Raw genomic sequence first — 56,830 nt, forward strand, 5'->3', positions numbered from 1 at the left:
GCCCATGGCGAAACCAAGACCGTGCTGCCAGCCGAGGTGGTGCGGGGGCTACATCGAGAACCCACCGGGGGCCGAACCGCTCAAAGGCCGGTCGGAAGATACGGCGTGACGGCACAGCCGAAACGGTGGCAGTTGCTTTCCCGGCCACAGGCGGCATCAGCTACAGCCCGCACTGGTTGGCCCTGAAACGCGCGGCGGGCTGCAACAAGGACAACGAGTTGATCGCCAGCGACTTCCGGCACCTCTGCCGGGACCGCGGAATTGCACTCGCTGCCCGCAACATCGAAAAGCTGTTCAGCGATTTTTGCGCCAAGGTGGGCCAGGTATGACCATCATCAGGAGTCACACTGACCACGTTGAGCAAGAGCAGCAGGATTATGCTCGGAGAGGGTTAAAATGTTTCGGAATAAAATCTTACCAACAGTCGTTGCAGTCATCGCCGCGTTTCTGGTGATAGGGATTTTCCCCTAGGTATTGGCTGGACGCATTCGGTTTGTCCGACCTTGTGATGGGAATTGTGGTTTCAGGGGCGGGGATGGGGGTGGCGTTGATTGTTGAGCGCCTCATGAGACGCAAACCCTAATCTGCCCGCCGCTCTTCCCGATCCCCTGCCGCAGCGCCTCCATGGATTGGCAAGATAGGGGATCGAGCCGCCAAAAGCGGCTTTACATGCTTGGCCCTGACGACCCCCGGTAAGGCGGTGGCGCGGGCGCTTTCTCCGCCTTCGTGGGGCGCTTCCGGCCCTCGCTTCGGCTCTGGCGATGGGGCCTCCTTGCGCCGCTGTGCCGTCCTCTGGGGGCCTTGGTGGGTCGTTGCCGAGATAGCGCCTCGGCCCTGTGGCGGGCCTCCTGCGCGCTCTCCGTGGCCTTCTCGCTTGCGCGTCCCGATGGGGTTGAGGCTCCTCCCCGCCTTCACGGCACTCTCCGTGGCTTCCGTGGCTCTGGCGGCCTCCTGTGCCGCAGAGCCGCAGCATTGCCATGGGGTAAAACGGGGCTGATTTCATCACGTTTCCGCTGCCGCAGTCCTGTCGGTTCATACGGAGAAGGGGTCGGGATGGCCAGCCGGGCAGGGTAACGACGATCGCCCCGCGATCCGTGGCGACGACCGTATGCTCATATTGCACCACCGGGGCAGGGGGTTGGCTGTAGAGCGTCCAGCCGTCATCCCCCTCGGCTGCCCAGAGGCCGCCGGCCGAGAGGAACGGCTCGACGGTCAGCACCGGCCCCTGTCGATGCGGCGCTTCTCGGTTCGGCTGGGCCAGGTCGGGATGTCCTCGGGATATTCGTGCAGCGACCGCCCGACGCCATGGCTGGCGAGATTGCGGATCAGCGTGTAGCCGCGCCCCGCGGCAAAGCGGCCGATGGCCCTGCCGATGCCGGCAAGCGGCAGGCCGCTGCCGACCTGGGCGATGCCGATCTGCATGGCGCGCCGGCCGTCGCGGCACAGCCGGGCCAGGGCGGGCCGAACGGGCGCAACGCGATATGTCGCTCCGGTATCGGCGAAATAGCCGTTCTTCGAGGCCGAGACGTCGATATTGACCCGGTCTCCCGCTGCGATCACCCGGTCGCCGGGAATGCCATGGGCGATTTCCCTCGTTCACGCTGATGCAGGTCGCACCGGGAAAGTCATAGGTGGCCTGTGGTGCCGGGACGGCGCCCTCGCGCTCCAGCAGCGTGCGGCCGATCCTGTCCAGCTTGCCGGTGGTCATGCCAGGCTCCAGCGCCTTCGCCATGGCCTGCATGGTGTTGGCGACGATCCGGCCGGTATGCCTCAGCCCGTCGAGTTCGCCCTGGTTGGTGATCGGCATGCGGTGGTTCCCCCGCGGCGCGGATGGACTGGCCAAGGCCGGCAGGAAAGCGCCCGCATCCCCCGTATCGCCGATCTTGCCGGGTGCCGCCGAACCTCGCCGGATGCTTCCGGGAGGTCCAGGGGAATACCTACTCGGAATGCGGGATGGCGGTTTTCGCTGCGGCCAGCCGCGCGGGCCTTTGCAGGTTCCGGCCAAAGAGGCTTTGCGGCTCGCCGGGGACGGAGTGCCCTCACGGCGCGGTGTGATCGAGGACGGCGCGCATCAGGCCGCGCAATTCCGCATCCGGCTCGACCGGTTCCGCCTTGGCCAGCGCCTCGGCCAGCACCGGCCATCCCAGCACGCGAACCGCATAGGTCGCGGCCTTCCTGTGCCCGGCCAGCGGCGAGGCGAAGGCCCGGACAAAGGCATCGGCGACCCGCTGGTCATAGTCCTGCCCCACGGCCGCCAGGGCCACCCGGACCAGTTGCCGCTCGCTGTCGTCATGGGCCAGCAGGGCAAGATGCTGGTCCAGCGTCCCATAGGCCGCGGTGGCGTCGAAGGCTTGCAGGATCGCGGCGGCGGCCTCGGGGTCGCTGGCCTGGGCATCGACATGGGCGATGCGGTTGGTCCGGTCGAGCGTGAGCGTCACCAGGAGGTCGGGGTCATGGGACTCCATCCAGCGGATCGCGCCCGCGGAATCCCCCGCCATGTCCGGCACCGTGAAAAGGTCCAGCGGCGTTTCCGCCTTCAGCAGCCGGATCGCCTCGAACGCCCCTTGCCTGACCTTGCCGAGGTCGTCCTCCAGCGCGACATATCTGCCGAAGGCAAGCAGGTCGTCGTCGTTCTGGCTGCGGGTCATGGGTAACGGCTCCTCAGGAATGCGACCATGCCGGCGATGAGTTGCTGCGCCGCGGCCGCCTGCTCGGCCGGGGTCGAGGCACGGCGGCCCGCGCGGCTGACATTCGATAATGCCCATGAACGGAACGCCTGGGCAAGATCGCGCAGGGCCTGGTCCTCGCCCAGCACCGTCATGGCGCCGGTCTGCTGCCGAAGCACCCGGTCGAGAAGCTTGAAGATGTTGCCGGTGCGCCGGTGGCGGGCCTGGCGGGCCTCCGCGATCTGGCTGCGGGTGAAGCTGCCGCTGTCCTGACGGCCGCGAAAGTCCTGGTCGGCGGCGACCGAGGCGCCGCGTGGCGCCATCGGCGCATATTCGCCGCGCGCGGCCTCAAGCCGCGGGTTGATCATGCCGCGTTCCTCCAGCGAGCGGCCGGTGGCGCGCGCCGCAAGCTGGCCCGGCGCGCGAATGGGTTCCACCACGTTGCGCAGCTGGTCCGGATCCGGGCTGTCGAGATGTTCGGCCCGGAATCCCTCGTAGGCGGGTGCATTCGCCTGGAACAGCATCGAGGAGCGCCGCACGTCGCGGATATAGGCAGGCCGGCTGCCGGGCATGCTGATCGAGGTGTGGAACGGCCCCGAGAACCTGCCGAACCTTGCGCGGCCGAGCGGCAGGGGCAACTGGCCCGGCGCGGACAGGAACCGGCGTCCGGCAAAGACGACATCGGCTTCGTTCAGGCCCGCGCCCACCGTGACCTGGCGGCCCTCGCGCATCTGCCGCTCAAGCTCGGCCGATTGGGTGCGAACGGCGGGGTTCGAGGCCCGCTCCTGCTCGAACAGCCGTTCGGCCTCGATCAGGATCGGCTCCAGCGCCCGGCCGATGCGGGCCGGGCTGAGCTGCGCGATGCGCCCCGCCGGCGAGGAGGGGTTGATCCGGGCGACGATGGAATCGCCCTGCCGCTCCAGCGAGGTCAGGCGATAGCGCAGCCGCCAGAAGGTCAGCCGCGCGCCAAGGCCCAGGCGCGAGACGCCGCGCCGCGCCAGCTGCTGGACCTGGGGCTGGATCGCCCGCACCGCCCGGTCCAGCCGTTCGCGCTGGCGGCGCTCCTCCTCCTGGCGGCGGCGGCGCCGGCGGTCGGCATCGCTTTCGGAACGCTCGCGCCGGCGGTCGCGGCCGCGATCCCGTTCGCGCCGGCGGCGGTCTGCGGCGCGGCGGTCGCGGCGGGCCTGGTCGCGGGCGCGGCGGCGGGCATCCGCGCTGCCGCCGCGGTCGTCCCCGTCGTCGCGCCGCCGCCCGCGCCCGCCCGCGCGCCGGTCGCCGCTGCGCCGCCGCCGGCGCTCCATGAATTGCCGGAAACGCTGCTGGATGCGGGCGACGATGCGGCCGAAGGGCCGCGCGATGGCCCCCAGCAGGCGGCGGATCAGCGCGTCGACGCCGAGGAAGGTCAGCACCATGTCCACCGCCGCCACGATGCCATGCGCCAGGGCGCGCGCGAAGGCCGCCGCGCCATTGCCGGGCGCCGCCACCTGCATGACGAATTCCAGAAAGGCGCGGGCGGCAGAGAACAGCGACTGCACCAGCGACCAGGCCGCGCGGATCGCGTCGATCACCGCCATGATCGCGCCCGCGCCGGGGATCAGCTTCAGCGCAAGCTGGGTCGCCAGCCAGGTCATCGCCGCGACCGCCATGGCAGGCATCAGCAGGGGCAGGCTTTCGGTGATCAGGCCGATCATGCTGGTCGCCAGCACGGTCAGCATCTCGACCCAGTTCGGCGGCAGGTTCATCAGCAGTTGCAGGCCGGGAACCTTGTTGAAGAACCATTCCTTGAAGGCCTCTTTCAGCGAATCCCACAGGTGGTTCTTGACGCCTTCCTGCGCCTGCGACCCGGCCGCCGACAGGAACGCGCCGATCCCCATCCGCGTCACCCGCGCCATCAGCGCCATGAATTCGCCAAGCGCATCGGCCAGCGCCTTGATCGCCGCGGCGATACGGTCGACCAGGCCCGCGTTCTCGGCCTGGATCTCGGCCAGCTTCGCGTCCATCTCGCGGATGGCGCGCTCGCGCTCGCGGTCCAGCGCGGCAAGGGCGGCGCGCTGGGTCGCCTCGATGCGGGCCTCCATCGCCTGGAACTGCGCCTGCGTCCGGGTCAGCGCCGCCTGCGCCTCGGCGTCCAGGTTGCCCTTGTTGGCCTCGACCAGCCGGTCGATGGCGGCCTTCGCCTCGGCCAGGATGGCCTTGCATTCGTCGATAGTGCGCTGGATGCTGCCGCGGATCTCGTTCAGCAGCGCGTCGATATCGGCGATATACTGGTTGCGGTGGCTCTCGTAGAGCGCCTTGACCTCGGGCAGGCTGTTGATCGACAGCAGCCAGTCCCGCGCGCGGTTGTAAAGCCCCTTGGCGCCGGCATAGCGCCGCGCCTTGAAGGCCTCCAGATCGGCCCGGACGCCCGAGGCAAAGGCCTCCAGCCGCTGGCCCTGGCGGTCGCGAAAACTCTGCACCGCTTCGCTTTCCAGCGAGCCCAGCTTTTCGTTCACCTGCCCCTCGGCGGTGGCATAGGTGGCGTTGATCTGTTCGGCCAGGCTGCGCGCGCCGCCTTCCTCGCCCGAGCGGGTGCCGGTCTGTTCGCCGCTGACCGCCTCTTGTGCCGCGTCTCGCCCGGCCTCCATCCCGCCGACGCTTTCTGCCTCGGTCGCGGCCAGCCCCGCCGCGGCCTCTTGCGTGGCGGCGGTCTCGGTCGCGCGGGCCTCGGTCGCGGCGCCGGCCACGTTTTCGTTCAGCTCGTCCTTGTCGTCACCGATGGCGCGCAGCGGGCCTTCCTCGGCCCTGGCCAGGGTCGCGTCGTCCACGTCGTGCTCGGCCAGCGCCTCGTCGGCGGCTTCGCGGAACTCGCTGGCGTCCAGCGATTCCTCGGGCACCGCGGGGGGTGCCGCCCCGGTCAGGTTCGGCGCCGCCGTGGCCGGGGCGGCGACGGGCGCGGGCTGGGGCACGGCCGGGGGCGGGGCGGCGCCCGCAGGCGGGTTGCGCACCGCCGACATCGAGGACTGGACCGGCGCCGCCTGCTGGCCGGCCTCAGCGGCGACCTGCCGGCTGATCTGCTGGCGCGTGCCCGCCCCGCCCGGCCCGGCGAAATTGTCCAGCTCTTCGATGGTCGAGGGCGCGGCCGAGGCCAGCGCCGCCCCCGCCCTTTGCTGCGCCGCCGCCGCATCGGGGGCGGGGATCTCGGCCTGGGCAAGGCTGCCTGCCTGCTGGCTTTGGCCATCGGCCTCGGCCGCATTCGGCGCGGGCTCGGCCGCGGCCCGCGCGGCGCCGATCCGGGCATGTGCGCCCTCGTTCACCTGCAGGGCGTCGGCGCGTTCGGAAAGCCGCTCGCGCGCCGCTTCTGCCGCCGCCTCGCCGCGGTCGCCGAGGTTCTGGCCGAAACGCTTCGCCGCGCCCCCGCCACCTCCGCCTCCGCCCCCGCCTTTGGCGCGGGCGCCGCCCTTGTCCTTGGCAGCCGCGGCCTTGCCCTTCTCATCCCTTGTCCTGCGGCGATCCGGGCCCTCCTTGTCCTTTTTCTTCTGCGGGGCGCGGTCCGGCGCGGCCTCGGCCGCCCCGGCGGGGGCGCCGGCGATGGCGACCGAGGGCGCGGGCTTCGCCTCGGCCGCGTTCTCGCCGCGCGCGGTCTGCGAATCGTCGGGGGCCTTGCTGGCGGGCGCGGTCACCCCCGGCCGGCCGCCGGGCCTGGTCAGGCCCGAAACCCGCCCGCCCGCGGCCGAGACCTGCGAGGTCATCATCGGCGTCAGCACCGGCCCCGCCCCCGGCGCGACCGCGCCCGGCCGGGCCGGGGCCTGCGACAGCGCGGGCGAGGCGGCAAAGGGCGCGGCCCCCGCCAGGGCGCGGCGCATGATCCGGCCGCGCAGCGACTGCCCTGCCGCGCCGACCTGTGCGCGGCCGCCGGCCAGCACCGTCGCGGCGGCCGCGTCGGCGGCGGTTTCGGCCGCGTCTCCGGGATTCGAGACCAGCGATTTCGCCTGCACCGCGCCGCCGCCGCCGGAACGGCGCTGCTGCACGACATGGGCCAGCTCATGCGCGATCAGGCGATCGCCCGCCGCCGAGCCCGGCCGATAGCGGCCCGGCGCAAAGGCGATGTCGCTGCCCGAGGTCAGCGCCTCGGCCCGCGCCCGTCCCGTCGCCTGCGCCGCCGCCCCGCCGGTATGGATGCGCACGTCGGAAAACGAGGTGCCGAAACCCGTTTCCATCCGGGCCCGCAGGCTGGCAGGCAGCGCCGCGCCGCCGACGAGGCTGCGCTGCAGCAGGTTCAGCGGCTGCGGGGCGCTGTCACGGCTGGCCGAGGTCGAGACGGGGGCCGAAACCGAGGCGGGGGCCGGGGCAGGGGTCGCCGGGCTGCGCGAAGCGTCGGCCGAACGGGTCGAAACGGGGCCGGTCCTGGCCTTCATCCTGGGCCTCCCGCCTTGCGGGGCGCGCCGGAAAAAGGAAGTGGACCAGGCCGCAGCACGATCCACTTCCAGGGACTTGAACCCTTCGGCATCCGCCGACCAGTCGACTCGAACGCGATGTCCCGGTTCGAGATCCCCTTCAGCCTAGCATTTCCGCGGGTCCGCACCAAAGCAATTCTCCGTTTCAGGGCAGGGTCGCGGGCAGGCTGGGACTGCCCATCCCCGAATAGGCGTTGTCGGCGAAGGCGCCGATGAAGACGTCGGGGCGGCCCCAGCTCGGCTCGTCATTGCCAAGGCTGACCCAGCGGATCCCGACCGAGGGACCGTGGCAGAAATTGCCCCTGACCTCGACCAGCGGCCCGAACCAGCCCCACAAGCGGATGCCGTCGCAATCCAGCCCGATCGGCTGCTCGCCATCCGCCAGCGGCACATAGCCGGCGTCGATGGCCTGGTTGCCGTTGATCCGCGCCGACAGGGTGCTGCCGATCCAGATGCCGCCGCGCTGGCGGGCTTGCCAGGGCAGGCGCAGGTCGATGCGGTTGTCCTGCACCTCGACCGAGCGCAGGAAGATGAAATTGGACCGCGACCGGCCCGACGAGCCGGCGATGCGGACCCCCTGGGCAAAGCCCGAAACCTGGTTGCCGCGGATACGCGCGCTCTGGCCCGGCAGTGCCAGCAGTGCGGCGACCGGGCGGACCAGCGCCTTGCCGCGGGCCGGCCCGCGCGAGGCGGCGACGGTGATGCCGGTGCGCCCGTGCGCCACGCCGTTCGTGGCGCTCAGCCCGTCGCGCAGGGGCTGGAACAGCGGCCCCATCCCGGCCGGGATGGTCGCCGAAGAGCCCAGGCCGAAGACCGCGCGCGCCAGGTCGCGGCGAAAGTCGCGCAGGAAATCGTCCATGATCTCGGGCGGGTGGCTGGCGCCGCCGGGGGGCTGGTTGGTTTCCGCGATCCGCTCCCACAGCTCGCTGCCCAGCGTGGCATGGGTGGAGAAGCTCAGCGTGTCGCGGCCCCACATGCCGTTCGCCATGGCGATGCCGTGCCGTGCCACCACGGGCGGACCCGGCGGCGGGGCAAAGGCGAAGACCGGCCCGCCGACGAAGTCGAAGCCGCCGTCGCCGTCATGCAGGGTGATGCGGTCCAGCAGCACCTCTCCGACCGCGCGCAGGGTCTCGCCGCCGGCAGCGAGTTCGGCGGCAAGGTTCAGGGGATCGGGGCGGATGGCGATGACGTTGTCCTCGATCTCGGCATGGCCGGGGTCGGCGGCGGTGACGCCGCTGTCGAACATCCCCAGGCTCAGCGTGCAGCGGCGCATGGCGAAGCGGCGGGTCGGGCGGTCCGCGCCCGACACCTGCCGGATGGCCGCGGGGCCGGGTGCGGCAAGGCCGGCGGCGGTGACGCGGACCTGGTCCAGCCGCACCTCGCCGCAATCGACGAAGTCGATCACCGCGCCGTCGCCCGCCGCCAGGGCCTCGGCCGCGAAGTCGCGTAGGTCGACCGAGCGGCAACGCTCGAAGCGGATGATGCGCCGCAGGTCGCCGCGCAGGATCGTGCCCGGCCCGATGCCGCCGACGATCAGGTCGCCCTTGTCGGCGACGACGATGGTCGCGGCCAGGTCGCGCACCCCGGCATTCAGGCAGATGCGGGCATTGCCGTCGGCGGGGATCGTGTCGATCACCGCCTGGACCGAGGCCCCGGGCGGCACCGCGATTTCACCGCAGCCGTCCGACAGGCGCAGGAACAGTTCGTCCAGCGCCTCTTGCACGGTATCGGCCTCGGTGCCGACGCGGGCGCCGTCGTAGCCGGTGAAATCGGCCTCTTGCCGGCACAGCTTGCGGCTGCGCAAATCCAGCCATGCGTGCAGGATCATCGGCGTCGCCGCCGCGCCGCGCTCCAGCAGCGCCAGCGGCGCGAATTGCCGCTCGGGGCCGTGGGCGGTGGTGACGGCGGGGCCGTTGGCCTGGGGCGCCAGCGCGCGGGCCTCGGCCTGCCACCAGTCGCCGGGCTCGAAGGCGCCATCGACCTCGGCGATCAGCCCGTGTTCCAGCGTCAACGTGGCTGCGCCGGTGCCGGGCCGTTCCAGCAGGCCAGACCACAGCCGCAGCTTGAGCCCCTCGGTCCCCAGGGGTGCGGGGTCGAAGGGCGGCGCCGGGGTTTCGGTCAGCGGATCGAGCAGCCGGAACTCGCGCAGCGAGCCGGCGACGACATCGCCGCCGTCCAGCCGGAACAGCATCCCCTGCATCCGGCGCGGCCGCAGGAAGCCCGCGGCATTCACCGCGCCGGGGGCGGCGTCGCCGCGCTCGACCGCCTCCGAGGTCAGTTCGACCAGGTCGCCCGCGCGCAAGGGGTCGTTCGCGCCGACGCGGACATGGGTGACGGCCGCGCCCGGCGGCTGGTCGGGCATCAGGGCACAGGGCCATAGCCCCGCCGCATTGTCGCGCGACCACTTGAACCGCGTGACCGCGCCGGCGCCGGTCGTGACCTCGTGCACGACCAGCCGATACAGCCGGTTCTCGGTGCCGCTGTAGCCGCCCGGCACCGGCAGGTCGCAGGGATCGGCGGCGGCGGTGCCCGCGCTGGTGCCAAAGGCGACGCTGCCTGTGGGCAGGGCGACGCTGTCGAAGGCGGCGGCGATGGCCGCGGGCTCGGTCAGGCCGGCGACGGGGGCCAGCTTGACCTGCGCCACCACCTCGGACCGGCTGGTCGTCTCGCGCCCGGCACCAAGCGCCTGTTCGCGCAGGCCGGGATCCTCGACGGCGGTGACGACGCGCTCGGACAGTTCCAGATAGGCCGCGACCCGCGACCCCGGCGCCCCGGCCGAGGCGGCGCGCAACTGGTCCGCCGCGGGTCCGGTCAGGTCGGGCCAGGCGGCCTCGCGGGCATCGGCCAGCAACCCGCCGATCTGGAAGCCGCCCGCGCACCAATGCAGCACCGCCGAGGCGCCCGAGGGGGCCTCGGTTTCGATCAGCGCGACCCAGCAGGGCTGCGCGCCGGGGGCGAAGACGGCCTGCGCGCCGTTCAGCGTGACGGCAAAGGGGGCATAGCTGCCGGTCGCCGGGACGTTGAGGACGCTGCCCGCGACCGTCACCGTCGCCGGCTGGTCGGCGCGCATCCAGACCCGGCAGGGCGTCGGCGCGGCCAAGGGGCTGCGCAGCGGAACGGTGACGGTTCCCGCCCCGCCGCCAAGCTGAAGCCCCGGCAGCCGGTCCAGGTACTTGCGCGAGAAGTCCCGCACTGCGCTGGCGCCGCCCGCCGCCTGGGGCTGTTGCCCCAGCACCGGATCGAACATCGCCAGAAGCCGCCCCGGCGTGACGAAGAACCCCAGGTCGGTCGAGCCGCTTGCGCAGGCGACATGCGCCAGCCCCTGCCGGTCGATGCGGTCTCCGGCGTCCATCAGCGCATGCAGGTCGCTGTCGAGGATCGGCGCGCCCTGCCGCGGCAGCACGCGCCGATAGCTGCGTCCCCGCTTGGCGTCAGGCCGGTGTCCGCGCGAAAAATCCCCTTCCATGGCCTGTCCTCCCTGTCGTTCCCGTCTGGCCGGGCCCCCTGTCAGGCCCGCGCCACGATTCCTGTCCCGAGCCCGGCCGGCGTATGCTCGGCTAGCCGCCGCTCCAGCCCCGCGTAAAGTTCGCCCAGCCTTGCGGCGTTGAAGGCGCCGATCTCGCCCCCGTCCGAAGCGCCGGCCAGCACCCGCCCGTCGCCCTGCGCATCCAGCCGCAGGAAGGCCGGGTCGCGGCGTTCCCGGCTTGCGAAGGGCGGGCGGATCGGCTGGCCGGTCACGGGGTCGGTTTCCAGCACGCGATGGCGGCGCGGGGTCTGGCTGCCGGGGCCGACCAACGAATAGCGCAGGCAGCCGCGAAAGCGTTCATGCGCCAGCAGCAGCCCGGCGGCGATGGTGTCGGAAAGCTGGGCCTGGCCCACCTCGACCCGGCCCAGCAGGGTGGTGCGTTCGCTGGCCAGCCGTGCCAGCGGCGCGGTCAGCGCCGGCTGGATGTCCTCGGCCGCCGCGACGATAGAATCGGCGATGTCGATCTCGCCCGGCTCATCGACCAGCAGCGGGCCGAGGATGCAGCGCCGGATCGTCGCACGCTCGACCCCCGCGGCCTCGAACAGCCGCAGCCGCAAGGTAAGGTCGGCGCGCAGCACGCCCAGGAAGCCCAGGAAGACCTGCTGCGCCGGGGGCAGTTCCAGCGTCATGCCGCCCGCGCCCGTCCGGGTCAGGGCGATGCCGCCAAGCGCAAGGCTGTCATAGCTGGCCGCGCCGGGCACCGAGGAGGCGACCTGGATCACCGGCCGCTCGAAGGGCGCGGCGCGCAGTTCCAGCCGGGCGGGGCCGGCGGGCCAGGCCAGCGCCTCGGCCGGGTAGAAGCCGGAATCGACGATCTCGATGATCTCTTCGGGCTGGCCGGCGCCCGCCGCCGCCAGCGCCGCCGCGACCGTGCGGTGCAGCGGCAGGCCCAGCAGGTCGGGCGCGGCGCCGCTGCCAAGGTGCCCCGATGCCGAGACCAGCCGCGTCGGCGCCGGGCGCAGGCCCAGCCAGCGGCGGTGGTCCAGGGGCAAGGCGCCCATGGGCATGGTCGCGCCATCTTGCAGGTCGACCGTGACCGGATCCGGCGCGGCGATGCCGGCCGCGGGCGGATGCGGCACGATGCCGTCGTCTGCGTTCATCGCGAACAGGCCAAAGCGCGGGTCGATGTCCAGCCGGCCCGGCCGGGTCGGTTCCAGCACGTCGGGGCCGGATTCGCTTTGCCACGGGCACAGCCGGCGCCAGCCCGCCTCGCGCCGCCGGATCGCCACCGGGCCGGGCAGAGGCGCGGCATCGCCCAGGCTGCGCCGCATCGGCGTCGTCGTGCCCGCAAGCCAGGTCGAGCCGTCCGCGCCCGCCTGGACCGCCACGCTGTGCCGGGCCAGCAACGGGCCGCGCGGCCAGAAGGCGCTGCCGTCCGGCGCCGTCTCGGCCGTGTCCGAGGCGATGAGTTCGGGCAGGTGGATCAGCACCGCGCTGCCGTCATAGGCGGTGAAGGCGATCTCGGCCGGGGTCATGATCGCGCCGTTCAGGCTGGATTCGAAGCGCAGCGACAGGGCAAGGTCCGAGGGCCCCGCGGCCAGGATCCCGCCCAGTTCGCCGAAGCGCGCCGGCAGGGCCGCGGCGGCCAGCGGCACGCCGTCCGCACCCACCGCCGACCAACTGGCGCTGCGCGGGTCGGGGCCGGTCCAGTCCAGCCGCAGCATCGGGGCGAAGCGGCGCTGGCCGGCGAAAAAGGACAGCGCGAAAACCAGCGCGCAGCGGGTGGCGGGGGTCGCCGGCAACAGGCCGTTCGCGCGCAGCACGGTCCCGCCATGCAGCACGGCCGGCGCGGCGGCCGGCGCGGCCAGCGCCGGGGCGAAGGGTGCGCGCTCGGCGGTGCCCTCGGCCTCGGGCCAGGCCGGTCCGACGGGGGCCGAGGCCAGCGCCCGGCCGGGCAGCGCGCCCGCCGCCAGCGGCAGGGGGTCGTGCAGCGCGCCGTCGGCGCCGATCCAGTAGAGCCGTTCGCCGCTGATCCGCTGTTCGGGGATGCGCAGATACAGCGCGCCGCGCCGATAGCCGGCCAGCGCCAGCTCGGCCACCGCCGCGGCGCGGCCGGCCGAGGGCGCGCTGCCCGCGACCTCGATCACCGTCGCGCCGATCATGCGGCTGGCGGCGGGGGCCTCGGGGCGCAGGCGCAGCAGCATGGCATGGCTGTCAGGGACATCGCCGGCGCCCGCTGCGGTTCCCGCCTGGCCCGCCGGGCCGACGGTGATCTGCCCGCGCAGTTCCGCCAGCGCCAGGTCGGGCAGGTTGCCGGCAAGCGGGGCCGAGACCAGCGCGATCTCGACCGGGCCGGAATAGCGCCGGGTGTCGGCGTCGATCAGGCCCAGCACGGCGGGGCTGCGGCCCAGGATATTGTCGGCCGGGTCGCGCCTGGCATTGCGCGGGACGGGTGCGCCGGGGCGGACCGCGGCGGCGGGAACCCCGGTCAACCGCACGGCGAAGCGCCCCTCGCGCCCGAACCAGGCGCCGGGTTCCTCGGCAAACAGCCCGTCGGGCACGCGGTCGGTGCCGGGGCGGTCGTCGAAACCCGAGGCGCGCACGCGCAGCGGCCGCCAGGCGTTGTCCGGGTCGAAGGCGAAGCGGCGGTCCCCCGCGCCGGCGGGCAGTTCGTGGCAGGCTGCCCGGCGCAGGGGGTGAAGCTGCGTCGGAAAGGCCCAATGGACCAGGTGGCGCGGATGGACATGGCCCGAATCGGGACCGATGGGGCGTGGGTCGAACAGCCGCATCAACCCCGCCAAGGGCCCCGACGCGCGGTCGGCGACCGAGGCCGGGCGCAGGTCGGCCATCACCCGTTCGCGGCGCAGCAGGTTCAGATCCTGTGTCAGCATCACCGCCTTCCAGCCCTCGCGCAGCGCCACCTGGCGGTCGCACAGCACCCGCGCCATTTCCTCGAGCATCGCGGGCGTGCCCTTGCGCCGCCGCCAGCCCATCGCCGCGCCCAGGTTGCGGCGGTTCGCGTCTGGATCGCGAAAGACCAGATCCAGCCCGATCGAGGCGGCCAGCACGGGCAGCATCTCTTCGCCCGCGCTTTCGATGAACAGGTCGGCATGGAGTTCCTCGACCGATTGGCGCAGGGCGGCCAGGGGGGCGGCAAGCGCCTCGACCATGGCCAGAAGCTCGGCGGGCTCGGGCGGCTCGGCCAGCGCGGCGGCCCGGTCGCGGCGCTTGTAATATTCGGGGATCAGCGCATAGAGCAGGTCGCGCGTGCGGTTCAGGTGGTCGCGGTCATAGGGATAGCTCATGGCGCGCCCCCCTGTTGCAGGCGGCCCAATGCGCCCGGTTCCAGCACCTGGATCTCCAGCGCCGAGGGCTTCAGCCGCAGCCATTGCCGGGTGCTGGCGTGGATGATGTCGGCGACCTCGGCCGTGCCCGCCGCGGGCTGGGCCAGCCGGTAGCGCGTCGCCAGCACCGCGGCGATGCCGGGCCGCTCCAGCAGCCGCGCGTAAAGGCCCGACAGCGATTGCGGCGCCGAGAGTTCGCGCCCGGCAAAGCTGAACAGCCCCGGCAGGTCGCCCCCGCCCAGCAGCAGCGCCTCGGCCTCGTGCCGTGCGGCCTCGGCCAGCCAGGCGCGGTCGCGTTCGATCCGCAGGGCCAGCGCGATGTCCACCGCCTGCGGGGCGGCGACGACCAGCGCCTGCCCGGTATCGCGGCGCGCATCCAGGAAGGCGGTGAACCCGGCAAGATCGGCGGGGCCGTTGCCCTCGGCATCGGCGGCGACAAGCTCGATCCCCACGCCGTCGCGCCAGCGGGCCGAGGCGCGGCTGATGCCGGGGAAAAGCAGCGCCAGGTCGGCGTGATCCTCGATCGAGACGGCGCGGTCGAAGACCCGGACCGGGCGCACCGCCTGCCGGGCGATGTCCTCGGCGCCGGCGGGATCGGCGCCGCCGGCGATGGGCAGGGGGTTCGTCACCGCCCCGATCAAGGGCGAGGCTTTGCGGATGCGGCTGAGCCGCCCGGCGCCGGTATTGCCCGCCGCTCCCAGCCCGGTGCGATAGGCGGCGGTGACATTGCGCCGTCCCGAGGGCGGGATCGCGCCCCGCCCCTCGCCGCCGAAGCGGATGCGGACCTCGCCCGCCGCGTCGGTCTGGGCCAGATGGACCCGGTCGTCGGGGCCGGCATCATGAAAGTCCGGGACCAGATCCCACAGCACGCCGTCCACGCGCACCTCCAGCGCCATGCGGCTGCCGAGCGCGCCGGGCAGGCGGGTGACGGGGGCGTTCTTCAGCGCAAATTCCTGATGCGGCGTCACCCCGTCCGAACCGCCCAGGATGTCCTGTTTTGCCTCGCCGTGGCTGACGCGGACGACATTGCCCAGTACCTCGACATCGCCCATCGGCCAATCCGCGGGGAAACCGCCCGGCACCTCGATCTGCAGGGTCCAGCCCCCGCCGGCGGCGGGCGGCGGCTTGATCGCGGCGAAGCTGGCTTCGCGCGCCTCGCCGGTCGAGATGCGGCGCAGGATCGCCGGGCGGCCGGGGCGCATGGCGGAGAGGTCCGCCGCGACCGCGAATTCGGGCTGAAGCGGCGCCGGGTTCGGGATGGCGGGCAGAAGCCCCGGCATCTCGGCCCAGCCGGTCAGGACATGGGCGTCCAGGGGAAAATCCGTCCATGATCGCGGCGGCCGGCCGGGCGAGAGCATCGCCAGCCCCAGTGTCGTCGCCCGGCCCGAAAGTGCGGTTTCGGCGACGGTCTTTTCGGTGGTGACCGATACTGCGGTCGCGCCCGCCGCATCGGTCGAACTCGTGACCTTGGGCTGTTCGATCACCTCGCCGCGCAGGAAGGTCACGGCCGTCTCGGCCAGGGTTTCCAGCCAATAGACCTCGGCCCGGTCGGGGAAAAGCAGGACGGCCCTGTCGCCGGGCGCGGGTGCCTGTTTCAGCGTTTCCGCAAGCAGCAGCGCATCGCCCGGCGCGGCGGGCGCGGCGTAGCCGAAGGCGGTCGTCCCGGTGGGCTGCGTGGTCGACGGGCCGACATAGGGCTTGGCCGCGGCCAGCGCCTCGGCCGGCCAGAGCGCCGCCGGAGCGTTCCAGCCGAACAGGCGCGCATCATGGCGGGGCCGGGCCAGGAGGCGATAGCCGGCCTGCCAATCCGCGCCGGTGCCGGGCTCGGCAAAGGGATGGCCGCCGATGTGCCGCAGCGCGATCTGCGGCGGCCTGCTGCCCTCCATCGCGTCGGCGACGCGAAAGACGCCGGTACCCCGCGCCCCTTCCAGCAGCACGATCTCGTCCTTGCTTAGCCCGTGGCGCCTTTCCAGGAGCAGCGTCAGCTGCCCGTCCATGACCTGGACGGGGTCCGGGATCTCGGCCTCGGCGGGGCGGATGGCGTTCCATTGCGCGTCTACCTGTGCCTCGGCCAGCGTCTCGAAGGTCTGCGCCCTGGCCTCGCCCAGGGGCGAGGTCTGCAAGGCGAAGCCCTGCGGCAGGCTGCCCGACAGGCCGGGCTTGACGGTAAAGGCCGCAAGCCCGGTCGCCGCCGCGCCGGGGCCGGGGCTGTAGGCCAGCTTGCGGGCATGGCGGGTCAGGTTCTCGGCCAGCCGGGCCGAGCCGAGGCTGGCCTCGCGTGCATAAAGCCCCTGATGCTCGCCCAGGATATGGGCGACCAGCGCGGGCAGTTCGATCAGCGTGCGGGCAAGGCCGCGCCCCTTGGCCGGGATCTCGATGCCGTGGCCGTCGCGGGCAAGGGTTTCGGCCAGCGCGACCAGTTCGTTGAAATCGGGCCCGAAATAGCGGTCGGTGCCGCGGGGTGAGGGGCTGGGACGATGGATCGGCGGGCGCGACATGGCTTTACCCCGTGCTTGCGGGTTCGGGGGCGGGTCCGGCCACGACGAAGCCCTGGCCGGGCGGCGGCGTGTCGGTGCCCATGACGGTGACGATCAGCCGGCCGCGCTCGGGCCGTGCCTCGTCGCCGGAGAATTGCGCGATCTCGGTCGGGCCCAGTTCGATCACCGCCGAGACGGCGGGCGCGCCGGCGCGGCGCAGCGGGCGGAAGGTCGCGGCCTTGACCGCGCCCACGCCGGGCACGCGGGCGGCGGCGGCCAGCAGTTCGGACAGCAGGATGGAATCGCCGAAGCCCCGGCGCGCGGGGTGGAAGAAGCCCGGTCGCGCCGCGCTGCCCGGCGCCAGCGCCTCGCGCAGGGCGCGGCGGATCGCGGCGGCGCCGGCGCCCGCCCGCGGGCAGACGACAAGATGCAGGTCCAGCGCGACATAATCCGGGGCGCCCAGCACATGCTCGCGCCCCGCCATGCGCAGGGCGTCGAGATGGGCATGCACCGCGGCCGCCGTCGCGGCGTCCAGCCGGTCGCCCTGGTCGGGGGCGCAAAGGACCATGATGGTGTTGAACACCCCGCCCAGCGGTTTCGCGGCGGCGCGGGCAACGCCGGGGATATCCTCGGCCGCGCGGGCGTAATCCTCGGCGGTGACGCAGCGGGCGCGGGCGGGGTTGCGGATCGATTCCGGGATCAGGTCGCGGGCGACGGCGGTCGAGACCCGTGCCCGACCGCCCGTCGCCGGCAGCAGGTTCGTCGCGGCGACCGGCGCCAGCGCCGCGAAATCCGCCGCCGCACCGGCATCGCCGCCGCCCGGCGGGCGCGTCCCGGTCAGGGCGAAGGCGCCCAGGTTTCCAGCCTCGGCATCGCCCTGCCGCCAGTCCAGCCTTATGCGCTGATGCGCGGGCTGGTTCGCCAGCGCCCGCGGCCCCGACCCCGGCGGCAGGGGCAGCGCCCGGCCGCGATTGCCGTCGCCGAACATCAGCCAGACCGCGCCGTCCTCTTCCGTCTCGGTGGTGAAATGGCGGTCGAAGCCGGCCGAGTTCATCAGCGTCGGCTGCCAGTCCCATGCCTCGGCCCCGACATGCAGCCGGACCGAGGGGCGGCCGTCCCCGTCCGTCAGCACCTGCGGCTGCGGCGTCCTGAGCGCGCGGATCGTGACCGCTCCGGTCAGCAGGTCGGTTGCGGTGACGATGTCCTGCCGGCCGGCGCCCAGGCCCATTGCCGCGCCTTCCTCGTTCGCGGCGCTGGCGGGGTCGCCGTGGATCGCCTCGACCAGGTTCGCGGTGATCAGCAGCGGCGCGCCCTCGGGGTCCGACCAGGGCCGGAAGGGCAGGGGCAGCGGCTCGGCCAGTTCCAGCCGCGTCAGTTCGCGCGGCAGCGTGTGGGCGGGGTCCGAGGGATCGGCGGCCCAGCCCGGCTGGCTGATCTCGGAGAGGGCGGCGATCCGGGTGACATGGGCGGCACGGCCCTGGACCAGCGCGATGCGCTGGCCCGGCAGCAGACGCGCGCCCCAGCCCCACAGCAGCAATTCGCGTGCGCCGGCGGGCAGGATCGCATCGGGCGCGCCGGGCCATGCCGCCAGCCGCAGCAGGCCCCGGTCGGCATCGCGCTGCAGCCCGGCGTTCCAGGCGGCGTCCAGCATGGCGGGGGCCTGGCTGGTGAAGGTGGCGGTGATCCGGCCCATGCCCTCTTCGCGCACGAAGCGGGTGCCCGCAGGCAGGAAACCCGCCCGGCCGGGCGGCAGGTCCACGGCGACCACGGCAAGGGCCGAGCCGCCCTCGTCCAGCGCCAGGCCGAGCGCGGCGGCATGGCGGCTGAGCGAAAGCCGCTCGCGCGCGGTGTCGACGAAGGCCTCTTGCGCGACGCGGTCCTGGTGCAGCGACAGCATCTCGGCATGATGGGCCAGCAGTTCGACCAGCATCGCCTCGGTCGAGGCGGGGTTGGTGCCGGCCCAGTTCGGATCGGTGGCGGCGGCCCAGCTCTGCATCACCGCAAGGAAGCCGGTGAAGTCCTTGGTCGCAAGGTCGATGGCGGGCTGCACCCCCGGCGGCGGGGGCGGCGCGGCGGGTTCGCGGCAATCGCCCGCCGGGCAGGCGACGAAGAAATCGAAGCCCGCCTCGGCGAAGAACGGATCGAGCGGGTCGTCCCCGCCCGAGAGCAGCCGCACGCGGGTCTGGCCGCGCGGTCCCTGCTGGGCGAAGCGGATGGTGATCTCGACGTCGCCATCGGCGACCGGCATCACCTCGGCCTCCAGCGGCTGGCTGCCCGGCGCGGTGACGGCGATGTCCTGGGGCGCGAGGCCCGCGGCGGGCTTGGCGAGCCGCACCGACAGGGCCACGGCAAAGCCCGGCGGCGGCGGTTCGGAAAAGCTCAGCGCCGCGATCCCCTGCCAGCCGGGCCCGATCTCGGCCTCGCCCCATTGCAGTCCGAAGGTGCCCGCCTCGCTCATAGCACCACCTCCAGGCGGTGGGGCCTGCGGTCGGCGCGCAGGGCGTAGTCGATCGAGACCAGCACCGTCCCCTCGTCGCCGCCATCCTCGACGGTCAGATCCTCCAGCGTGACCTCGCCGGCGAAAACCGCGTCGAGGCTTTCGCGGATGCGGTATTCGATGGCCGAAAGCGCCAGCGGAGAGATGTTCTGGAACACCTGCGCATCCAGCCCGGCGCCGAAGCGCGGGCGCATGACGCGCTCGGCCGGGCGGGTGAACAGCACCGCCATGATGCGGTCGCGGACATGGGTATGCGCATCCTGGGTCTCGGCCAGCCCCTCGCGGCGCAGCCGGGTGCCGGCACGCACCAGCGGCGGGCCAAGGGCGAAGGGATCGGCGATATGTCGGGCGGCCATCCTGTCTCTCCTTTCAGGTGACGGGCGCGGGGGGCATGGGCGGCGGAAAGGTCACGATCGCGGACAGGGCCTGGGCATGCAGCGCCGCCGCGATCTGGTCGGCGCGCGAGGATTGCGCGGCGCCGGTGTCGGACAGGGCCGCCGTGATCGCCGCCCCCGCGGCCGGGGTCGCGACGGGCGGCGCGGCCACGCCGGGGCCGAAGGACTGGCCGGCGACATAGGCCATGAAGGCCAGCGCGATCCCCTGGCCCGCCCCCGCCGCCGCGCCCGATTGCAGCACGGGGACCAGTTGCGCCTGCAACTGGCCCTTGCGCGCCGCCGCCGTCGCGCAGGGAATGCCCGCCGCCATCGCCATGCCGAACCAGTCGGCGATCGCCCCCGCCAGGGCCTGCGCCGAGGCCGCGGCGTCGTCCTTGAAATCGCCGTTCTCGTCGCGCGGCAACCATTGCGACTGAAGCGATTGCGAAAGGGCGGCGGGGACAAGCGGCATGGTCTATTCCGTCTTCGAAACCTGGCTGAGATGGCTGGAGCCCATCGGCTGGGCCGGTGGCCCCGAGGGGCCGACGCCGGTCGGATGGGTGTGGCTGTTGAAAAGCTGCATGAAGGCGTCGCCGAGGATCAGCGATTCCGAGGCATTGGCCCCCAGCTTGATCGTGTCGGCGGTGATGGTGATCTCTCCCTGCCCCGAGATGCGCAGCTCGGCGCCCGAGGCTTCGGCGATGACGACGACCTCGCCGTCGTCGTCCAGGCTGATGACATGGCCAGCCCTGGTGCGCAGGATGACCAGGCCGGGGGCGGCGGGGCCGTCGGGCCCCTCGGGCGCCTCGGTGCCGGTCTCGGTTCCCAGGTCGTCCTGCCCGCCGCTGCTTTCGGGCGCGCCCCAGAAGGTGCCGGCCCAGATCGGGCGCATCGGGTCGCCGGCCTCGAATTCGATCCAGACGGTGTCGCCGACCTCGGGCAGGGCGAAGAAGCCGCGGTTGTGGCCGCCGCCCCAGGGCAGGCAGGGCAGTGCCCAGCCCGTTTCCTGGTCCTCGCCCAGGACTTCGGGGACGCGGGCGCGGATGCGGGCGATCTTCCTGGGGTCGTCGCGGTCGGTGACGATGCCGGCGTATTTGCCGTAGAAGGCGGGCCGCCCGGCCTCGCCCACCAGCGCGGCCAGCGCGCGCAGCAAGTCGGAGGACAACCCTTCTGCCGCCAGCATCCGTCCGAAATCCGTCCTTGGTCCGTTGCCGCTCATGCCGGGGGCTCCTCTTCCGCCGATTGCCCGAAGCTCTCGCCGCCGCGCCGGCCCAGGGCGTTGGACAGCGCCGAGAAACGCTGCACCAGCGCGCCCTCGACCATCTCGGTCGTGACCTCGCGGATATACCAGGTGCCGCTGAGCCGGTCGCCGACGCCCTTGATCAGCGCGGTGCGATGCGCCCGCAGCAGGCCGCGATAACGCGCGGGGTCAAGCTGGCCCCGCGCCTCGATCGCCAGGTGATCCCGCACCCCGCGCCCGCGGGCATGGGCGCCCATCGCCGCATCGCGGGGCAGCGCGCCGCGCAGGAAGCGGACCGAGCCGGTGGCGCCGGCGCGGGCCAGCCCCTGGGCGGCCTCGGCGGCGAACAGCGCCTGCCCCAGCAGCTCGTCCTGGGCATCGCCGTCGGCCCGGACCATGCGCTTGGCCACCGCGTCGATGCCATGGGCAAGGCGCCTTTCCGGGCGCTCAAGGCTGGCGGCGAAGTCGATCCAGTCCAGGTTGGCATTCTCGCGCAGGATGGTCAGGTCGGCCTGCGGCTGGCCGGCCAGGTCGCGCGGATGGAAATGGCAGGTCGGCTGGCCCGAGACGGGATCGGGCTCCAGATAGGTGACGAAGCCGTTGCGCGCCGCCAGGTGGCGCAGGAACGACCAGTCGTCGGCGCGCTGGATCAGCAGCATGTCGTCGGCTGCCAGCTTGGCATCGGTGTCCTGTGCCTCGAACTGCAAGCCGTAGCGGCCGGCGATCTCGCGCGCGGCATCGGAATCGCCGGCATCGGGATAGCTTGCCACCCGCTCCTCCGCGGCCATCAGCATGGCGGCGTCGGCGGCCAGCACCTCCAGCCAGGAATTGGCCTCGGGTTCCTCGAAATGCGGGCGCAGATGCGAGAGATAGCCGGAAAACATCACCTGGTCGGTCCCGCCCGGCGCGGCCAGGGTCAGGCGGATCTCGGCGCCCGGCTCCAAGGGGCCGTCGTCCAGCACGTCATAGGTGCCGTCCGCCCCCTGCCGCAGCCCGATCCGCAGCGCCAGGCGCGCGGGCGCATTGTCCGCCTCGGTCAGTTCCAGCGCGCCGATCCGGCCAAGCAGCACCCCCGGAAGCCGGGTTCCGTCGATCTCGATGGAAAAGCGCGGCGTGGCCATGGCGTCCTCACTTGTCCGGGGGGATCTGCACCGGCATGCCCGGTACCACCGCGTCGAAAGGATCGAGCGCAGCCGAGGCATCGGCGATGCGCCACAGCTTCAGCGGATCGCGGTAATAGCGGGTGGCCAGCGTATCCAGCCGGTCGGTGTCGGTGGCCATGGCGGCAAAGATCGCGGCGCGGGCGGGGCGCGGGGTCGGGCCGATCAGCTCGACCCGCGAGCCGTCTGCCCGCATCCAGGCCACCCGGCCGGATTTCGCGTAACGGCTGTTCTTGTCGACGGCCATCGCTGGTTTCCCCTATTGCGGCAGGTTGATGCTGGTGCCCTGGTCGGCGGTCGTGTCCAGATAGAGCCGCGCCATCTTGCGGCGGTTCGCGGCGGTGAAGTTCAGCGAGGACTGGACGCGGGTGTTGTCGCGGGCCTCGGCCTCGCCCAGCACCTCCAGCCCGACCTCGATCTCGGCGCGGACGGGATAGAGCTTGCCGTTGAAGAAGGTCTCGGCGATCGCCATGCCGGTGATCTTGACCGGCACGACGCGCCTTTCGCCCCAGATGAACAGCACGATCGGGCGGCGGCCGCGGGCGCGCACCGGCTCGCTGCCGTCCGAGGGTGCCTCGGTCTCGCTTTCGACGGGATAGAGCAGTTCCTCCAGCGCCGAGATTTCCGGCAGCACGCCGAATTCCACCGGCAGCGAGGAATGCGCCTCGACCCGGTCGGCCAGGTCGAAGCGCAGCACCACCGAAAAGCTTTCCTTGAGCGTGCCGGACGAGGCGTCGGCCCCCTGTTCGCCGCTGCTGCCGCCCGCTCCCTGGGCGCCGGGTTCGGCCCCGCCCTCGGCCCCCTGCGCCTGTTCCAGCTGCAACTGGCGGGTCAGCGATTCAGGGTTGAAGCGGAAGGGGATGAAGCTGGACATGACGGCGGTGTCGTCGGGATCGTAGACGGCGAAGGCGCCCTGGGTGAAATTGATCGCGTCGCTCATCTTGCGGCCTCCCATGCGGCGCGGATCGCGATTTCCAGCCTGCGCGCCAGCGCGGCCTCGGCACCGGGGGCCAGCAGGTCGCGGACCCCGCCCAGGTCCAGCCGCAGGTCGCCCAGGGCCCCGGTGCCCGCCGTCAGCCCGGCGAGGCTGCGCGCGGCCTCGGCCAGGGCACGCTCGATCACGGCGCGCAGGCGGGCGGCATCCTCGGGCGAGGCGCTTTCGACGCTGATTTCGCCGATGTCGATGACCAGGTCAGCCGCGGTGTTCATTGCGCCTCCTCCAGCCAGCGGGCCAGGGGGCCAAGATCGTCGGCCCCCCTCGGCAGCCCGGACTTCTCCAGCTCGCGGATGACGGCGCGGGCCAGGTGGCGCGGGGCCAGCGGGGCGTTCTCGGCGGCGGCCAGATGGGCCGCGGCGACGGCGGCGTTGCGGATATTGCCGCCGGCAAAGCGGAACCGTTCGGCCAGCATGGCGATGTCCAGCCCGTCCTCGCACCAGCCGGGCCGCGGCAGGTTGCGGCGCCACAGCTGTTCGCGCTCGGCCTTTTGCGGCATGGGAAAGTCGATGACGAACTGCATCCGCCGGGTGAAGGCGGGATCCAGGTTGGCGCGCAGGTTCGTCGCCAGCACGACGATGCCGGCAAAGGTCTCCAGCCTTTGCAGCAGGAAGCCGACCTCGATATTGGCATAGCGGTCATGGGCGTCCTTGACCTCGGACCGCTTGCCGAAGACGGCGTCCGCCTCGTCGAAGAACAGGATGCCGTGGCCCGCCTCGGCATCGTCGAAGATGCGCGAGAGGTTCTTTTCCGTCTCGCCGATGTATTTCGAGACGACCTGCGACAGATCGGTGCGATAGAGGTTCAGGCCAAGCGCATTGGCAAGGCAGCGCGCGGCAAAGGTCTTGCCGCCGCCCGGGGGGCCGGAAAACAGCAGCGCCAGCCCTTGGGATTCCCCCGCATCCACGGGCACGCCCATGTCGGTCCAGACCCGCCGCCGCGCCTCGCGCCAGGCGATGGCATCGGCCAGGCGGCTGCGGATTTCCCTGCCGGCGACAAGGTCGTCCAGCGTCACCTCGGACCGGACATTGGTGACAAAGGGGCCCATGCGCCGCGCGCCCGCCGCGCGGATCGCGGCGGCGAAACGTGCGGCATCGGGCCGGTCGCCCGGCGCATCGTCGGCCAGGCTGCCCTGGATCTCCGCCTCGTGCCGCGCGGCAAGAAGCTCGGCCAGCGTCAACTGGAAGCGCGGCGCGAGCGCATCGGCGATGGCCGCGTCGATGCCGGCGGCATCCCATGCCGCGCGCGCCTCGGCCGGGGTAAAGGGCGGCGCATCGACCGCGCGCAGCCGCCCGGCGTCGAACCGGTCGGGGGCCAGCAGCACCAGCGCGCCCGAGCCCTGCCGCGCGGGAATGCGCGGCGGCGTCTCCAGCGCGAACAGGTCGACGACCAGCGGCGGGGCGTCGTCGTCGGGCAGGGGCAACGGCTCGCCGGGGCGAAGCGCGACCAGGTCGAAGCCACGCGCCGGCATGAGCGCGGCAAGGTCCGCGGCCAGTTGCAGCGCCATGCGTCGCGACGGGCTGCGCAGCCACAGGGTTCCGTCGGCGGCCAGGATGCGGGCCGCGGCGCGGGCGGGGCGCAGCATGACCGGGCGGTGGCTGGCCGGGATGAAATCGCCCTGCATGCGGGGCTGGCCGCGGAAGCTGCGGGCCAGCCCTTCGGGCGTCAGGCGCAGGCCCCATTGTGCCGAGGGCAGGCATGCGCCCGGCGGCTGGGCCAGTTCCAGGCGGGGGTTGTCCTGGGGCGCGACCAGCGCGGCGGCCAGCGCCGCGTCATGGCCAAGGCCCAGCCCGGCCACCGCGATCCGGGCAAAGACCGCGGGGGTCGGCAGGTGCAGGCCGGCATTGTCGGCCAGGATGGAAAAGGCGGCGGCGGCGTCGGGGAAGCGTTCCGCCGCGAGGGCGGCGGCCTCGATCCAACCCGCCACCGACAGCGGCAGTTCGGCGGCGCGCCGGGCCAGCGGCCGCCAGTCCTCGGCATGCTCGGGCCAGCCCGCGCGCGGGTCGTATCCCGTTTCGGCGTCGCCGAGGTGATGGGCGACGGCCAGCAGCGCCGCCTCGCGCATCCAGTCGGCGGGCCTGCCGCCTGCCGCGCCGATCCCCATCGCGGTCATGGCGCCACCTCGATGGGCACGGCGGGGGTGAAGCGGTTCGGGCCCATGCGCAGCGCCGCCAGCATGGGAATGGCGCGCAGCCCCGCCGCGTCCAGCGCGGCGCGGGCCACCACCACCTGCGCGGGGGTCGCTGACGTGGGCGCAAGCTCGATCACCTCGAGTGGCGACAGGATGCCGCGGGCGGGCCACAGGAAGACCTGCGCGGCCCCGGCAAGGTCGCTGCCGGTCAGCACCAGGTCCGCGCCGGGCGCCAGCGGCGCCGCGGGGGCATCCAGCGCGGGCCGGCCGGCGGTGACGGACAGGGGGTGCCGTTCCGAGCCGCCCTCGGGCGCGACCAGCACGATGTCCAGCGCGCCCGGATCGGCCCCCGGCGGGCAGGTGACGAAGATGCGGCCCAGGGTGTCGGGCCGGGCGATCTGGCCGGGGCCGAGCGGCGGGTCGGCCAGGGCGAAGCTGTGCGGGCCCAGGCGCAGCTCGGTCGCATTCGCCGCCTCGGCCGTCTCGATGCGCAGGCGGCGGCCCGCGCCAAGCGGGTCGGGCAGGGCGCCGATGATCGCGGGCCGGGTGATCGGCCGCGGCCCGGCCAGCCGTACGCCGCCCGGCGCGACGATATCGGGGGCGGGCAGCGGCAGGGTCAGCCGTTCCAGCTGCACCGGCCCCAGCTCGACCAGCGCCCAGGGCCGGTGGCGCATCTGCAGGGGCGTGAATATCTTTTCCATCAGGTCCGCGGCGACCGGGACCAGCGTCGCCGTCATCTGTCCCTCGCCCTGCACCGGGTCGATATCGGCCGAGGCGGGGATCGGCAGTTCGATGACGGGATCGGTCTCGATGGCCTGCAGCGCCTGGCCCAGCCGGTTGATCGCCTGCACCGGCTCGCCGGCGGGCGAGGTGCCATAGGCGGTGATGACGAAGAAGGCCGAAAGCGACAGCGGCGGCGGGCGGCGCTGGCCGTCGTCGCCGATGAACCATTCGTCGTTGCGATGCGTGGGCTGCGGCGTCACCCACAGCAGCGATACCCGGATCGCCTCGCCCTGCGCGGCGGCGTTCTCGATCGGCGGGCCTGCGGCAATATCGGCCAGCAGCGGGGCGATCCCGGCCTTCAGATGGGCGGCCAGGGCGCGGCCGGCATCGTGCAGGTTGACGAAGCGTGCCATCTCAGCCTCCGCCCGGGCGAGGGATGGAATGGCCGCGCGGCGCGCGCCGGGCCGGCTTGGCAAGCAGCGTCTTGCGCGCCGCCGCAGGCCGTTCGCCGGGGTTGCGCGTGACGATGGTCAGCGCGCCGATGCGGATGCGGACCTGCGGCCCCGCCTTGGGCGGCGCGGCGGGAAGCGGCGTTTCGGGCTGGCGGGCGGGACGCAGCGCGGGGCCGGCAGGCATCGCGCGCGGTTTTTCGGCTGCCGGCGCCGCGGGTTTCGGCCGCGGCTGTGCGGGGGGTTCCGCGGGCTTGGCGGCGGCGGCCCTGGCGGCGCGCGGCGCGGTGCCGGATACGGGCTGCGGCGCGGCAGGCTTCGGGGCGGGTTTCCGCGCCAGGGGCAGGGGCGAGGGCCGTGCCGGTTCGGGCGCACCAGGCGCGCGCAACCGCAGCCGTTCGGCCGTCGCGGCAAGGCGCTCGGGGTCGGCGGGCAGGCTCGGCGCTTTCGCCGGGGCGGGGGCCGGGATGGAGGCGGGGGCCGAGGCGGGGTGTCGCGGCGGCTGCGGGCTTGGCGGGGCAGAGTGGCGAAAGCCCTTCAGCGCCACCCGCGAGGTGAGGGCGGTCGGTGGGTTGCCGCGGCGGAGCCGGGGCGCGGGCGGCGCCGGCTCGGGTGGCCGGGCCTTGGGCAGCACGGCCTCGGACCTGGCTGCGGGTCGGTGCGGACGCGGTTGCGGCGCCGGCTCGGCCCGGGCGGTGGCCAGGGGCGGCCTTGCCGATGCCGCGCCCCCTTTCGGTTCCGGCTTGCGGCCGGGCGGCGATGCCGTGTTTCCCTTTGCCGCCCTGGGTCGCGCTGCGGCAGGCTTGGGTTGCGGTGTCGGCCGGGGCGCGGGTGGCGGTGGCGCGGGCGCGCGCGTCGCCAAGGGGGCCGGCACCGGGGGCAGGGGCGCGGCCTGTTCGACTGCGGGGATCGCCGCGGGCTCGGGTGCCAGTTGCGGCCCGGTGGCGGGGCGCAGCCGGGGCTGGGGATCGCTTGTTCCGGCGACGGGACCGACCAGCGATGTCAGCCTGGGCGCACGCATCACGGTTCCTCCGTCAGCGCCCGCGCGGCAAGGATGCGGCGCAGATAGTCCTGCCGGCGCGAGACTGGCAGGGCGAGGATCTCGGCCTCGGACCAGTGATAGCTCATCGCGATCAGGTGGATCTCGTCCAGCAGCGTTGCCGCGCGGCTGCGTAACTCGGAGTCGAGGAATTCGGCGACATCCAGCGGCAGGACCAGCGCCGCGCCGCAATCCGTGCAGGCGGTGCCGATCTCCAGCCCCAGCCCGGCCACCGCGCTTTCCAGCGCGGCAACGACGGTTTCGCGGTCGGGATCGGCCAGGCGCGCCTCGGCCTGGGCGGGCTCCAAACCCGCCGCCGCGGAAAGCAGCGCGACCAGCGCCGCCTCTCCGTGAAGCCCCCGCCTTTCCAGTGAGATGAGGTTGCCAAGCCGCAGGGGCCGCAGCGGCACGCCGTCCAGCGGCAGGGGTGCCGCGGGCTCGCGCGGCAGGTCGTCGGTAGAAAAGGCCAGCGCGTTGCCGGCGCCGCAGCCGGTGCAATCGGTTTCGGATTCGATGCGCGGCCCGATCAGGGCGCGGCGCAGGGCCAGCAGCGCCTTTTCCCATTCGGGCAGGGTCAGGGCCGACAGCGCCTCGATCCCGCGGCCCTCGACCGCGGCGGCCAGCGCGGCCAGCCGCCCGTGGGGCCCGCCCGTGGGGGCGTGGAAGGCGATCTCATCCTGTCCCGTCAAAGCGCGCACGGCTTGCTCCTTTCCCGGCGGTCGGTTCGGGTGGCCCGGCTGCCCGAGGGCGGTCAGGTTTCGGCGGGCTCGGTCACGGCCTCGTCGAGGACGAAATTCTCGTATTCGACCTTCAGCGTCTGGATCGCGACCGCGTTGGCATTGGCGTCCATTTCCGGCAAGGCCTGGAATTCGCTGGCCCAGGCCCGCATCAGGTTGAAGGCCATGACCGGGACGCCCTGCATGTTCAGCACCTCGACCCGGACGGATTTGCGATAGTTCACCAGGCTGTTGGCCGCTTCGCCCTGGGGGTTGTTGACCTGGTTGGCCCATTCCAGGAACTGCCGGTCATGGGTCAGGCCGGATTCGAAGGTCACCGGCTCGAACTTGGTGCGTCCGGGCATCTTGCGCACGATCCCGGCATCGGCGGCCACGCGCCATTCGATCGCCTCGGTCGTCTTCTTGACCGCCGACATCTTGGACAGCGCGGCGACGACCCGCCCGTCCCATGTCACCCGGAAGCGGAAGTTCTTGTAGGGGTCGATGCGATGGGCGTTCACGTTGAACATCGGCATGGGCTGCCTCCTTTCCGATCAGCCCGCGCCTAGCGGCGGGTCATCTGGCTGAGTGTTACGATGACGAATTCGGCCGGACGCAGCGGCGCGAAGCCGACCTGGACATTGACGATCCCCGCCGCCTGGTCGTCCGGCGTGGTGGTATCGCTGTCGCATTTGACGAAATAGGCCTCGCGGCTCGTCGCCCCGGCAAAGGCGCCGTTGCGGAACTGCGCTTCCATGAAGGCGCCGATGCTGGCGCGCAGCGCAGCCCAGAGGCGTTCGTCATTGCCCTCGAACACGGCCCATTGGATGCCGTTGAAGATCGACTTGCGCAGGAACATCGCGGTGCGCCGGACGTTGATATAGCGCCATTCCGTCGTCGGTCGCCCGGTGCGCGCGCCCCAGACCACGCGGCCCGCGCCCGGCACCGTGCGCAGTGCATTGAGCCCGTGCGGGTTCATGCGGTCCTGGTCGCGGTCCAGCACCTGGAAATCCAGGCCCACCGTGCCCGCCAGCGCCGCCTCCAGCCCCGCCGCCACCTTCCAGACGCCGCGCCGGCCGTCGGTGCGCCCGTAGAGCCCCGCGATATGGCCCGCCGCGGGGATCGCGCGGACCGGATCGCGGCCAAGCCCCGCGGGATCGGGCACCACGATGCGCGGCCAGTAGAGCGCCCGGAAATCCGAGCCGGTGATACCGTTGCGCGCCTGGTCCACCGCATTGCCGACGGGATCCTCGGCCGCGGTCGAGCGCGGCGCATCCGCGACCAGGAACAGGTCGCGCTGCGGGCGCGCCTCGACATAGGCCAGCACGGCATTGACAAAGCCGGCATGCTGCGCGTTGGTCGTTGCGCTCAGCAGCCCGTCCGAGGCGCAGACGATCAGCGCCGCATCGTCGATCCCGTCCAGCGCGCTCAGCGCCGCGCCGTAACCGGCCGCGGGGAAGGTGGCATTGCCGCCGGTGCCCCCGGCCAGCGCCGTGCCCGGCGTGGTGCCGGTCAGCGCCCCCTGGTTGCGCGGGCGGAAGGCGACGGGCGGCTCGACATCGGCCCAGGCCAGGTAGGCCGAGCGGGCAAGCTGGTCCAGCATGTATTTCTCGTCCACCGGGTCGGGGGACAGGCCCTCGAACCGCTCGACCTCGGCAAAGTTCGCCTCTCCGACGGGGCGGTAGAAGACGACGAGGTTGAAGCGGGCGGTGTCGGCATCGGTGCTGTCGGCGATGGCCACGCGCAGCGCGTTGCCCCAGGCCCCGGCGCCCCGCGCCCGCAGGGTCGAGCCGGCGGTCGTGCCGCCCGCGCCCAGCAGGATGCCCGCGGGGCCGGCGGGCATGTTGACGGGCCGGATCGCCGGGCCCGACCAGCGGATGTCGGGATCCGCCGCCAGCCGCGTGATGACATTGTCGGGATCGCCGTCGACGATCGTGAGGTTGGTCAGCGTCGGATTGGTGGCGCGGTTGGCGAAGCTCGTGCCATTGTTGGTCGAGACGCGGACCGTCAGGTTGAAATGTGCCGCATCCCCGTCGGTCGCATTGGCGATGACGACCTGGATCTGCTCGTTGGCAGCGGGGGCGCGGGCCTGGATGATCCGCGCCGCCGCCCCGCCCGCGTCGCTGACGGTGATCGCGCGTTCGGCATCGACGGGCAGGCTGGCCACGGTGGCGGGCGTGTTGCCGACGCCGGCGGCAAGGCGCAGGACATAGGCGCGCGGGCCGCCATTCTCGAAAAATCCCTTGATCGCATAGGGCAGCAACAGCCGCGCCGTCCCGCTGTCGCCTTCGTTGCGGAAATAGCCGCCGAAGATGCGCTGGAACTGGATTTCCGACGAAACCGGCGTCGGGCCGGTCGGGCCGCGCTCGGTTTCGCCGACAAGGATGGTGACGGCGGTCGGCGCGGCCTCGATCGCGCGCGCGCCGCCGGGCGCCTCGCGAACATAGACCCCCGGCGTGAGAGGCGTAGTCATGATGCATGATCCTCGCTGCTTGTCGGCAGCGGTCCGGGGACAGAATATTCAGAAGCGGAGACTGCCTCTCCGCCTGTCCGCGCCGTTCCCGACCCAGAGACATTCGATTGTCCGGCCTTGCTTTCCGACCCAGGAGCCGGGCGCCTGAAAAGCGGTTCTTCCGGCCGGCGCTTGCCGGAAGCGTGATCGGCCCGGGCCTCCGATAACCGGAGCGGCCGAAGCACTTCATATCCTGTCGTTTTCGGGGTGAGGCCCCAGAATGGCGGAGGGTGTCATTCACCGCCCATTATCACGATTACGATAGCTCAAGGCCCGATTCTGTCAAGCCCCGGCGTGGGTCGGCATGGGTCCGGCAGGGCGGGCATGGCAAGACAGGCGGCAAGGGCGATGATCGCCGGCGGGACAGGCCTCGGCATGGCGTTGCCTTTGCCGCGAGGGCCGCTGCGGGTGCATCGCGGGTGCATCGAGGCCGGTCCGCGTCAGGCCCCGCGGGTGCATTCGGGTTTCCGCCGCCGGGGCGGAAATCCCGAAATCCTCCTCGGGCTTCCGTCACCGCTGCGGGTTCGGCGCGAAGGCCGCCGGCCCCGTATCCGGGCGGTCCGGGCGCGTTCGGCCCTTGCCTTGGCCGGTACCTCTGCGGCCGGCCTGCCTTCAGGCGACGGCCTGCGCGCCGGTGATCTCGACCAGCGATCCGCACATGAAGGCGGCCTCGTCCGAGGCCAGGAAGGCAACCAGCGCCGCCACTTCCTCGGGCTTGCCGATGCGGCCGAAGGGCACCAGCCTGTCCAGGTCGGCGATGGTGCGGCCCGCGCGCTTGACCCCCGCCTCCAGCATCGGCGTGTGGATCTCGCCCGGACAGACGGCGTTCACGCGGATCTTCTGGGGCGCATAGTCGCGGGCCAGGTTCTGGGTAAAGCTCGCCACCGCCGCCTTGGTCACGTTGTAGGCGATATGGTTCGGTGCCGGGTAAAGCCCCCATTGCGAGGCGGTGTTGACGATGGCGCCGCCGCCCGCCGCGATCATGTGCGGCAATGCGGCCTGGCACAGGTGGAACATCGCATCGACATTGATGGCAAAGGACAGCCGCCAGTCCTCGGGCGTCAGCGCCAGCAAGTTGCCGCGCCGGTTGATGCCGGCATTGTTGCACAGCACGTCGATGGCGCCCTCGGTGGCGATGACGTTTTCGACGATCGCCCGACAGCCTTCGGGCTGCGCGATGTCGCTGGCCAGCGCGCGGGCCTTGCCGCCTTGCGCCAGGATTGCGGCCACGGTCGCCTCGGCGCCTTCGGCGTTCACGTCGGTGACGACGACCTGCGCGCCCTCGGCGGCGAAGCGGGCGCTGATCGCCGCGCCGATGCCGCCCGCGGCGCCGGTGACGATGACGGTTTTATCATTGAAACGCATGGCGTTACCTCAGGTAGCTGCCGCCGTTCACATCCAGCACCGCGCCATTCAGCGAGGCTTGCGAGGGACGGAAGGCAAAGGCGGTGATTTCGCCGATTTCCTCGGGCGCGGCCATGCGGGCGATGGGGATGCCGGCCAGCGCCGCCGCCTCGCCATGCTGGGCGATATAGGCCTCGGCCATCTCGGTGCGCACCCAGCCGGGCGCCAGAGCGACCGCGGTCACGCCTTCGTGGCCGTGGCTTTGCGCGATGGATTTGGTCAGGTTGATCAGCGCGGCCTTGGAGGCGCCATAGGCCATGGCATTCGAGGCATAGCCGCGCTGTCCGGCGCGGCTGGCCATGTTGACGATGCGCCCGCCGCCATTTTGCCGGAAATGCAGGATCGCCAGCTTCGACAGGTCCACGGCCGACAGGAAATTCACCCGCATCTCCTGCGCCCAGACCCGCTGCCATTCGCCCATCGGCGCATCCACCGCGACCTCGGAACGGATGCCGGCATTGTTGACCAGCCCGGTCAGCCGGCCGGCCGCTGCCACGGCCCGATCCCACAGCGCCTGCGGGGCCGCGGGGTCGGACAGGTCGGCCGAAAGGCACCAGCCCCGACCGTCCAGCGCGGCCAGCAGCGCCTCGGCCGCGTCGCGATTGCGGCCGTAATGGATGACGACGCGCGCCCCCTCGGCGACCAGCGCATGGCAGATCGCCCGGCCGATGGCGCCGGTCGCGCCGGTGACGAGGATGGATTGCCCGGACAGCGTCACAGCTCGCCCACCTGCGGACCCCAGGTGTCCGACATGGCAAAGCCCTGCGCAAAGGGATCCTGCGGATCCAGCCGCAACTGCTGGCGGCCGAAGACATAGCCCTGTCCGGTGATGCGCGGCAGGATGGCGGGGCGGTTGCCGACGGTGGTCTCGCCCAGGATCTCGGCGGTGAAGGTGCCGCCGATGATGCTGTGCGACAGCCGCTTGTCGCCGGTCTTCGCCAGCCCGCGCGCATGCAGCACCGCCAGGTTGGCCGACGAGCCGGTGCCGCAGGGCGAGCGGTCGACCCGGCCCGGCTTCAGCGTGGTGCAGGTCACGACCGAGCCGTCCGGCTGGTAGTCGCGGAACATCACATAGGCGATCTCGTTCAGGCTGGCGATCTCGGGGTGCTGGACCGCGACCTGCTCGGCCAAGAGCGCCTTGATCTCGGTCCCGGCCTCGGCCAGGGCGCGGGCCGCCTCGGGGACGATGCGCAGGCCGACCTGGTCCACGTCGATCTGGGCGTAGAAGACGCCGCCAAAGGCGATGTCGGCCTGGATCGTGCCCCATTCCGGGGTCGAGACCGGAACGTCAAGCTGCTGGACGAAGGCCGGCACGTTGTCGAGGCTGACCGACAGGCAGCGGCCGTTTTCGCATTGCGCGCGCGCCACGATCAGCCCGGCGGCGGTGTCGAGCCGCACCACGGTTTCCGGCTCGACCATCTTGACCCGGCCGGTTTCCAGCAGCGCCGTCACCACGCAGATGCAGTTCGAACCCGACATGGGGTGGGCGCGATCCGGTTGCAGCACGATGAAGGCGGCATCGGCATCGGGCCGGGTCGGTTCCAGCAGCAGGTTGGTGGTATGGACCACTTGCGCCCGCGGCTCGCGCGTCAGGAACAGCCGCAGCGAGGGGTCCACCTCGTTGAGGTGGTTCATCTTGTCAAGGATGGTGGCGCCCGGAATCTCGGGCGCCCCGCCGACCAGCACGTTGCCGCTTTCGCCCTGGCAATGCACCAGCAGGATGTCGAGGAATTTCTCGAAGGTCATTTCAGATACCATCCCCAGGGCTCTTCGCTGACGAAGCTGGTGATCTGCTTGGTTTCCAGGTAGTTATCCAGACCCCAGCGGCCCAGTTCGCGGCCGATGCCGGATTGCTTGTAGCCGCCCCAAGGCGCCTCGGTGAAGGTGGGCTGGCTGCAGTTGATCCAGACGATGCCGGCGCGGAAGGCGCGGGCCACCCGCTCGCAGCGCGCCTCGTCGGCGGACATCACCGCTGCGGCCAGGCCGAAGCGCGAATCGTTGGCCAGCCGGATCGCCTCGTCCTCGGTGTCGAAGGGACGGATGCAGACCACGGGGCCGAAGATCTCCTCGACCCAGGCGTCGCTGTCCAGCGCCGTGTCGGTCAGCACGGTCGGCGCCACCCAGAAACCCTTGTCGAAGCCGTTGTGTCGGCCGCCGCAGGCGACGGTCGCGCCCTGTTCGACGGCGCGGTCGATATGGCGCAGCACGTCTTCATACTGGCTTTTGTTGACCAGCGGGCCAAGCAGGGTGCCCTCGTCCAGCCCGTTGCCGATGCGGATCTTTCCGGCTTCCTCGACCAGCCGCTCCAGCAGGCGCGGGTAAAGCGGCGCCTCGACCAGCACGCGCGAGGTGGCCGAGCAGACCTGTCCCTGGTTCCAGAAGATGCCGAACATGATCCATTCGACCGCCTTCTCGATATCGCTGTCGGCGAAGACCACGAAGGGCGACTTGCCGCCCAGTTCCAGGCTGATGCGCTTCACGTCCTTGGCGCCCGTGGCCATGATCCGCGACCCGACCGGACCCGAGCCGGTGAAGGCCACCTTGTCGACCTGCGGATGCTCGACCAGCGCCTGGCCCACGACCGAGCCCTTGCCCGACAGGATGTTCAGCACGCCCTTGGGCAGGCCGGCCGCCTCGGCGATGGCGCCCAGTTCCAGCGCGGTCAGCGAGGTGGTCTCGGCCGGCTTCAGGATCATGGTGCAGCCTGCCGCCAGCGCCGGGGCGACCTTCCACGAGGCCATCAGCAGCGGATAGTTCCAGGGCACGATGGCGACCGCGACGCCCAGCGGCTCGCGCACTGCCTTCGAGGCGAAGCGGTCATCGGCCAGCTTCACCTCCTCGACCTCGCCGTCCAGTTCTTCGGCCAGGTCGGCGTAGAAGTCGAAGCAGCCGGCCGCGTCGCTCAGATCCCATTCGGATTCGGGCAGCGGCTTGCCGTTGTCGCGGGTCTCGATATGCGCCAGTTCCGGCAGCCGGTCGCGGATGCCCTGGGCGATGGCGCGCAGGTATTTGGCGCGCTCGGCGCCGGTCAGGCGCGGCCAGGGACCGTTGTCGAAGGCCTCGCGGGCGGCGGCGACGGCGATTTCGGCATCGGGGGCGGTGGCGGCGGGGATGTGGTGGAACACCTCTTCGGTCGCCGGGTCGATCACCGGCAGCGTGCCGCCCTCGACCGGGGCCACCCATTCGCCATTGATATAGAGCTTGGTCTGCATCTTGTTCCTCACATATGCCGGGTCAGACCGCCATCGACCCGAAGGCTTTGGCCGGTGATGTAGCTTGAATCGTCGGTCAGCAGGAAAGCGGCGGCCTTGGCCTGTTCCTCGACCTTGCCGATGCGTTTCAGCGCCGTCAGGTCGCCGAATTTCTCAACGTCCAGGCTGTCGGTGAAGCCGGGAAGCAGGCAGTTCATGCGGATGTTTTGCGGCCCGTAGCGGTCGGCGTAAAGCTTGGTGAAGGACGACACCCCCGCGCGATAGACGCAGGAGGCCGGGAACCACAGCGAGGGCTCGAAGGCCGCATAGGTGGTGATGTTGACGATCGAGCCGCCGCCCTGCGCCTGCATGATCGGCGTCACCAGCCGCGCCATGCGGACGACCGATTTCACGATCATGTCGTTCGCCAGATCCCAGTTTTCATCCGTGATCTCAAGCAGATCGCCTTTCGGCGGATGGCCGGTATGGTTCAGCACCGCGTCGATGCGGCCATAGCTGGACATCGCCAGATCGACGATGCCCTCCAGGTCCTCGGCGCTTTGCGCGACCCCGCGCCGGGCCACGCCGCCCAGTTCCGCCGCCAGCGCCTCGCAGCTTTCCGAGGGCGACATCAGCGCCAGGCGGTAGCCGCGTCCATGCATCTCGCGCGCGACGGCGGCACCCATGCCGCGGCCGCCGCCGGTGATCAGACAAACCTTTTGGGTCATGGGATCTCCTTTCTCAGAAACGGTCGATGCGATAGGGGCGCATGTCGATGGGCGGGGGCGCCCCGGTGATCAGGTCGCCCATCAGCCTGGCATTGGTCGCGGCATAGGTCACGCCCAGATGGCCGTGGCCGGTGGCGTAGAACACGCCCGGCACCCTGGCCGAGGCCGACATGACCGGCACGGTGTCGGGGAAGGCCGGCCGGTGGCCCATCCATTCGGTGAAATCCTCGCAACGCAGGTTCGGCAGCGCCTCGCGCGCGCGCTTCACGGTGATCTTGCTGCGCCGATAGTCGGGCGGCGCGTCCAGCCCCGCCATCTCGACCGTGCCGCCGACGCGGATGCCGCCCGCGGTGGGCGTGACCATGAAGGCGCGGGCGGGCCAGATGATCGAATGCCGCATCGAGATGCCGGGCGCCATGATCTGGGTGTGATAGCCGCGCTCGGTTTCCAGCGGCATCGGCTCGCCCAGCAGTTTCGAGAGCCGCGCGCTATGGGCGCCGGCGCAGATCACCACCTCATCGGCAGGAATGGTGCGGCCGTCCGTCAGCCGCACGGCGGTGATGCGGTCGCTGCGGTCGAAGCCGGCGACCTCGCCCCGCTCGATGCGGCCGCCAAGTGCGGCGAAGCGGTCGGCAAGGGCGACGACCAGCCGATAGGGGTCGCGCAGGCTGCGGTTCTGCGGGAACAGCACGGCGATGCCGATGCCGTCCGACAGTTCCGGCTCGAGTTCGCGCGCCTCGGCGCCGGTCAGCCGCCGGTGCGGAAAGCCGAAGCGTTCGAGGATCTCGATATGCTCGCGGTCGGCGCGGAACTCGGCCTCGTCGCTGTAAAGCGACAGGCAGCCTTCCTCGGTCAGCTCGCCCTCAAGGCCCGTTTCGCGCAGCAGCGGCAGCAGGTCGTCGTAGACACGCGCGCACAGCGCCGCGCCCTGCGCCTCCAGCTGGCGCAGCTTCGAGGGGCGCGAGGCGGCGATGAAGCGCATGAACCAGGGGATCAGTTTCGGCATGTAAGCGGGGCTGACGCGCACCGGGCCTTCGGGGTCCAGCATCCAGCCGGGGATCTGTTTCCAGACCGAGGGGCGCGAGGCGGGCATGAATTCCGTCACCGCGATCGAGGCCATGTTGCCATAGGAGGCGCCGCGCCCGACCTCGCCCTTGTCCAGCAGGATGACCTGCCGGCCGCGCTTTTGCAGCTCATAGGCAAGGCTTGTCCCGATGATGCCCGCGCCGACGATGACCGTGGCCATGCTTGTCCTCCTCCCGTTGATCGTGGGCCGGGCGGGGTCCGCCGCCCGGCCGGGTTGGCTTACCAGTTCAGGATCGGCTCCATGGCGGCGCGGAAATCGGCCTTTTCCTCATCCGTCAGCGGCCCGAGGGGCGCACGGCATTCGCCGACCGGCATGCCCTGGATCTCGCAGCCGTATTTCAGCTTCTGCACGAACTTGCCCGATTCCAGGATGTTCATCGCGGTATAAAGCGTCGCCATCTGCGCGCGCGCCTTGTCGAGGTCGCCCGAGCGATAGGTGCGGTCCAGGTCGCAGACCGCCTTGGCCATGCAGTTCGCCGGCCCGCAGATCCAGGCGTCCGCACCCCAGAACATGAAGTCCAGCGCGATGTCGTCTGAGCCCGAGACCAGCTGGATGCGGTCCTTGTAGCGGGTGGCGATGCCGATGGCGCGCTGCAGCGAGCCCGAGCTTTCCTTGATGCCGATGATGCGCGGATCGTCGGCCAGGGCGTCCAGCACCTCCCAGCCCAGCTCGATCCCGTCCTTGTCCGGGTAGCTGTAAAGCACGATGGGCATGTCGGTGGCTTCCAGCACCGTCTGGAAATGCTTGATCAGCTCGGCCTGCGTCGGCTTGGTGTAGAAGGGCGTCGCCAGCAGCACGGCATCATAGCCCATTTCCTTGGCGCGCAGCGTGTTGGCGATGACGCCGGCGGTCGAGGGCGCGTTGGTGCCGGCGATCAGGATCTCGCCCGGCTTGGCGAAGTCCTTGACGAATTTCAGCACGCTGTCGCGTTCCTCGTCGGACATGAAGTTGTATTCGCCCGAGGAGCCGCAGGGCACCCAGCCCGAGACGCCGGCTGCGCGCAGGTTGGTCAGCAGCTTCTCGAACGCGGCGAAGTCGATCTTGCCGGCGGCATCGAAGGGCGTGACAAGGGCGGGCATGACACCTTGCAGTTTCATGGTGTTTCCTTTCGTTTCAGATAATTATGCAGAGAATTTGCGAAGCAGCTTCTGCTCGACGACGGTGACGGCCCGCGTCAGGGGGAAAGCGATGACGAAGTAGATGCCGGCAACCACGGTCAGCACCTCGACCGGGCGGGCCGTGTTGTTCGAGATGTTCTGGCCGATGAACATCAGGTCGGCCATGCCCACGGCCGAGACCAGCGCGCTTTCCTTGAACAGCGAGACGGCGTTGGACAAGAGCGTCGGCACGGCCCGCAGCACCGCCTGGGGCAGGATCACGTTCACGATCTGCGCCGCACGCGGCAGGCCAAGCGCCACGCAGGCATCCATCTGCTCGCGGCCCACCGAACGCAGCGAGGCGCGGAAGGTCTCGGAGGTGATCGCGCCCATGTAGAGCGTCAGCGCGATGGTGGCCGAGACGAAGTTCGAGAACTCGACCCCCAGGATCAGCGGCAGGCAGAAGAAGATCCAGAACAGCTGGATCAGCACCGGCGTGCCCCGGAACAGCTCGACATAAAGGCCCAGCAGGCCTCGGACGAAGGCATTGCCGCTGCTGCGCAGCAAGCCGATGACGAAGCCCAGCGAGGTGCCCAGGACGATGCACAGCACGGTCAGCTTGATCGTGGTCCACAGCCCGAGCGCCAGCGCATCGGTAAAGCGCAGCAGGATCGAGAAATCCAGTGTCATACCCATGATCGGTCCCCCTTACGAATGGCTCTGCCGGCGCTCCAGCCAGTTCACGAACTGGCCGACCGGGTAGGAGATGGCGAGATAGATCAGGGCGACGACCGTGAAGGTCTCGATCGGGCGATAGGTGGCCGTGGCCAGCGTCTTGCCCTGATACATCAGGTCGGCGACACCGACGATGGCGACCAGCGCGCTTTGCTGGAAGATGCCGATGCCGTTGGTCAAGAGCACCGGCACCGAATTGCGCAGGGCCTGCGGCAGCACGATGTTCAGGATCCGCTGTGTCGGCGACAGGCCAAGCGCGATGCCGGCATCCAGATGCTCGCGCGGCACCGCCTGGATCGAGGCGCGATAGGCTTCGGCGTTGAAGGCGGTCAGGTTCAGGCCCAGGGCGATGATGCCCATGAAGACCGGGCCCCAGAACACGTTGAAGATCATCGGCACGCAATAGAAGAACCAGACGATCTGGACGATGGCCGGGGTACAGCGGAAGAACTCCACGAACAGCATCGAGGGCAGCCGCAAGACGGCCAGCTTGCTGGTGGTCAGCAGCGCCAGCGCGAAGCCGGCGATGACGCCGATGACATTGGCGGCCAGCGTCAGTTGCAGCGTCACCCAAAGCCCGTCCATGAGCGGGCCCATGTTCCGGGTGACCGCTCCCAAGTCGAGTGTGTAATCCATGGCGCGCCTCAGGCCTTGATGTGGAAGACGCGGTTGATGAATTCGCGGGTGCGTTCCTCCTTTGGATCGCCCAGCACCTGCTCGGGCGGGCCGTCCTCGACCACCACGCCGCCGGCGCAGAAGATCACCCGGCTGGCGACGTTGCGGGCAAACCACATGTCATGGGTCACCATCATCATCGGCATGCCCTGTTCGGCCAGTTGCAGGATCACCGCCTCGACTTCCGCCACCAGTTCCGGGTCGAGCGCCGAGGTCACCTCGTCGAACAGCATCAGCCGCGGGTCCAGCATCAGCGCGCGGGCGATGGCGACGCGCTGCTTCTGGCCGCCGGACAGCTGGCTGGGATAGGCATCGGCCTTGGCGCCCAGGCCGAAACGCTCCAGGATCTTCTGGCCGCGCTCGCGGGCCGAGGCGCGGCTTTCGCCGTTCACCTTGCGCGGGGCGAGGATCAGGTTTTCCATGATGCTCAGATGCGGGAACAGGGTGTAGTGCTGGAAGACCATGCCGATCTGCTTGCGCACCTCGGTGTCGATGACGGTCTTGCCGCCCTTGGTCGAGATATAGGGCTTGCCGCCGAAGCGGATCGAGCCGCCCTGGATCTGTTCCAGCCCCATGACCACGCGCAAGAGCGTCGACTTGCCGCCGCCCGAGGGGCCGATGACCACGACACGCTCGCCCGGCATCATCTCGATGTTGAGGCCCTTGAGAACCTGGATGTTCGGACCATAGCTCTTGTGAAGGTCGTGGATCTCGACCAGCGCAGACCCGTCCCGCATATCCGCCATAAGCCTCTCTCCCGAATATGGCTCTTTCGCGAACCGCCGCCTCCCGCGCCGGTTCGGTGTTTGCATGTCTTGCAGAGTGGTCGGCCTCAGTTGCCGGATGCTGCCAGAACCTCGTCGGCCGCCTTGGTGATCAGCGCGTCGACGGCGCCGGTGGCGACCTTTTCCTCAAGGAAGATGTCCACGACGGCCACGTCCGAGGCGCGCAGGCTCAGCGGCAGGCCGAAGGACACGCCCTGCTTGGCCAGCGCCGGTTCGGGGTTCAGGGCGACCGCCCAGTCCGGGTTCGCCTGCGTGAACAGCAGGTTGGTGTCCGAGGCGTCGACGATGATGTCGGCGCGGCGCGACTGCACGGCCAGGCGCGTCTCGTCGGCCGAGGGCAGGCGCAGGATCGTCGCATTCTTGACCGCCGCCGAGATCGCCTTGTCCTGGGCGGTCCCGGACATGACCGCCATGGTGACGCCGGCCACGTCGACATCGGCGACCGAAACCGGGTTCGCCGGGATCTTGGGGTTGTCCTTGTTGTAGACCAGCGAGATCTGGTATTCCATCGCCGGGATCGAGAACTGCACCGCCATGGCGCGCACCGGCGTGCGGTTCAGCGCCAGCGACATGTCCCACTTGCCGGCCTGAAGCCCGGCCACGATATTGTCCCAGGTGGTGTCGACGAATTCCGGCTGCACCTCCAGCACGGCGGCGAATTCGCGGCAAAGATCGGCGTAGAAGCCCGAATACTCGCCCGTTGCCGGATCGCGCATCACATAGGGCGGGGCGACCGCGGCGCCGCAGCGCAGCTTGCCGGCGCTTTGAACCTTCTGCCAATAGCCGCCAGCCTCCTGGGCAGAGGCAGCGCCCGCCGAGAGCGCGACGGCCAGGGCCAGGATTGTCGCCGGTTTCGAGATTGTCTTCATCAGCATGTCCAGTCTCCTCCTGATCGTTGGATAGCTAATTCTGTCGTCTTTGCGGCATTCTACTTGTCAACAACATGCCGACATGAAAACAGCATGCCGACACAATGACGGCACGTCAATAAAAACTTTGTGTCGACTTCCTGTCCTGCGCCGGTTTATTCTCGGATGTGAAAATTCTTTGCGGGAGAACGCGCTTGGCCGGTGAAGCTGAGATCAGACACGCCAAGGGGACGGGCTGGCGCTTTGTCTACCAGACTCTGCACGATGAAATCCTGTCCCTGGTCCTGGAGCCGGGGGCGCTCTTGGACGAGACCACCCTGGCCGAGCGATTCGGCATGTCCCGCTCACCCATCCGCGAGGCGCTGATCCGCCTGTCGGGCGACGACCTGGTGGTGACACTGTCGAACCGCTCGACCATCGTGGCGCCGATCGACGTGCTGAGCTTTCCGAAATATGTCGAGGCGCTGGACGTGGCGCAGCGCATGAACACGCGCCTGGCCGCCGAATTGCGCAGCGAGGCCGACCTGAAGGCCATTGCCGCGCGGCAGGCCGAGTTCGAGGCGGCGGTCAAGAACGGCAACCACCTGCTGATGTCCGAGGCGAACAAGCAGTTCCACATGGCCATCGCCAGCGCCGGCCGGAACCCCTATCTTGCGGCCTTCTACGAGCGGCTGCTGAACCAGGGCCGTCGCATGCTGCACCTGCATTTCGACTATATTGAGCGCAGCAACGACAGCTATCTGCTGACGGACGAACATGCCGAGATGCTGGAGGCGATCCGTGCCCGCGACGTCGATCGCGCCGACGCCCTGGCCCATGCCCATACCCGGCAGTTCCGCGACAACTTCATCGAGTTCATGAAGGAAAACTATTCGCAGAACTTCTCCTTCGTCGGGAAGTAGCCTTCTAGACCTTGAGGCAGCTTCTGCAGGCCCGGTGCATATGCACCGGGCTTTTTCATCCTTGGGTCCGGTCGGCTTAATGTGCTGTCAGAAAAAGTTCATAGAGACGACATAAAACTGTTGACGCTGCCGACTTCAAGACGACAAGATAAAGTCAACACGAAGTCGACAAGCCGGTCTCGAAAGCGATGCATGGGCGATGTCGAACGGCCCTCCGGCGAGACGATCTTCTTCGCCATGCAGGGCAAGCGCGCACTTCAAATCAGCAGGGGGAATGAGAATGCCGGTTATCCATGCACAATTGGACGAGTTCGGCCGGTTCGCCGAACGGCTCGCCGACGAAAGCCGGCGCATGCTGGCCGAGGCGCTGCAGATGGAGCGTTCCATCGAGATGAAACCCGACAGGTCTTTCGTCACCGACATGGATCTCGCCATCGAGCTGCGGCTGAGAGAGCTGATCGAAGACGCCTATCCCGATCATGGCGTTCTGGGTGAGGAAAAGGGCGCAGAGAATACCGACCGGGAGTTCGTCTGGGTGCTGGACCCCATCGATGGAACCGCGCCTTTCATCGCCGGCGTGCCCGTCTATGGCACGCTCATCGCGCTGATGCACAATCGCGAGCCGGCTATCGGCATCATCGACCAGCCGTCCGGCGGGAACCGCTGGGTTGGGCGCAGGGGCGAGCAAACGCTGCTCAACGGATCACCGTGCCGGACCCGAAACTGCACCAGCCTGGATGCGGCGATCCTGTCGATCTGCAATCCGGATTTCTTCACGCCCTCGGAGGTGCCGGCCATGCAGGCCCTGCGCGAAAAGACGGCCTGGCGCATCTACGGGGCGGCCTGTCTCAGCTTCGGCCTGCTGGCGTCGGGGCGCACGGACGTGCATCTGGATACCCAGTTCAAGATGCATGACCTTGCGCCCTACACCCCCATCATCGAGGGGGCGGGCGGAAAGGTGACCGACTGGTCCGGTGCGCCCATCACCCTGGACAGCGGGTCCAGCATACTCGCAACGGGCGATCCGACCCTGCATGACGAGGCGCTGGCGCTGATCGAATCGGCGCTGGCCCGAGCCATTCCTGCATGACCATTCGAGGGAGGAGATCGCATGGGAATTCGGATTGAAGGGCTCGGCGTCAAATACGGCGACCTGAAGGTCATCGACGGGCTTTCTTTGCAGATCGAGCCGGGCAGCTTCTTCACGCTGCTCGGTCCATCCGGTTGCGGCAAGACCACGCTGTTGCGCACGATCGCGGGTTTCATCGAGGCGTCGGATGGCCGCATCTCGTTCGGAAACAGCGAAGTTACCCGTCTGCCCCCGCATCGGCGCAATATCGGCATGGTCTTTCAGGATTATGCCCTGTTTCCGGACAAGACCGTTTCCGAAAACGTGGCCTATGGCCTGCGGGCCCGGCGGGTGCCGGCTGCGGAGATCAGGCCGAAGGTTGCGCGCGCGCTTGAGCGGGTCGGGCTCGGCCATCTTGGCGACCGTCATCCGGCGGCGCTTTCCGGCGGGCAGCGGCAGCGTGTCGCCCTGGCGCGCGCCCTGGTGATCCAGCCCGCCGTGCTGCTGATGGACGAGCCTCTGTCCAACCTGGACGCCAAGCTTCGCCTGCAGATCCGGGAAACCATTGTCGAGCTGCAGCGCGAGGCGGGCATCACCACGGTCTTCGTCACGCATGACCAGGATGAGGCGCTGGCCATGTCCGACCGTATCGGCGTGATGCGCAACGGCCGGCTTGAGCAGGTCGGGACGCCCAAGGAGATCTATGCCACGCCGCAAAGCTCCTATGTGGCGGATTTCGTCGGTGCGGCGAATATCATCGAGGTTTCCGTTCGTCCCGGCCCCGCCGGCCCGATCGTCGTGGAAACCGCAGGCGCGCGGCTGCAGGCCCGTGCGCCGCAGGCGCTGACCGGGGACAAGGCCCTTCTGATCGCCCGCCCGGAAGAAATCCGCCTGATCGCCGGAACCGAGGGGGTGCTTCCAGGCCGGGTGCGCGGCAAGTAATATCTTGGCCAGTCGACCAGCTATCGGATCGAGATTCCGGGCGAACGCATCCTGTTCGTCGATGTGCATGGCGAAGACCATGACAGCCATCACCCCGGCGCGGCCGTGGGCGTGGTGCTGGACCCTGCCAAGACGCTGGTGCTGGCATCATGACACGGCTTTTCAACCATCGCACCATCTGGATCTGGTTCACGGCTGCGGCCATCTTTCTTGCCGCCGTATTCCTGCTTTATCCGGTGCTGAACCTGCTGACCGGAAGCATCAGCGGCGGTCGCAACGGCTGGGCGATCCTGCTGTCGGAGCCGCGTTATACGGAAGCGATCCGCAACTCCTTGCTGCTGGGGGTTATTGTCACCCTGACAAGCGTTGCGGTCGGGGTGCCGCTTGCCTATTTCACCGCCCGTTACGATTTCCCGGGCAAGGGCATCGTGACGATCCTGCCGCTGATCACCATCGTCGTGCCAGAGGTGATCTCGGCCCAGACCTGGCTGATGCTGCTTGGCAACAACGGCATCATCACCAAATGGTTTCTGGCCCAGGGTGTGCGCCTGCCAAGCTTTTACGGCTGGCCGGGCCTGACGATCGCCATGACCTTCGCCTATTACACCTATGTGTATATCGGCACGCTCGCGGCGGTGAAGGGCTTCGATATCCAGCTGGAGGAGGCCGCGCAAAGCCTGGGCACGCCGCCCGCCAAGGCGCGGTTGCATGTGCTGGTTCCGGTCATCATGCCCGCAATCCTGTCGAGCGGCCTGCTGGTGTTCACCCTGGTCATCGGCAATTTTGCCACCGCCACCATCCTGGGCGGCAGGGTCCGGCTGCTGTCCGTGCTGACCTATCAAAGCGCCGTGGCCGAGGGCGGGGGCGATCGCGTCATGCAAAGCACGCTTGCCAGCACCGCAGTCGGTCTGATCCTGGCGGTTCTTTTCCTGCAACGCTGGATCGTCTCCCGCGGCCGGCACCAGATCGTGCAGGGCCGGCATGCCCGGCCCCAGCGCCTTGGTGGGCTCAGGGGCCGGCTGGGCGGACTGGCCGTCGCGGTTCCGGTCGTTCTGTCGCTTCTGCCGCTGGTCACGCTGCTTGCCGGGTCGTTCACCGTGCAGCGGGGGCCAGTCACCCGCTGGGGAGAGTGGACAACCGCGAATTTCGAGCGCCTGTTCACCCGCTTTCCCGACGCGATCACCAACACGCTGCTCTATTCGGCCACCGCAGTCGCCATCGCCATCGCGTTCAGCACCCTGGCCAGCTATCTGATCGTCAAGAAGAAGAATGTCCTGACACCCGTTCTGGACTATCTGGTCGTGCTGCCTCTGGCGCTGTCCGGCACCGCCATCGGCATCGGCTTGCTGATGGCCTTCGGGACCGGTGGATTGATCCCCTTGGGCGGCACCGGGGCGATCATCGTCCTAGCCTATATTGCCCGCCGGCTGCCGTTCGGTGTCCGCAACGCTTCCTCGACGCTCTACAATATCCCCGACTCGATCGAGGAAGCCTCGATCAGCCTGGGCGTGCCGCCGGTGCGGAGCTTTCTCAAGGCAGTGCTGCCGGTCATGGCACCCGCCATCGCAGCGGCGGCGGTGCTGACCTGGACGACAACGGTGGCCGAACTCAGCGCCTCGATCATCGTGTATTCGGGCGGCCGCGAGACCATGCCGATCGAGATCTTCAAGCTGATCGACAGCGGGTTGATGGGGCAGGCCTCGGCCTATGGCGTGCTGTTGATCGCGGTCATCCTGCTGCCGATCATCGTCGCCACCAAGGTGTTCAAGGTCGATCTGTTCTCGACCTGAAAAGAAGGTCCGCGCCCAGCCGGGCAGGACCGCAAACATAACTTGCAACAGGAAGGAACAACCATGAAAAGACGCGGATTCATGATGGCCTGTGCCTTGGCAATCCTGCCTCTGCCGGCTTTGGCCCAAGATGGCGGCAAGGTCGTCATCTATACCCCGAACAACGCGCAGGCGGTCGAGGCCGTGACGGAGGTCTTTTCCGAAAAGGCGCCCGAACTGTCGCTCAGCACGATCACCGGCGGCAGCGGCCAGTTGCTGCGTCGGGTCGAGGCCGAGGCAAGCGCACCGCAGGGCGACTTGTTCTGGAACTCAAGCGAGAACACGCTGGCGGGGTTCCGGGAATATTTCGAACCCTATGCCTCGCCCGAGGCCGAGGCAATCCAGGACGATCTCAAGCGGCCGGAAAGCCCCTGGACCGCCACCAACCTGCATGTCGTCGTGGGGATGGTGAACACGGACCAGCTTGGAGAACTGCCCGCGCCGACGAAATGGCAGGATTTCCTGGATCCGGCCTGGAAGGGCAAGGTCGCGATTGCCGATCCGAACAACAGTTCGACGGCCTTCACGATCCTTTGGGGCTTCGAAAAGCTCATGGGAACCGAGGCGCTGAAGCAACTGGCCGCGAATGTCGTGGTAAACAGCTCGGCTTCCGCGGTGTTGCGGGGCGTGGGGCAGGGCGAGTTCGCTGCCGGCTTCACCTATGAATCGAATGCCTACGCCTTTGTCGCCGGCGGCCAGGCCGAGATTGCGCTGCTTTATCCGGAGGAGGGAACCTTCACATCCCCCGAGTTCCAGGCCCTGATCAAGGGCGGCCCGGCGCCGGAGGCCGCCCGTCGTGCGTTCGACGTGATGCTGTCGAGGGACATGCAGGTCGCCCTGCTGGAAAACACCTTCCGCCGCCCGAGCCGCGCGGATATCGACGTGTCCGAACATGTCGACCTGCCGGCGCTGGACAGCCTGAAGCTTTTCCCGACCGACGAGGCCGAGGCAGCCGCCAATCGCGACGATTTCCTGGCCCGCTGGCAGGAATATGTGAAAGCCGGGCAATAACCCCCAATGCCGCCTTCCCCGCCGGGGGAGGCGGCCCTTACTGATGGAGCCAAGCCATGCGCTGGAAGCGGACCCTGAACGTTGTCGATAGCCATTGCGAGGGCGAGATCGGCCGGGTGATCACCGGAGGGGTCGGGCAGGTTCCCGGCCAGACCATGTTCGACAAGAAGCTCTGGCTTGAAAGCAACCTGGACGAGATCCGCAAGCTGGTGCTGTTCGAGCCGCGCGGTGCGGTCTGGCATAATGCCACATCATCCTGCCCTCCAACCACCCGGAAGCGGCGATGGGTTATGTCATCCTCGAGACGACGGAATATCCGGCCATGTCCGGCTCGAACACGATCTGCGTGGCGACCGTCCTGCTGGAAACCGGCATTCTGCCCATGGTCGAGCCGGTGACCGAACTGGTGCTCGAGGCGCCCGCGGGGCTGATCCGGGTCCGCTGCGAATGCCGGGACGGCAAGGTGCTGAGCGTCCGTTTGGTCAACCAGCCCGCCTTTTGCTATCACCGGGACGCCATGGTCGAGGTCGCCGGCCTGGGCTCGGTCCGCATGGATGTCGCCTATGGCGGCATGACCTATGCCATGGTCGAGGCGGCCGACCTGGGCTTTGCCATCGAACCGCACGAGGCGCGCGACCTTTGCGACCTGGGCCAGCGTCTGAAGGCGGCAGCGGTCGAGCAATTGCCGGTCGCCTATCCCGGAAACCCCGACATGCCGGGCATCACCAATACCGAGTTCATGGGGCCGCTGCGCCGCGAAAACGGCCGGCTGATGGCGCGCAATACGGTCGTCGTCTCGCCCGGACGCTGCGACCGCTCGCCTTGCGGCACCGGCTCTTCGGCGCGCCTGGCGCTGATGCATGCCCGCGGCGAGATCAAGCCGGGCGAGACCTTCATCCACGAATCGATCACCGGCAGCCGCTTCACCTGCCAGATCGACGGGCTGACCCGGCTTGCGCAATACGATGCGGTGATCCCCGCCATCGCCGGGCAGGCCTGGATCACCGGCCTTTATCAGATGGGGCTCGACCCGACGGATCCCTATCCCCAGGGCTTTACGCTTGCCGACACCTGGTTCGACGGTTGACCGAGAGATGACATGATGACCTTTGCCCTTGACCCGAATGCCACGCATGTCCCGTTCGACCTGCTGGTCCTGCGCCTGCGGAGCCTGCTGGAGGAGGCGGGCGCCTCGGAAGAGGTGGCGGCGATCCTTGCCCGGAACTGCGCGGCGTGCGAGCGCGACGGCACCTTCAGCCATGGCGTGTTTCGCATCCCCGGCTACCTTTCGACCTTGCGCAGCGGCTGGGTGGACGGTCATGCGCAGCCGCAGATCGCTCGTGTCGGCGCATCCTATCTGCGCATCGACGCCATGAACGGCTTCGCCCAGCCGGCCCTTGAGGCCGCGTGCGAGGACATCCGGGCCATGATCGGCGAAAGCGGCGCCGCGATCGTCGCGCTGCGCAATTCGCATCATTTCAGCGCGCTCTGGCCCGATGTCGAGCCCTGGGCCGATGCCGGGCTGGTTGCGCTGACCATGGTGACCGGAGGGCCGGCCGTCATGCCGAGGGGCGTTGCCCGGCCGGTTTTCGGCACCAATCCGATTGCCTTCGCCACGCCGGTCGAGGGCGGCATGCCCATCGCGATGGATTTCGCCACCTCGTCCATGTCGCAGGGCGACCTGCGCATCGCGCGGGACGAAGGGCGGCGCGTTCCCCTTGGCACCGGGATCGGTCGGCAGGGAAGGGATACGGAAGACCCCGCGGAAATCCTGGACGAGGGCGGCATCCTGCCGTTCGGGGGCCACAAGGGCGCCCTGTTGTCCCTGATGGTCGAGCTGCTCGCCTCGGCCCTGACCGGCGGGCCCTTCTCGCATGAGGTGGACATGTCCTCGGCGCCGGGGGCCGAGATTCCGCGCACCGGGCAGTTGCTGATCGTGCTGGACCCGCAGCGCGGCGGCAATGACCGGTTCGGCGGGCGCGTTGCCGGGCTGGTGCAGATGCTGCGTGACATGGGAATGGCGCGACTGCCCGGAGACCACCGCTACCAGCGCCGCGCCAAGGCGGCTGCGCAAGGCGTGCCGATCACCCCGGCGATCCGGGCATTGTTCATCTGAAGCCGGGAAACCGGCCGGATGGCGCAGATGCGGCTTTCCGGTGCAGCCTGCAATGGTGGCCGCTCATGGTCATCCTCGTCCCAGGTTCGATCTTGCTGTGACATGCAATCGGGCATGGCGGGCGGCAATCCTGCGGCTGAGCGATCACGCCCCTTTCCCCGCCGATGCCCTGCGCCGCGCGATCCTTGCGCAGCCGAGCCCATGGAGCCGATGCACGCGATGCGATACGGCGCCGGATCGCGGCGGTCCGGGTCGCGCGCTGCGATGCGCTCGCCGGACGCCTTGACGCATCGCATCCTTGCCGGAGCAGCCGCCGAAAACGTCGCCGGCCGCATCCGGGACCGCGCGGTTATCGACCGGACCGGGCAAGGCCGATGCGGCGCGAGAAGCAGCAGAGTCCGCTGCCCGCCTTTCAGGCGGTTTCGCGCGCCAGTTCGGCCGCCCGCGCGCGCAGCGCGAATTTCTGGACCTTGCCGGTCGAGGTCTTGGGCAGCGGACCGAACACCACCCGCGACGGGCATTTGTAGCCCGCAAGGCCCGCCCGGCAATGCGCGATCAGCCCGGCCTCGGTTTCCTCGCCGCCCTCGCGCAGTTCCACGAAGGCGCAGGGGGTCTCGCCCCATTTCTCGCTGGGCATGGCGACGACAGCGCAAAGCGCCACGGCGGGATGGCGGTAAAGCTGCTCCTCGATCTCGATCGAGGAGATGTTCTCGCCGCCCGAGATGATGATGTCCTTGGAGCGGTCCTTGAGCTGGATATAGCCGTCGGGATGCATCACCGCCAGGTCGCCGGAATGGAACCAGCCGCCGGCAAAGGCCGCCGCGGTCGCGTCCGGGTTCTTCAGATAGCCCTTCATCACCACATTGCCGCGAAACATCACCTCGCCCAGCGTCCGGCCGTCGGCAGCCACGGGCTGCATGGTTTCCGGATCCATCACCGCCAGTTCGTCCAGCGACAGGTAGCGCACGCCCTGCCGGGCCTTGCGCGCCGCCTGCTCGGCGGGCGGCAGCCCGTTCCAACCGGGGTTCCATTCGTTCACCACGGCCGGGCCATAGGTCTCGGTCAGGCCGTAAAGATGGGTGACGCCGAAGCCGGCCTGCGCCATGGCTTGCAGCACCGTCTCGGGCGGCGGGGCGGCGGCGGTGTTGAACATCACCTGCTGCGGAAAGCTGCGCTTCTGGTCGGCCGGCGCGTTCAGCAGGGTGGACATGACGATGGGCGCCCCGCACAGATGCGTGACGCCGTGATCGGCGATGGCGTCGAAGATCGCGCCCGCCCGGACCCAGCGCAGGCAGACCTGCGTGCCCGCCTGGACCGGCACCGTCCAGGGAAAGCACCAGCCGTTGCAGTGAAACATCGGCAGCGTCCACAGATAGACCGGATGCCGGCCCATCCCGGCATGGATGATATTGTTCAACGCCATCAGCGCCGCGCCGCGATGGTGATAGACGACGCCCTTGGGATTGCCGGTCGTCCCCGAGGTATAGTTCAGCGAGATCGCGTCCCATTCGTCGCCGGGCAGGGCGCCCGGGAAATCCGGGTCGCCCTCGGCCAGAAGCTGCTCATAGTCGAGGCGGCCGATGGGTTCGCCCTTGGGATGGGGGGCATCGTCGGGATATTCGGCGTCATCGAAGTCGATCACCAGCGGCCGCACCCTGGCCAGCGCCAGCGCCTCGGCGGCCAGCGCGGAAAACTCGCGGTCGACGATCAGCACGCGGCTTTCCGCATGGTCCAGCTGGAAGGCGACGGTCGCCGGATCGGAGCGGGTGTTGATCGAATGCAGCACCGCGCCCCCGGCCATCGGCACGCCGAAATGGGCGTGGATCATCGGCGGCGTGTTCGACAGCAGGACCGAGACGGTATCCCCCCGGCCGATCCCCCGGCCCAGCAGCGCCGAGGCCAGCCGGCAGCAATCGGCCCAGAGCCGGGCATAGCCGTGGCGCTGGCGGCCATGGATCAGCGCCGGATGATCGGGAAAGGTCCGCGCCGCCCGCCGCAGGTAAGAGATGGGCGTCATCGGCTGGTGGTTGGCTGCCGTCCGTTCCAGCCCCTCGTCGTATTTGGTCATGCTTCTCCCCCCAATTCGTAGCCTGGCCCGGTGCCTGGCACCCGGCGTGTCGTCTGGTCGCCGGCCGGCCCTGCGCCCCTCCCCGAAGCCGCCGCACGGGGACCGCGCTTTCGGCCCAGTCTCCCGCGCCCCTGCCGCCAGCAGCGAGCGCCGGCCCGAGGCGCAATAGAACGCATAAATCCCGCCCCCGGTAAAGCGAGGCTTGCGACGGGGCTTCGGGGTCGATCCAGAACGCCCTGCCGTCGCCGGCGACGCGCGGTGCCGCCTACGCCATCGATGCGGGGGCCGGCCAGCCTGGGCAAGCAGAACCGTGGAGATCCTGACGCCCGGGGGCGCGCTGGCGACGCGGCATGCCGGGAAGCGGCTCGACCATCAGGCACGCCGGGGTCGCCGCATCGCCATGGCCTGCTGGCGGCCAGGCTTGCCGGATGGCACGGCTTTTCGCGCCGTTCCCGGATCGGGCCTGCCGATAGGCGATCCACACCATGCCGAATGGCCATGCACGGCAGCGGGGATCGCGCGAAAGCGAGAGATGCAGGCCGTATATCCTGCAAGAGGCCGGGGCCGGTCGGGATGGCATGCCAGCCATCCGGGCACATGGGTCACGCCAATCCCGAACCGTCGCTGCACGAGGCCAACAGATCGAGGCCGAGCGCCGCGGAACTGGACGGCATGGGCATTCCCCATACCCGCGCCGGCGATCGGGGATTGGTCGCGGCAGCGGCCGGCCCGCGATCCGAGGGGCCAGCGAGCAACCTCATTGCCGCGCCACTTCGCCCTTGATTACATACCAACCAGTCGGTATCCTTGATTCCAAGGAGAGTGACATGCCCGCCCGAATCGCGAAACCCAGCGCCCGTTCCAAGCTGCTCGATGCCGCCCTGTCGATGATCCGCGCCAAGGGCTACTGCGCCACCACGGTCGACGAGCTATGCGCCGCCGCCGGTGTCACCAAGGGCGCCTTCTTCCATCATTTCAAGAACAAGGACGAACTGGGCGCCGCCGCCGCCGAGCATTGGTCCGAGGTGACAAGCGCCCTGTTCGCCGCGGCGCCCTATCACGATCAAGCCGATCCGCTTGACCGCGTGATCGGCTATGTCGCCTTCCGCAAGGCCTTGCTGCAGGGCGGCGTGCCCGATTTCACCTGCCTCGTCGGCACCATGCTGCAAGAGGTCTATGAGACGGCTCCGGCCATCCGCGAGGCCTGCGACCGCAGCATCAGCAGCCATGCCCGGACACTGGAGGCGGATATCGCGGCGGCGATGCGCGACCGGTCCCTATCGGCCGACTGGACGCCAGAATCGCTCGCCCTTCACATCCAGGCCGTGCTGCAGGGCGCCTTCATCCTCGCCAAGGCAAGAGGCGGGCCGCAGGTCGCCGCCGACAGCATGGACCACCTGACCCGCTACCTGACGCTGCTGTTTGGCGCGGGTGGCGAAAACCCCAACCGGTAAGGAGACCGACATGCCCAGCACCATCACCCTGCATCGCGTCATCGCGGCGAAGCCCGAAAAGATCTACCGGGCTTTCATCGAACCGGATGCCATTGCCAGCTGGCTTCCGCCCTTCGGCTTTCTCTGCACCGTCCATGAACTGGACGCCAGGGTCGGCGGCAAGCACAGGATGTCCTTTCGGAACTTCACCACCGGGGACAGCCATTCCTTCGGCGGCGAATATGTCGAACTCGTTCCCGGCGAGCGGCTGGTCTACACGGACAGGTTCGACGACGCGAACCTGCCGGGCGAGATGCGGGTCACCGTCACGCTGAAGCCCGTGTCGGTGGGCACCGAGATGACCGTCGAGCAGGCCGGCGTGCCGGACCTGATCCCGGCCGAGGCCTGCTACCTGGGCTGGCAGCAAAGCCTGCGCAAGCTTGCGAGCCTGGTTCAGCCCGAAATCAACCAGTAGCGGCGGCGGATCGCTGCCGGCAGAGCGGCAAACGGAAACCGAGCAAGGGAAGACCCCGTTCACCCTGTGCGAAGCCCCAGACCAAAGGAGACCAGAGATGACCGATCTTGTCACATGCCTGTGGTTCGACCATGGCGAGGCCGGAAAGGCGGCCGCATTCTATGCCGCCACCTTTCCCGACAGCCATGTCGACCAGGTGATCGCTGCCCCGTCCGATTATCCCGGCGGCCAGGCGGGCAACGAGCTGACCGTCGAATTCACCGTCCTCAATCGCAGGTTCATCGGCCTCAACGGCGGCCCGGCTTTCACGCCGAACGAGGCGGTCAGCTTCATGGTGCTGACCGAAGACCAAGGAGAAACCGATCGCTACTGGAACGCGATCGTCGGAAACGGCGGCAAGGAAAGCGATTGCGGCTGGTGCAAGGACCGCTGGGGCCATTCCTGGCAGATCACCCCGAGGCGGCTGATGGAACTGATGGCCGACCCCGACCGCGCCAAGGCCAAGCGCGCGATGGAGGCGATGATGACGATGCGGAAAATCGACATCGCCCGGATCGAGGCGGCTGCCTCTGCCGGGACGGCGTGACGGGGCAGGGGATAAGAGCCGCCGGGGTCTCGGGTCCGGGGTCCGATGGCGGCGCGCGGTTCTTCTGCGGCGGCGGCAGCAGCGGCACGCTGAGGGTGGTTCTGCGCAAGGCGGATCAGGACGCGACTTAGGGCCTCCGGGCATTGGGGCTCCTCGCTAGGAACCTGACAGCGGGGCCTCGGCAGGCTATGCTGTCGGGGTCCTTTCCATCGGACCCCGGGAGGCAGCGATGAGCGACGATCACACCGGCAAGGGCATCCTGCATCTGCCGCCCGACAAGGGGCGGCGCTATGAACTCGGCCGGATGACGGCGGTGTTCAAGGCCGACGAGGGCGAGACGGCTGCGCGCTACAGCGTCTCGGAATGGTGGCTGGAGCCCGGCGCCGACGGCCCGGGCGCGCATGCGCATGAGGGCAATGACGAGATCTTCTACGTCATCGCCGGCACGGTCAGCTTCCTGGCCGGGGAGGACTGGCTGGACGCGCCGCAAGGGACCTTCCTGCGCATCCCCGCCGGCGTGGCACATGACTTCAGGAACCGCACCGCCGAGCGTGTCGGTCTGCTGAACGTCTTCATCCCCGGCGGGTTCGAGCGCGACATGCCCGCCATCGCCGACTGGTTCAGGGACAATCCCTAGGCCCATGCGCAGCAAGGCCACGATCACGGCGGATCTCCGGCGGCTTGGCCTGCGGTCGGGCGATCTGGTGATGGTCCACGCCTCGCTGAAGGCGCTCGGCCCGGTCGAGGGTGGCGCGGCCGGGGTTGCCCAGGCGCTGCTGGATGCCATGGGGCCGGGCGGCACGGTGATGGGATATGCCTCCTGGGACCGCTCGCCCTATGAGGAGACGCTGAACGGCGCCCGGATGGACGAGGATCTGCGCCGCGATTGGCCCGCCTTCGATCCCCGGACTGCCGGGACATATCGCGGCTTCGGCCTGCTGAACCGGTTTCTGGCAGAACTGCCCGGTGCCCGGCGCAGCGCTCACCCGGATGCCTCGATGGTCGCGGTCGGCCCGCTGGCCGGCGCCCTGGTTGAACCGCACCGGCTGGGCCAGGCCCTGGGCGAGGGCTCGCCGCTGGAACGCTTCGTCCGCCTTGGCGGCAAGACCCTGCTGCTGGGGGCGCCGCTCGATGCCGTGACCGTGCTGCATTACGCCGAGGCCGTCGCCGACATTCCCGGCAAGCGCCGCGTGAGCTACGAGATGCCGATGCTGGGCCCGGATGGCCGGACGGTCTGGGAGGCGGCGACGGATTTCGACTCGAATGGTATCCTCGATTGCTTTGCGGTCGAGGGCCGGCCGGATGCGGTCGAGACCATCGCCCGCGCCTATGTCGCGACGGGCCGGCACCGCGAGGGCATGGTCGGCGCCGCGCGCTGCCATCTGTTCGACGCACAGGATATCGTCGCCTTCGGCGTCGGCTGGCTCGAGCGGCAATTCGGATCGGCGCCGCATCAGCGGTCATGCCGGGACGGCCGGGACATTCGGACCGGGCAAGACGACCCAATCTGACAGGAGGAATGCCTGATGGAAGCTCCGCGCATCTACCCGACCTTCCGCTTCCGCGACGCGGCGGCGATGATCGACTGGCTGGAAAGGGCCTTCGGCTTCACCACCCACGCGAAATACGTGGATGGCGACAAGGTCGCCCATGCCGAACTGGCCTTCGGCTCGTCGATGATCATGTGCGGCGACGACAGGGAGGACGCCTATGGCGAGATGGTGGGCCAGCCGTCGGGGCAGGGCGGCAAGTCGCTCTATATCGCCGTGGACGATGCCGACGCGATGTTCGCCCGCGCCCAGGCCGCCGGCGCGGCGATCGAGGAAGGGCTGACCGACCGCGACTATGCCAGCCGCGAATTCATCTGCCGCGATCCCGAGGGCAATCTGTGGTGCTTCGGCACCTGGTGGCCGAAGGTGACCGACAAGGGCTGAGCATCATGGTCCAGCGGATTTCGCACCGGATCGCAGCCTTCATCGACGCCTTGCCGCTGGCACCGGGCCAGAGGGTGCTGGAGATCGGCTGCGGTCCGGGCGTGGCGGCCCGCGCGGTTTCCCGCCGTGTCGGGAACGGCTTCGTCCTCGCCATCGACCGCTCGGCCAAGGCGATCGACAGCGCGGTGGCAGGATCGAAGGCGGAAATCGCCACCGGCCGCCTGCGGTTCCTGCAAGCGGCGATCGAGGATTTCGCATTGCCGCCGGGTGAAGAGCCCTTCGACATCGCCTTTGCGATGCGTGTCGGGGCGCTGGACGGGCGCCACCCGGATATCGAGCAACGCGCCCTTGAACGGTTGCGGATCGCGTTGAAGCCGGCGGGACGGCTGTTCATCGACGCCGGCCATCCGCTCAGGGAGATCAGGCTGGGAACACGGTGACGGTTCGGCTTGTGCAAGATACCGGGTGATCCGGAAACCGTTCCGCGTTTCAATGCGCGACCGGATCGCCGGCCCCGCAGCTCGGGCAGGTTGTCGCTGCGTCACAGCCCCCCTTGCATGCGCCGCCCGCCATGCCTACCTGCGTTTGCGACCCGCCGGCAGCGAAAACAGAACAAAGGGCATGCTGACGATGCGTTTTCTGCTGACATTCCATTGCGAGGCGACCGGCCAGTGGCGCTGCCTCGACACCGCGTTGCTTGCCGCGTTCCGCTCGGGCAGGGCCGAGGATCTGCCCGCGGCCCTGCGCGATGAGCCGGATCTGGTCATGCGCTGGCTGCTGGGGCGCTATGAGATCGCGAAGGCGCTGATCCCCGCGACGACAGGCCCGGCGGGGCAGGATGGCCTGATCGCGGTCTATGCCTTGGACCCCGACCGATCCGTGATCGGTTTCGAGAACGCATATAACGGCGCCTGGCTCGAGATGTTCCTGCTTGAGAACCGGCCGATCGGCCATATCGGCATGTGCAAGGTTTCTGCGCCGTCCGTGGCGATGGTCAAGCTGGAGGAACGGGCGGCGCGGCCCCTGTGGACTTCCGACGCGGCCTGCCACCAGACGGTGAGCCGGATCATCGAGCATCAGGAAATGCTGGACAAGCGGCGCAAAACCGGCGCCGGGCGGGAAAACGCCCCGGTGGAGAGGCTGAAGACATAGGCCAAGATCGTGGCACATCGCCGGCTGGTCTGCGTTGCAGGCGATATCTGCCAAAACCGGGACCGCATGTCATTCTTCTGACGGGCGGGCGGTGATCGACGCGCGGGACCATGCGGTGAAGCCGCGCATGCCGCTGCCGACGCATCCGAGCAGCCCGAGGCCGGCAAGGACGGCCGGACCCCCCCGACGGTGAAGGCCCCGCATGACAAGAAATATCCCGACTATCGCGAAGGGGCGCCGGATTCGCTGCTGCGCATCGCCCCGGACGGGCTGGGGGCGGGTGCGCGTGATCCCGGCCATGGCGGCGAGGGTCCGCGAACATCCGCTCGGCAGGGGCGCATGCCGATCATCGGCCCATGCAGGATGCCTGGCGTCCTGAAAAGCCGGGCGATCCTCTGACCGCGCCGGCCCCCGGCCTCATCGGGGGCATTCAGCAAGGCGTTCCTGCCCCCGCCGCAGGGCGGCAAGGCCGCCCTTTCGTGGTCGAGGCGGGCAGCATCCGCATCGCCGCCCTGGGCACG

Annotated in this window: 48 protein-coding genes and 3 pseudogenes (1 of these 51 only partly in view); 19 read left to right on the plus strand and 32 right to left on the minus strand. The window is 69.9% G+C overall.

Annotated features, from left to right (window positions below):
* Positions 1-125 precede the first annotated feature (125 nt).
* The gene (locus ACNKFW_RS21720) at positions 126-329 is read left to right on the plus strand and encodes a hypothetical protein (protein ID WP_418025633.1); all 204 of its coding nucleotides are present in this window, start codon (positions 126-128) and stop codon (positions 327-329) included.
* Positions 330-1,060: 731 nt separating this feature from the next.
* Here ACNKFW_RS21720 and map read toward each other — a convergent pair.
* From map to ACNKFW_RS21875, 31 genes and pseudogenes are all read right to left on the minus strand, one after another.
* Positions 1,061-1,807 (minus strand): annotated as a pseudogene (gene map, locus ACNKFW_RS21725) (type I methionyl aminopeptidase); the annotation flags it as partial.
* Positions 1,808-2,039: 232 nt separating this feature from the next.
* Positions 2,040-2,648: a hypothetical protein gene (locus tag ACNKFW_RS21730; RefSeq protein WP_147429342.1), complete on the minus strand. Its 609-nt coding sequence runs from the start codon at positions 2,646-2,648 to the stop codon at positions 2,040-2,042.
* Positions 2,645-7,060, minus strand: a complete 4,416-nt coding sequence (locus tag ACNKFW_RS21735) for an eCIS core domain-containing protein (RefSeq protein ID WP_333484286.1) — start codon at positions 7,058-7,060, stop codon at positions 2,645-2,647. The genes ACNKFW_RS21730 and ACNKFW_RS21735 overlap by 4 nt, the downstream gene beginning before the upstream one ends.
* Before the next feature lie 184 nt (positions 7,061-7,244).
* Positions 7,245-10,565, minus strand: coding sequence for a hypothetical protein (locus ACNKFW_RS21740; protein ID WP_333484287.1), 3,321 nt, complete (start codon positions 10,563-10,565; stop codon positions 7,245-7,247).
* A gap of 41 nt (positions 10,566-10,606) precedes the next feature.
* Entirely contained in the window at positions 10,607-13,870 is a 3,264-nt protein-coding gene (locus ACNKFW_RS21745) for a phage tail protein (RefSeq protein ID WP_333484288.1), read from the minus strand.
* Positions 13,867-16,407, minus strand: coding sequence for a hypothetical protein (locus ACNKFW_RS21750; RefSeq protein WP_179922228.1), 2,541 nt, complete (start codon positions 16,405-16,407; stop codon positions 13,867-13,869). Before ACNKFW_RS21750 ends, ACNKFW_RS21745 begins: the two co-directional genes overlap by 4 nt.
* Positions 16,408-16,411: 4 nt before the next feature.
* Complete coding sequence (locus ACNKFW_RS21755; RefSeq protein ID WP_333484289.1) at positions 16,412-18,844, minus strand: hypothetical protein; 2,433 nt, start codon at positions 18,842-18,844, stop codon at positions 16,412-16,414.
* The gene (locus ACNKFW_RS21760) at positions 18,841-19,239 is read right to left on the minus strand and encodes a GPW/gp25 family protein (protein WP_074990490.1); all 399 of its coding nucleotides are present in this window, start codon (positions 19,237-19,239) and stop codon (positions 18,841-18,843) included. The genes ACNKFW_RS21755 and ACNKFW_RS21760 overlap by 4 nt, the downstream gene beginning before the upstream one ends.
* A gap of 13 nt (positions 19,240-19,252) precedes the next feature.
* Positions 19,253-19,729, minus strand: a complete 477-nt coding sequence (locus ACNKFW_RS21765) for a hypothetical protein (RefSeq protein WP_074990488.1) — start codon at positions 19,727-19,729, stop codon at positions 19,253-19,255.
* A gap of 3 nt (positions 19,730-19,732) precedes the next feature.
* A complete protein-coding gene (locus ACNKFW_RS21770; protein WP_211331229.1) occupies positions 19,733-20,476 on the minus strand; it encodes a phage baseplate assembly protein V in 744 nt (247 codons plus the stop codon).
* Complete coding sequence (locus tag ACNKFW_RS21775; protein ID WP_333484290.1) at positions 20,473-21,618, minus strand: hypothetical protein; 1,146 nt, start codon at positions 21,616-21,618, stop codon at positions 20,473-20,475. Before ACNKFW_RS21775 ends, ACNKFW_RS21770 begins: the two co-directional genes overlap by 4 nt.
* 7 nt (positions 21,619-21,625) lie before the next feature.
* Complete coding sequence (locus tag ACNKFW_RS21780; RefSeq protein ID WP_074990482.1) at positions 21,626-21,904, minus strand: hypothetical protein; 279 nt, start codon at positions 21,902-21,904, stop codon at positions 21,626-21,628.
* Between the two features lie 12 nt (positions 21,905-21,916).
* Positions 21,917-22,597 carry a hypothetical protein gene (locus tag ACNKFW_RS21785; RefSeq protein ID WP_074990480.1) on the minus strand — a complete coding sequence of 227 codons (681 nt, stop codon included), beginning with the start codon at positions 22,595-22,597 and terminating at the stop codon, positions 21,917-21,919.
* Positions 22,594-22,866 carry a hypothetical protein gene (locus tag ACNKFW_RS21790; protein ID WP_147429332.1) on the minus strand — a complete coding sequence of 91 codons (273 nt, stop codon included), beginning with the start codon at positions 22,864-22,866 and terminating at the stop codon, positions 22,594-22,596. Before ACNKFW_RS21790 ends, ACNKFW_RS21785 begins: the two co-directional genes overlap by 4 nt.
* Complete coding sequence (locus ACNKFW_RS21795) at positions 22,863-24,764, minus strand: ATP-binding protein (RefSeq protein WP_333484291.1); 1,902 nt, start codon at positions 24,762-24,764, stop codon at positions 22,863-22,865. The genes ACNKFW_RS21790 and ACNKFW_RS21795 overlap by 4 nt, the downstream gene beginning before the upstream one ends.
* The gene (locus tag ACNKFW_RS21800) at positions 24,761-25,918 is read right to left on the minus strand and encodes a Pvc16 family protein (RefSeq protein ID WP_333484292.1); all 1,158 of its coding nucleotides are present in this window, start codon (positions 25,916-25,918) and stop codon (positions 24,761-24,763) included. Before ACNKFW_RS21800 ends, ACNKFW_RS21795 begins: the two co-directional genes overlap by 4 nt.
* A gap of 1 nt (position 25,919) precedes the next feature.
* The gene (locus ACNKFW_RS21805; protein WP_333484293.1) at positions 25,920-26,141 is read right to left on the minus strand and encodes a hypothetical protein; all 222 of its coding nucleotides are present in this window, start codon (positions 26,139-26,141) and stop codon (positions 25,920-25,922) included.
* 833 nt (positions 26,142-26,974) lie between these two features.
* Positions 26,975-27,691: a hypothetical protein gene (locus tag ACNKFW_RS21810; RefSeq protein ID WP_143091241.1), complete on the minus strand. Its 717-nt coding sequence runs from the start codon at positions 27,689-27,691 to the stop codon at positions 26,975-26,977.
* A gap of 53 nt (positions 27,692-27,744) precedes the next feature.
* Entirely contained in the window at positions 27,745-28,245 is a 501-nt protein-coding gene (locus ACNKFW_RS21815) for a phage tail protein (protein WP_074990468.1), read from the minus strand.
* Between the two features lie 29 nt (positions 28,246-28,274).
* Positions 28,275-30,182 carry a phage tail sheath C-terminal domain-containing protein gene (locus ACNKFW_RS21820; protein ID WP_333484294.1) on the minus strand — a complete coding sequence of 636 codons (1,908 nt, stop codon included), beginning with the start codon at positions 30,180-30,182 and terminating at the stop codon, positions 28,275-28,277.
* Between the two features lie 651 nt (positions 30,183-30,833).
* Positions 30,834-31,586 carry an SDR family NAD(P)-dependent oxidoreductase gene (locus tag ACNKFW_RS21825; protein WP_333484295.1) on the minus strand — a complete coding sequence of 251 codons (753 nt, stop codon included), beginning with the start codon at positions 31,584-31,586 and terminating at the stop codon, positions 30,834-30,836.
* A gap of 4 nt (positions 31,587-31,590) precedes the next feature.
* Positions 31,591-32,343: an SDR family NAD(P)-dependent oxidoreductase gene (locus ACNKFW_RS21830; RefSeq protein ID WP_147429329.1), complete on the minus strand. Its 753-nt coding sequence runs from the start codon at positions 32,341-32,343 to the stop codon at positions 31,591-31,593.
* Entirely contained in the window at positions 32,340-33,371 is a 1,032-nt protein-coding gene (locus ACNKFW_RS21835; RefSeq protein WP_333484296.1) for a proline racemase family protein, read from the minus strand. Before ACNKFW_RS21835 ends, ACNKFW_RS21830 begins: the two co-directional genes overlap by 4 nt.
* Positions 33,368-34,837 (minus strand): aldehyde dehydrogenase family protein, encoded by a 1,470-nt coding sequence (locus ACNKFW_RS21840; protein ID WP_147429327.1) that lies wholly within the window; start codon positions 34,835-34,837, stop codon positions 33,368-33,370. The genes ACNKFW_RS21835 and ACNKFW_RS21840 overlap by 4 nt, the downstream gene beginning before the upstream one ends.
* A gap of 8 nt (positions 34,838-34,845) precedes the next feature.
* A complete protein-coding gene (locus ACNKFW_RS21845; protein ID WP_147429326.1) occupies positions 34,846-35,544 on the minus strand; it encodes an SDR family oxidoreductase in 699 nt (232 codons plus the stop codon).
* Positions 35,545-35,557: 13 nt separating this feature from the next.
* Positions 35,558-36,790, minus strand: a complete 1,233-nt coding sequence (locus ACNKFW_RS21850; protein WP_333484297.1) for an FAD-binding oxidoreductase — start codon at positions 36,788-36,790, stop codon at positions 35,558-35,560.
* A gap of 59 nt (positions 36,791-36,849) precedes the next feature.
* Positions 36,850-37,728 carry a 4-hydroxy-tetrahydrodipicolinate synthase gene (gene dapA / locus ACNKFW_RS21855; RefSeq protein WP_333484298.1) on the minus strand — a complete coding sequence of 293 codons (879 nt, stop codon included), beginning with the start codon at positions 37,726-37,728 and terminating at the stop codon, positions 36,850-36,852.
* A 24-nt stretch (positions 37,729-37,752) separates the two neighbouring features.
* Positions 37,753-38,418 carry an amino acid ABC transporter permease gene (locus ACNKFW_RS21860; protein WP_418025867.1) on the minus strand — a complete coding sequence of 222 codons (666 nt, stop codon included), beginning with the start codon at positions 38,416-38,418 and terminating at the stop codon, positions 37,753-37,755.
* 18 nt (positions 38,419-38,436) lie between these two features.
* Positions 38,437-39,099, minus strand: a complete 663-nt coding sequence (locus ACNKFW_RS21865; protein WP_074990454.1) for an amino acid ABC transporter permease — start codon at positions 39,097-39,099, stop codon at positions 38,437-38,439.
* An 8-nt stretch (positions 39,100-39,107) separates the two neighbouring features.
* Positions 39,108-39,875 carry an amino acid ABC transporter ATP-binding protein gene (locus ACNKFW_RS21870; protein ID WP_418025869.1) on the minus strand — a complete coding sequence of 256 codons (768 nt, stop codon included), beginning with the start codon at positions 39,873-39,875 and terminating at the stop codon, positions 39,108-39,110.
* Between the two features lie 95 nt (positions 39,876-39,970).
* Positions 39,971-40,792 (minus strand): substrate-binding periplasmic protein, encoded by an 822-nt coding sequence (locus ACNKFW_RS21875; RefSeq protein ID WP_418025871.1) that lies wholly within the window; start codon positions 40,790-40,792, stop codon positions 39,971-39,973.
* Between the two features lie 194 nt (positions 40,793-40,986).
* Between ACNKFW_RS21875 and ACNKFW_RS21880 the strand changes: the two genes are divergently transcribed.
* From ACNKFW_RS21880 to ACNKFW_RS21915, 8 genes and pseudogenes are all read left to right on the plus strand, one after another.
* Positions 40,987-41,694: a GntR family transcriptional regulator gene (locus ACNKFW_RS21880; RefSeq protein ID WP_333484301.1), complete on the plus strand. Its 708-nt coding sequence runs from the start codon at positions 40,987-40,989 to the stop codon at positions 41,692-41,694.
* Between the two features lie 274 nt (positions 41,695-41,968).
* Entirely contained in the window at positions 41,969-42,784 is an 816-nt protein-coding gene (locus tag ACNKFW_RS21885; RefSeq protein ID WP_418025640.1) for an inositol monophosphatase family protein, read from the plus strand.
* Between the two features lie 21 nt (positions 42,785-42,805).
* Positions 42,806-43,705 (plus strand): ABC transporter ATP-binding protein, encoded by a 900-nt coding sequence (locus tag ACNKFW_RS21890; protein ID WP_333484305.1) that lies wholly within the window; start codon positions 42,806-42,808, stop codon positions 43,703-43,705.
* A 51-nt stretch (positions 43,706-43,756) separates the two neighbouring features.
* Positions 43,757-43,858 carry a hypothetical protein gene (locus ACNKFW_RS21895; protein WP_418025873.1) on the plus strand — a complete coding sequence of 34 codons (102 nt, stop codon included), beginning with the start codon at positions 43,757-43,759 and terminating at the stop codon, positions 43,856-43,858.
* Positions 43,855-45,495 carry an ABC transporter permease gene (locus tag ACNKFW_RS21900; RefSeq protein ID WP_123130452.1) on the plus strand — a complete coding sequence of 547 codons (1,641 nt, stop codon included), beginning with the start codon at positions 43,855-43,857 and terminating at the stop codon, positions 45,493-45,495. The genes ACNKFW_RS21895 and ACNKFW_RS21900 overlap by 4 nt, the downstream gene beginning before the upstream one ends.
* 63 nt (positions 45,496-45,558) lie before the next feature.
* Positions 45,559-46,545 carry an extracellular solute-binding protein gene (locus ACNKFW_RS21905; RefSeq protein WP_024844574.1) on the plus strand — a complete coding sequence of 329 codons (987 nt, stop codon included), beginning with the start codon at positions 45,559-45,561 and terminating at the stop codon, positions 46,543-46,545.
* A gap of 56 nt (positions 46,546-46,601) precedes the next feature.
* A pseudogene (locus ACNKFW_RS21910) lies at positions 46,602-47,632 on the plus strand (proline racemase family protein).
* 12 nt (positions 47,633-47,644) lie between these two features.
* Positions 47,645-48,661 carry an Ldh family oxidoreductase gene (locus ACNKFW_RS21915; RefSeq protein WP_143091240.1) on the plus strand — a complete coding sequence of 339 codons (1,017 nt, stop codon included), beginning with the start codon at positions 47,645-47,647 and terminating at the stop codon, positions 48,659-48,661.
* A 412-nt stretch (positions 48,662-49,073) separates the two neighbouring features.
* Here the strand turns inward: ACNKFW_RS21915 and ACNKFW_RS21920 are convergent, their stop codons facing one another.
* Positions 49,074-50,729 carry an acyl-CoA synthetase gene (locus ACNKFW_RS21920; protein ID WP_333484306.1) on the minus strand — a complete coding sequence of 552 codons (1,656 nt, stop codon included), beginning with the start codon at positions 50,727-50,729 and terminating at the stop codon, positions 49,074-49,076.
* Between the two features lie 827 nt (positions 50,730-51,556).
* Here ACNKFW_RS21920 and ACNKFW_RS21925 point away from each other — a divergent pair.
* The 10 genes and pseudogenes from ACNKFW_RS21925 to ACNKFW_RS21970 all read left to right on the plus strand — a co-directional run.
* Positions 51,557-52,183, plus strand: a complete 627-nt coding sequence (locus ACNKFW_RS21925) for a TetR/AcrR family transcriptional regulator (RefSeq protein ID WP_333484307.1) — start codon at positions 51,557-51,559, stop codon at positions 52,181-52,183.
* Positions 52,184-52,193: 10 nt separating this feature from the next.
* Positions 52,194-52,637: an SRPBCC family protein gene (locus ACNKFW_RS21930; protein ID WP_024844579.1), complete on the plus strand. Its 444-nt coding sequence runs from the start codon at positions 52,194-52,196 to the stop codon at positions 52,635-52,637.
* A 97-nt stretch (positions 52,638-52,734) separates the two neighbouring features.
* Positions 52,735-53,223, plus strand: a complete 489-nt coding sequence (locus tag ACNKFW_RS21935; RefSeq protein ID WP_147429320.1) for a VOC family protein — start codon at positions 52,735-52,737, stop codon at positions 53,221-53,223.
* 23 nt (positions 53,224-53,246) lie between these two features.
* Positions 53,247-53,354 (plus strand): annotated as a pseudogene (locus tag ACNKFW_RS21940) (glutamine cyclotransferase); the annotation flags it as partial.
* A gap of 98 nt (positions 53,355-53,452) precedes the next feature.
* Positions 53,453-53,860: a cupin domain-containing protein gene (locus ACNKFW_RS21945; protein WP_147429319.1), complete on the plus strand. Its 408-nt coding sequence runs from the start codon at positions 53,453-53,455 to the stop codon at positions 53,858-53,860.
* Positions 53,861-53,864: 4 nt separating this feature from the next.
* On the plus strand, positions 53,865-54,734 hold the full coding sequence (gene aac(3) / locus ACNKFW_RS21950) for an aminoglycoside 3-N-acetyltransferase (RefSeq protein ID WP_418025645.1): 870 nt from the start codon (positions 53,865-53,867) through the stop codon (positions 54,732-54,734).
* 15 nt (positions 54,735-54,749) lie between these two features.
* Positions 54,750-55,157: a VOC family protein gene (locus tag ACNKFW_RS21955; RefSeq protein WP_418025647.1), complete on the plus strand. Its 408-nt coding sequence runs from the start codon at positions 54,750-54,752 to the stop codon at positions 55,155-55,157.
* Between the two features lie 5 nt (positions 55,158-55,162).
* Positions 55,163-55,597: a class I SAM-dependent methyltransferase gene (locus ACNKFW_RS21960; RefSeq protein ID WP_333483827.1), complete on the plus strand. Its 435-nt coding sequence runs from the start codon at positions 55,163-55,165 to the stop codon at positions 55,595-55,597.
* A gap of 25 nt (positions 55,598-55,622) precedes the next feature.
* The gene (locus ACNKFW_RS21965; RefSeq protein ID WP_418025649.1) at positions 55,623-56,309 is read left to right on the plus strand and encodes a hypothetical protein; all 687 of its coding nucleotides are present in this window, start codon (positions 55,623-55,625) and stop codon (positions 56,307-56,309) included.
* A gap of 479 nt (positions 56,310-56,788) precedes the next feature.
* A protein-coding gene (locus tag ACNKFW_RS21970) for a hypothetical protein (RefSeq protein WP_418025651.1) crosses the window boundary here: on the plus strand, positions 56,789-56,830 show its beginning. It continues 537 nt past the right edge of the window; the window shows 42 of its 579 coding nt (coding positions 1-42); it begins with the start codon at positions 56,789-56,791; the stop codon falls past the right edge of the window.

Origin of the sequence: Paracoccus sp. TD-10 (genome assembly GCF_048270675.1) — a bacterium.
GTDB lineage: Bacteria > Pseudomonadota > Alphaproteobacteria > Rhodobacterales > Rhodobacteraceae > Paracoccus > Paracoccus pantotrophus.

What these genes read in the sequence shown, in the direction of transcription:
- ACNKFW_RS21730 (WP_147429342.1), bottom strand. Translation starts at nt 2,648, where the DNA reads ATGACCCGCAGCCAGAACGACGACGACCTGCTTGCCTTCGGCAGATAT.
- ACNKFW_RS21735 (WP_333484286.1), bottom strand. Translation starts at nt 7,060, where the DNA reads ATGAAGGCCAGGACCGGCCCCGTTTCGACCCGTTCGGCCGACGCTTCG.
- ACNKFW_RS21740 (WP_333484287.1), bottom strand. Translation starts at nt 10,565, where the DNA reads ATGGAAGGGGATTTTTCGCGCGGACACCGGCCTGACGCCAAGCGGGGA.
- ACNKFW_RS21745 (WP_333484288.1), bottom strand. Translation starts at nt 13,870, where the DNA reads ATGAGCTATCCCTATGACCGCGACCACCTGAACCGCACGCGCGACCTG.
- ACNKFW_RS21750 (WP_179922228.1), bottom strand. Translation starts at nt 16,407, where the DNA reads ATGTCGCGCCCGCCGATCCATCGTCCCAGCCCCTCACCCCGCGGCACC.
- ACNKFW_RS21755 (WP_333484289.1), bottom strand. Translation starts at nt 18,844, where the DNA reads ATGAGCGAGGCGGGCACCTTCGGACTGCAATGGGGCGAGGCCGAGATC.
- ACNKFW_RS21760 (WP_074990490.1), bottom strand. Translation starts at nt 19,239, where the DNA reads ATGGCCGCCCGACATATCGCCGATCCCTTCGCCCTTGGCCCGCCGCTG.
- ACNKFW_RS21765 (WP_074990488.1), bottom strand. Translation starts at nt 19,729, where the DNA reads ATGCCGCTTGTCCCCGCCGCCCTTTCGCAATCGCTTCAGTCGCAATGG.
- ACNKFW_RS21770 (WP_211331229.1), bottom strand. Translation starts at nt 20,476, where the DNA reads ATGAGCGGCAACGGACCAAGGACGGATTTCGGACGGATGCTGGCGGCA.
- ACNKFW_RS21775 (WP_333484290.1), bottom strand. Translation starts at nt 21,618, where the DNA reads ATGGCCACGCCGCGCTTTTCCATCGAGATCGACGGAACCCGGCTTCCG.
- ACNKFW_RS21780 (WP_074990482.1), bottom strand. Translation starts at nt 21,904, where the DNA reads ATGGCCGTCGACAAGAACAGCCGTTACGCGAAATCCGGCCGGGTGGCC.
- ACNKFW_RS21785 (WP_074990480.1), bottom strand. Translation starts at nt 22,597, where the DNA reads ATGAGCGACGCGATCAATTTCACCCAGGGCGCCTTCGCCGTCTACGAT.
- ACNKFW_RS21790 (WP_147429332.1), bottom strand. Translation starts at nt 22,866, where the DNA reads ATGAACACCGCGGCTGACCTGGTCATCGACATCGGCGAAATCAGCGTC.
- ACNKFW_RS21795 (WP_333484291.1), bottom strand. Translation starts at nt 24,764, where the DNA reads ATGACCGCGATGGGGATCGGCGCGGCAGGCGGCAGGCCCGCCGACTGG.
- ACNKFW_RS21800 (WP_333484292.1), bottom strand. Translation starts at nt 25,918, where the DNA reads ATGGCACGCTTCGTCAACCTGCACGATGCCGGCCGCGCCCTGGCCGCC.
- ACNKFW_RS21805 (WP_333484293.1), bottom strand. Translation starts at nt 26,141, where the DNA reads ATGCCTGCCGGCCCCGCGCTGCGTCCCGCCCGCCAGCCCGAAACGCCG.
- ACNKFW_RS21815 (WP_074990468.1), bottom strand. Translation starts at nt 28,245, where the DNA reads ATGCCGATGTTCAACGTGAACGCCCATCGCATCGACCCCTACAAGAAC.
- ACNKFW_RS21820 (WP_333484294.1), bottom strand. Translation starts at nt 30,182, where the DNA reads ATGACTACGCCTCTCACGCCGGGGGTCTATGTTCGCGAGGCGCCCGGC.
- ACNKFW_RS21825 (WP_333484295.1), bottom strand. Translation starts at nt 31,586, where the DNA reads ATGCGTTTCAATGATAAAACCGTCATCGTCACCGGCGCCGCGGGCGGC.
- ACNKFW_RS21835 (WP_333484296.1), bottom strand. Translation starts at nt 33,371, where the DNA reads ATGACCTTCGAGAAATTCCTCGACATCCTGCTGGTGCATTGCCAGGGC.
- ACNKFW_RS21840 (WP_147429327.1), bottom strand. Translation starts at nt 34,837, where the DNA reads ATGCAGACCAAGCTCTATATCAATGGCGAATGGGTGGCCCCGGTCGAG.
- ACNKFW_RS21845 (WP_147429326.1), bottom strand. Translation starts at nt 35,544, where the DNA reads ATGACCCAAAAGGTTTGTCTGATCACCGGCGGCGGCCGCGGCATGGGT.
- ACNKFW_RS21850 (WP_333484297.1), bottom strand. Translation starts at nt 36,790, where the DNA reads ATGGCCACGGTCATCGTCGGCGCGGGCATCATCGGGACAAGCCTTGCC.
- dapA (WP_333484298.1), bottom strand. Translation starts at nt 37,728, where the DNA reads ATGAAACTGCAAGGTGTCATGCCCGCCCTTGTCACGCCCTTCGATGCC.
- ACNKFW_RS21860 (WP_418025867.1), bottom strand. Translation starts at nt 38,418, where the DNA reads ATGACACTGGATTTCTCGATCCTGCTGCGCTTTACCGATGCGCTGGCG.
- ACNKFW_RS21865 (WP_074990454.1), bottom strand. Translation starts at nt 39,099, where the DNA reads ATGGATTACACACTCGACTTGGGAGCGGTCACCCGGAACATGGGCCCG.
- ACNKFW_RS21870 (WP_418025869.1), bottom strand. Translation starts at nt 39,875, where the DNA reads ATGCGGGACGGGTCTGCGCTGGTCGAGATCCACGACCTTCACAAGAGC.
- ACNKFW_RS21875 (WP_418025871.1), bottom strand. Translation starts at nt 40,792, where the DNA reads ATGAAGACAATCTCGAAACCGGCGACAATCCTGGCCCTGGCCGTCGCG.
- ACNKFW_RS21885 (WP_418025640.1), top strand. Translation starts at nt 41,969, where the DNA reads ATGAGAATGCCGGTTATCCATGCACAATTGGACGAGTTCGGCCGGTTC.
- ACNKFW_RS21890 (WP_333484305.1), top strand. Translation starts at nt 42,806, where the DNA reads ATGGGAATTCGGATTGAAGGGCTCGGCGTCAAATACGGCGACCTGAAG.
- ACNKFW_RS21900 (WP_123130452.1), top strand. Translation starts at nt 43,855, where the DNA reads ATGACACGGCTTTTCAACCATCGCACCATCTGGATCTGGTTCACGGCT.
- ACNKFW_RS21905 (WP_024844574.1), top strand. Translation starts at nt 45,559, where the DNA reads ATGAAAAGACGCGGATTCATGATGGCCTGTGCCTTGGCAATCCTGCCT.
- ACNKFW_RS21915 (WP_143091240.1), top strand. Translation starts at nt 47,645, where the DNA reads ATGATGACCTTTGCCCTTGACCCGAATGCCACGCATGTCCCGTTCGAC.
- ACNKFW_RS21920 (WP_333484306.1), bottom strand. Translation starts at nt 50,729, where the DNA reads ATGACCAAATACGACGAGGGGCTGGAACGGACGGCAGCCAACCACCAG.
- ACNKFW_RS21925 (WP_333484307.1), top strand. Translation starts at nt 51,557, where the DNA reads ATGCCCGCCCGAATCGCGAAACCCAGCGCCCGTTCCAAGCTGCTCGAT.
- ACNKFW_RS21930 (WP_024844579.1), top strand. Translation starts at nt 52,194, where the DNA reads ATGCCCAGCACCATCACCCTGCATCGCGTCATCGCGGCGAAGCCCGAA.
- ACNKFW_RS21935 (WP_147429320.1), top strand. Translation starts at nt 52,735, where the DNA reads ATGACCGATCTTGTCACATGCCTGTGGTTCGACCATGGCGAGGCCGGA.
- ACNKFW_RS21945 (WP_147429319.1), top strand. Translation starts at nt 53,453, where the DNA reads ATGAGCGACGATCACACCGGCAAGGGCATCCTGCATCTGCCGCCCGAC.
- ACNKFW_RS21955 (WP_418025647.1), top strand. Translation starts at nt 54,750, where the DNA reads ATGGAAGCTCCGCGCATCTACCCGACCTTCCGCTTCCGCGACGCGGCG.
- ACNKFW_RS21960 (WP_333483827.1), top strand. Translation starts at nt 55,163, where the DNA reads ATGGTCCAGCGGATTTCGCACCGGATCGCAGCCTTCATCGACGCCTTG.